The organism is Comamonas sp. A7-5 (genome assembly GCF_039581385.1).
Taxonomy (GTDB): Bacteria; Pseudomonadota; Gammaproteobacteria; order Burkholderiales; family Burkholderiaceae_C; genus Comamonas; species Comamonas thiooxydans.
Window position 1 is genome coordinate 396280 of record NZ_JBCPWO010000003.1, and the last position, 56244, is coordinate 452523.

50 protein-coding genes, 1 tRNA gene and 1 riboswitch (2 of these 52 cut by a window edge) are annotated in these 56244 nt (G+C 62.4%); of the genes, 24 read left to right on the forward strand and 27 right to left on the reverse strand.

Going from position 1 to position 56244, the window contains the following annotated elements:
• The 3 genes in view from AAIL67_RS07325 to AAIL67_RS07335 are tightly spaced (each overlapping or abutting the next) and all read right to left on the reverse strand, a layout consistent with a single transcriptional unit that may run on beyond the window.
• Positions 1-472, reverse strand: the start of a protein-coding gene (locus AAIL67_RS07325; protein ID WP_343483680.1) for a UDP-glucose/GDP-mannose dehydrogenase family protein. Its footprint begins 866 nt before the window's first position; only the first 472 of its 1338 coding nucleotides appear in the window; its start codon is at positions 470-472; the stop codon falls past the left edge of the window.
• Entirely contained in the window at positions 469-1479 is a 1011-nt protein-coding gene (locus tag AAIL67_RS07330; protein ID WP_343483681.1) for an NAD-dependent epimerase, read from the reverse strand. The genes AAIL67_RS07325 and AAIL67_RS07330 overlap by 4 nt, the downstream gene beginning before the upstream one ends.
• Positions 1476-2855 (reverse strand): glycosyltransferase family 39 protein, encoded by a 1380-nt coding sequence (locus AAIL67_RS07335; protein ID WP_343483682.1) that lies wholly within the window; start codon positions 2853-2855, stop codon positions 1476-1478. Before AAIL67_RS07335 ends, AAIL67_RS07330 begins: the two co-directional genes overlap by 4 nt.
• A 265-nt stretch (positions 2856-3120) precedes the next feature.
• Between AAIL67_RS07335 and AAIL67_RS07340 the strand changes: the two genes are divergently transcribed.
• Positions 3121-4137 (forward strand): glycosyltransferase family 2 protein, encoded by a 1017-nt coding sequence (locus AAIL67_RS07340; protein WP_034351303.1) that lies wholly within the window; start codon positions 3121-3123, stop codon positions 4135-4137.
• A gap of 32 nt (positions 4138-4169) precedes the next feature.
• On the forward strand, positions 4170-5069 hold the full coding sequence (locus AAIL67_RS07345) for a lysylphosphatidylglycerol synthase transmembrane domain-containing protein (RefSeq protein WP_187771842.1): 900 nt from the start codon (positions 4170-4172) through the stop codon (positions 5067-5069).
• On the opposite strand, the gene AAIL67_RS07350 is transcribed toward AAIL67_RS07345, so the two are convergent.
• Entirely contained in the window at positions 5060-6211 is a 1152-nt protein-coding gene (locus tag AAIL67_RS07350) for an O-antigen ligase (protein ID WP_343483683.1), read from the reverse strand. The genes AAIL67_RS07345 and AAIL67_RS07350 overlap by 10 nt on opposite strands.
• Positions 6212-6422: 211 nt before the next feature.
• Here AAIL67_RS07350 and AAIL67_RS07355 point away from each other — a divergent pair, with 211 nt between their 5' ends.
• The gene (locus AAIL67_RS07355) at positions 6423-7199 is read left to right on the forward strand and encodes a glycosyltransferase family 25 protein (RefSeq protein WP_343483743.1); all 777 of its coding nucleotides are present in this window, start codon (positions 6423-6425) and stop codon (positions 7197-7199) included.
• Here AAIL67_RS07355 and AAIL67_RS07360 read toward each other — a convergent pair.
• Positions 7189-8322, reverse strand: coding sequence for a glycosyltransferase (locus AAIL67_RS07360; RefSeq protein ID WP_045839280.1), 1134 nt, complete (start codon positions 8320-8322; stop codon positions 7189-7191). The genes AAIL67_RS07355 and AAIL67_RS07360 overlap by 11 nt on opposite strands.
• A gap of 62 nt (positions 8323-8384) precedes the next feature.
• Here AAIL67_RS07360 and AAIL67_RS07365 point away from each other — a divergent pair, with 62 nt between their 5' ends.
• Positions 8385-9350: a capsular polysaccharide synthesis protein gene (locus tag AAIL67_RS07365; protein ID WP_187771846.1), complete on the forward strand. Its 966-nt coding sequence runs from the start codon at positions 8385-8387 to the stop codon at positions 9348-9350.
• A 45-nt stretch (positions 9351-9395) separates the two neighbouring features.
• Here AAIL67_RS07365 and AAIL67_RS07370 read toward each other — a convergent pair whose 3' ends face one another.
• From AAIL67_RS07370 to radA, 4 genes are all read right to left on the reverse strand, one after another.
• Positions 9396-9605 (reverse strand): zinc-finger domain-containing protein, encoded by a 210-nt coding sequence (locus AAIL67_RS07370; RefSeq protein ID WP_343483684.1) that lies wholly within the window; start codon positions 9603-9605, stop codon positions 9396-9398.
• A 142-nt stretch (positions 9606-9747) separates the two neighbouring features.
• Positions 9748-10686, reverse strand: coding sequence for a branched-chain amino acid transaminase (locus tag AAIL67_RS07375; RefSeq protein WP_034382721.1), 939 nt, complete (start codon positions 10684-10686; stop codon positions 9748-9750).
• An 81-nt stretch (positions 10687-10767) separates the two neighbouring features.
• Positions 10768-11223, reverse strand: coding sequence for a glycerate kinase (locus tag AAIL67_RS07380; RefSeq protein WP_343483685.1), 456 nt, complete (start codon positions 11221-11223; stop codon positions 10768-10770).
• Positions 11224-11403: 180 nt separating this feature from the next.
• A complete protein-coding gene (radA, locus tag AAIL67_RS07385; protein ID WP_034389918.1) occupies positions 11404-12789 on the reverse strand; it encodes a DNA repair protein RadA in 1386 nt (461 codons plus the stop codon).
• Positions 12790-12970: 181 nt separating this feature from the next.
• Here radA and AAIL67_RS07390 point away from each other — a divergent pair.
• A tRNA-Met gene (locus AAIL67_RS07390) sits at positions 12971-13047 on the forward strand.
• A 164-nt stretch (positions 13048-13211) separates the two neighbouring features.
• Here the strand turns inward: AAIL67_RS07390 and AAIL67_RS07395 are convergent.
• Positions 13212-14519 carry a Glu/Leu/Phe/Val dehydrogenase gene (locus AAIL67_RS07395; protein ID WP_034351570.1) on the reverse strand — a complete coding sequence of 436 codons (1308 nt, stop codon included), beginning with the start codon at positions 14517-14519 and terminating at the stop codon, positions 13212-13214.
• 209 nt (positions 14520-14728) lie between these two features.
• On the opposite strand from AAIL67_RS07395, the gene AAIL67_RS07400 reads away from it, so the two are divergent.
• Positions 14729-15652, forward strand: a complete 924-nt coding sequence (locus tag AAIL67_RS07400) for a fumarylacetoacetate hydrolase family protein (RefSeq protein WP_343483686.1) — start codon at positions 14729-14731, stop codon at positions 15650-15652.
• A gap of 146 nt (positions 15653-15798) precedes the next feature.
• Here AAIL67_RS07400 and AAIL67_RS07405 read toward each other — a convergent pair whose 3' ends face one another.
• Both AAIL67_RS07405 and AAIL67_RS07410 read right to left on the reverse strand, forming a co-directional pair.
• Entirely contained in the window at positions 15799-16908 is a 1110-nt protein-coding gene (locus tag AAIL67_RS07405; protein ID WP_343483687.1) for a PPK2 family polyphosphate kinase, read from the reverse strand.
• Between the two features lie 125 nt (positions 16909-17033).
• Positions 17034-17945: a LysR family transcriptional regulator gene (locus AAIL67_RS07410; protein WP_034351314.1), complete on the reverse strand. Its 912-nt coding sequence runs from the start codon at positions 17943-17945 to the stop codon at positions 17034-17036.
• Positions 17946-18038: 93 nt separating this feature from the next.
• Here AAIL67_RS07410 and AAIL67_RS07415 point away from each other — a divergent pair, with 93 nt between their 5' ends.
• Entirely contained in the window at positions 18039-18542 is a 504-nt protein-coding gene (locus AAIL67_RS07415; protein ID WP_003069587.1) for a PACE efflux transporter, read from the forward strand.
• A gap of 109 nt (positions 18543-18651) precedes the next feature.
• Here the strand turns inward: AAIL67_RS07415 and gltS are convergent, their stop codons facing one another.
• The gene (gltS, locus tag AAIL67_RS07420; protein ID WP_343483688.1) at positions 18652-19890 is read right to left on the reverse strand and encodes a sodium/glutamate symporter; all 1239 of its coding nucleotides are present in this window, start codon (positions 19888-19890) and stop codon (positions 18652-18654) included.
• Between the two features lie 417 nt (positions 19891-20307).
• A riboswitch (S-adenosyl-L-homocysteine riboswitch) is annotated at positions 20308-20417 on the forward strand.
• A gap of 36 nt (positions 20418-20453) precedes the next feature.
• On the opposite strand from gltS, the gene metH reads away from it, so the two are divergent.
• A complete protein-coding gene (gene metH / locus AAIL67_RS07425) occupies positions 20454-23213 on the forward strand; it encodes a methionine synthase (protein ID WP_343483689.1) in 2760 nt (919 codons plus the stop codon).
• A 75-nt stretch (positions 23214-23288) separates the two neighbouring features.
• Here metH and AAIL67_RS07430 read toward each other — a convergent pair whose 3' ends face one another.
• The 3 genes from AAIL67_RS07430 to cls all read right to left on the reverse strand — a co-directional run bounded on the left by AAIL67_RS07430 (position 23289) and on the right by cls (position 27018).
• On the reverse strand, positions 23289-23981 hold the full coding sequence (locus tag AAIL67_RS07430) for a GntR family transcriptional regulator (RefSeq protein WP_034351319.1): 693 nt from the start codon (positions 23979-23981) through the stop codon (positions 23289-23291).
• An 8-nt stretch (positions 23982-23989) separates the two neighbouring features.
• Complete coding sequence (locus AAIL67_RS07435; RefSeq protein ID WP_063662623.1) at positions 23990-25330, reverse strand: C4-dicarboxylate transporter DctA; 1341 nt, start codon at positions 25328-25330, stop codon at positions 23990-23992.
• 245 nt (positions 25331-25575) lie between these two features.
• A complete protein-coding gene (cls, locus tag AAIL67_RS07440; protein ID WP_063662624.1) occupies positions 25576-27018 on the reverse strand; it encodes a cardiolipin synthase in 1443 nt (480 codons plus the stop codon).
• A gap of 209 nt (positions 27019-27227) precedes the next feature.
• On the opposite strand from cls, the gene AAIL67_RS07445 reads away from it, so the two are divergent.
• On the forward strand, positions 27228-28460 hold the full coding sequence (locus tag AAIL67_RS07445; RefSeq protein WP_039049363.1) for an ammonium transporter: 1233 nt from the start codon (positions 27228-27230) through the stop codon (positions 28458-28460).
• Positions 28461-28486: 26 nt separating this feature from the next.
• Complete coding sequence (locus tag AAIL67_RS07450) at positions 28487-28807, forward strand: hypothetical protein (protein WP_063662626.1); 321 nt, start codon at positions 28487-28489, stop codon at positions 28805-28807.
• A gap of 66 nt (positions 28808-28873) precedes the next feature.
• Here AAIL67_RS07450 and AAIL67_RS07455 read toward each other — a convergent pair whose 3' ends face one another.
• Both AAIL67_RS07455 and trpB read right to left on the reverse strand, forming a co-directional pair.
• Positions 28874-30250, reverse strand: a complete 1377-nt coding sequence (locus tag AAIL67_RS07455; RefSeq protein WP_197483930.1) for a glycerophosphodiester phosphodiesterase family protein — start codon at positions 30248-30250, stop codon at positions 28874-28876.
• A gap of 120 nt (positions 30251-30370) precedes the next feature.
• Positions 30371-31573: a tryptophan synthase subunit beta gene (trpB, locus tag AAIL67_RS07460; protein ID WP_063662628.1), complete on the reverse strand. Its 1203-nt coding sequence runs from the start codon at positions 31571-31573 to the stop codon at positions 30371-30373.
• A gap of 187 nt (positions 31574-31760) precedes the next feature.
• Between trpB and AAIL67_RS07465 the strand changes: the two genes are divergently transcribed.
• Both AAIL67_RS07465 and AAIL67_RS07470 read left to right on the forward strand, forming a co-directional pair.
• Positions 31761-33209 (forward strand): DUF2868 domain-containing protein, encoded by a 1449-nt coding sequence (locus AAIL67_RS07465; protein ID WP_343483690.1) that lies wholly within the window; start codon positions 31761-31763, stop codon positions 33207-33209.
• 2 nt (positions 33210-33211) lie between these two features.
• Complete coding sequence (locus tag AAIL67_RS07470) at positions 33212-34768, forward strand: DUF3482 domain-containing protein (RefSeq protein ID WP_343483691.1); 1557 nt, start codon at positions 33212-33214, stop codon at positions 34766-34768.
• Here AAIL67_RS07470 and AAIL67_RS07475 read toward each other — a convergent pair.
• Both AAIL67_RS07475 and AAIL67_RS07480 read right to left on the reverse strand, forming a co-directional pair.
• The gene (locus tag AAIL67_RS07475) at positions 34743-35915 is read right to left on the reverse strand and encodes an ATP-binding protein (RefSeq protein WP_063662634.1); all 1173 of its coding nucleotides are present in this window, start codon (positions 35913-35915) and stop codon (positions 34743-34745) included. The genes AAIL67_RS07470 and AAIL67_RS07475 overlap by 26 nt on opposite strands.
• Positions 35900-36622, reverse strand: a complete 723-nt coding sequence (locus AAIL67_RS07480; RefSeq protein WP_034351578.1) for a response regulator — start codon at positions 36620-36622, stop codon at positions 35900-35902. Before AAIL67_RS07480 ends, AAIL67_RS07475 begins: the two co-directional genes overlap by 16 nt.
• Before the next feature lie 260 nt (positions 36623-36882).
• Here AAIL67_RS07480 and AAIL67_RS07485 point away from each other — a divergent pair, with 260 nt between their 5' ends.
• The 12 genes from AAIL67_RS07485 (at position 36883) to AAIL67_RS07540 (ending at position 47817) form a co-directional block, all read left to right on the forward strand.
• Positions 36883-38271, forward strand: coding sequence for an efflux transporter outer membrane subunit (locus AAIL67_RS07485; protein WP_063662636.1), 1389 nt, complete (start codon positions 36883-36885; stop codon positions 38269-38271).
• Positions 38268-39416 (forward strand): ABC transporter permease, encoded by a 1149-nt coding sequence (locus AAIL67_RS07490; RefSeq protein ID WP_063662638.1) that lies wholly within the window; start codon positions 38268-38270, stop codon positions 39414-39416. The genes AAIL67_RS07485 and AAIL67_RS07490 overlap by 4 nt, the downstream gene beginning before the upstream one ends.
• A 10-nt stretch (positions 39417-39426) precedes the next feature.
• Positions 39427-40185, forward strand: a complete 759-nt coding sequence (locus AAIL67_RS07495) for an ABC transporter ATP-binding protein (RefSeq protein ID WP_063662641.1) — start codon at positions 39427-39429, stop codon at positions 40183-40185.
• Between the two features lie 2 nt (positions 40186-40187).
• On the forward strand, positions 40188-41123 hold the full coding sequence (locus AAIL67_RS07500; protein ID WP_063662643.1) for an HlyD family efflux transporter periplasmic adaptor subunit: 936 nt from the start codon (positions 40188-40190) through the stop codon (positions 41121-41123).
• A complete protein-coding gene (locus AAIL67_RS07505; protein WP_034351334.1) occupies positions 41116-41829 on the forward strand; it encodes an MtnX-like HAD-IB family phosphatase in 714 nt (237 codons plus the stop codon). Before AAIL67_RS07500 ends, AAIL67_RS07505 begins: the two co-directional genes overlap by 8 nt.
• Positions 41826-42734 (forward strand): alpha/beta fold hydrolase, encoded by a 909-nt coding sequence (locus tag AAIL67_RS07510; RefSeq protein ID WP_063662645.1) that lies wholly within the window; start codon positions 41826-41828, stop codon positions 42732-42734. Before AAIL67_RS07505 ends, AAIL67_RS07510 begins: the two co-directional genes overlap by 4 nt.
• Positions 42727-43095, forward strand: a complete 369-nt coding sequence (locus AAIL67_RS07515; protein WP_003069552.1) for an EamA family transporter — start codon at positions 42727-42729, stop codon at positions 43093-43095. Before AAIL67_RS07510 ends, AAIL67_RS07515 begins: the two co-directional genes overlap by 8 nt.
• Positions 43096-43107: 12 nt before the next feature.
• The gene (locus AAIL67_RS07520) at positions 43108-43494 is read left to right on the forward strand and encodes an EamA family transporter (RefSeq protein WP_003069549.1); all 387 of its coding nucleotides are present in this window, start codon (positions 43108-43110) and stop codon (positions 43492-43494) included.
• 1 nt (position 43495) lies between these two features.
• Complete coding sequence (locus AAIL67_RS07525; RefSeq protein ID WP_343483692.1) at positions 43496-44701, forward strand: DegT/DnrJ/EryC1/StrS family aminotransferase; 1206 nt, start codon at positions 43496-43498, stop codon at positions 44699-44701.
• Positions 44702-44840: 139 nt separating this feature from the next.
• Positions 44841-46472, forward strand: a complete 1632-nt coding sequence (locus AAIL67_RS07530) for an FAD-binding protein (RefSeq protein ID WP_343483693.1) — start codon at positions 44841-44843, stop codon at positions 46470-46472.
• Positions 46469-46798, forward strand: a complete 330-nt coding sequence (locus tag AAIL67_RS07535; protein ID WP_034382744.1) for a ferredoxin family protein — start codon at positions 46469-46471, stop codon at positions 46796-46798. The genes AAIL67_RS07530 and AAIL67_RS07535 overlap by 4 nt, the downstream gene beginning before the upstream one ends.
• A 14-nt stretch (positions 46799-46812) precedes the next feature.
• Entirely contained in the window at positions 46813-47817 is a 1005-nt protein-coding gene (locus AAIL67_RS07540; protein ID WP_034406791.1) for an ABC transporter substrate-binding protein, read from the forward strand.
• 27 nt (positions 47818-47844) lie between these two features.
• On the opposite strand, the gene AAIL67_RS07545 is transcribed toward AAIL67_RS07540, so the two are convergent.
• The 7 genes from AAIL67_RS07545 to AAIL67_RS07575 all read right to left on the reverse strand — a co-directional run.
• A complete protein-coding gene (locus tag AAIL67_RS07545; protein ID WP_343483694.1) occupies positions 47845-49158 on the reverse strand; it encodes a cyclopropane-fatty-acyl-phospholipid synthase family protein in 1314 nt (437 codons plus the stop codon).
• A 47-nt stretch (positions 49159-49205) separates the two neighbouring features.
• On the reverse strand, positions 49206-50105 hold the full coding sequence (locus AAIL67_RS07550; RefSeq protein WP_343483695.1) for a hypothetical protein: 900 nt from the start codon (positions 50103-50105) through the stop codon (positions 49206-49208).
• Entirely contained in the window at positions 50102-51163 is a 1062-nt protein-coding gene (locus AAIL67_RS07555; protein WP_343483696.1) for a GNAT family N-acetyltransferase, read from the reverse strand. Before AAIL67_RS07555 ends, AAIL67_RS07550 begins: the two co-directional genes overlap by 4 nt.
• A 153-nt stretch (positions 51164-51316) precedes the next feature.
• On the reverse strand, positions 51317-52690 hold the full coding sequence (locus AAIL67_RS07560; protein WP_034351349.1) for an aminotransferase class III-fold pyridoxal phosphate-dependent enzyme: 1374 nt from the start codon (positions 52688-52690) through the stop codon (positions 51317-51319).
• A gap of 265 nt (positions 52691-52955) precedes the next feature.
• Entirely contained in the window at positions 52956-54866 is a 1911-nt protein-coding gene (gene recQ, locus AAIL67_RS07565; protein WP_063662658.1) for a DNA helicase RecQ, read from the reverse strand.
• 137 nt (positions 54867-55003) lie between these two features.
• Positions 55004-55738, reverse strand: a complete 735-nt coding sequence (hutC, locus tag AAIL67_RS07570; RefSeq protein ID WP_231905836.1) for a histidine utilization repressor — start codon at positions 55736-55738, stop codon at positions 55004-55006.
• A 45-nt stretch (positions 55739-55783) separates the two neighbouring features.
• Positions 55784-56244 carry the 3' end of an acyl-CoA dehydrogenase family protein gene (locus AAIL67_RS07575; protein WP_063662663.1) on the reverse strand. It continues 688 nt past the right edge of the window, so only the last 461 of its 1149 coding nucleotides appear in the window; its start codon lies beyond the right edge, outside the window; it ends in the stop codon at positions 55784-55786.

The following is a 56244-nucleotide window of genomic DNA, read 5'->3' on the forward strand; positions in this document are numbered from 1 at the left end:
CCTTGAGAAACTCGGGGTTCGACACCACATCGAAAGGGTGCTGCAGATTGCGCTGTGCAAGGCCTTCGGCAATCACGGTCGAGACCTTGTCCGCCGTGCCCACGGGCACGGTCGATTTGTTGATGACGATGCGCGGTCCGTCCATGTGCTGGGCGATGGTGCGGGCCACGGCCAGCACATATTGCAGGTCGGCGCTGCCGTCTTCGTCGGGCGGCGTGCCCACGGCCAGAAAGATCAGCTCGCTGTGCGCCACGCCTTCGGCGGCATTGGTGGTGAACCGCAAACGACCCAGTTGCTGGTTGTTGATGACGAGTGCATCGAGGCCTGGTTCATGGATGGGAATCTGGCCAGCCTTGAGTGCCGCGACTTTCTTCTCATCCACATCCACGCAAAGCACCTGGTGGCCGACATCGGCCAGCACGGCACCTTGCACAAGACCGACATAGCCGGTACCAAAGACAGTAACTTTCATACGCGATAAAAAGAGCGATACCAATCCACAAAATGCTGCACGCCCGTGGCCACGGGCATGGCTGGCGAGAAGCCGACCCAGGCTTGCAGGGCACGTGTGTCGGCCGAGGTGCTGTGCATGTCGCCGGGCTGTATGGGGAGCATTTGCTTGCGGGCGGTAATTTGCAGGGCGCCCTCCAGTGCTGCGATGTAGTCCATCAGCACGGTGGGCGAGTTGTTGCCGATATTGAAGATGCGATAGGGCGCGGTGCTGGTGCCGGGGTTGGGGTTCTGGCTGTCATAGCCGGCATCGGGCGTGGCGGGCTTGTCCAGCACGCGCATGATGCCTTCGACGATATCGTCGATATAGGTGAAGTCGCGCACCAGCTTGCCTTCGCCATAGACATCGATGCTCTCGCCCGCCAGCATGGCCTTGGTGAACTTGAACAAGGCCATGTCGGGGCGGCCCCAGGGGCCGTACACCGTGAAGAAGCGCAGGCCTGTGGTGGGAATGCCGTACAGGTGCGCATAGCTATGGGCCATCAGCTCATTGGCCTTCTTGGTGGCCGCGTAGTAGCTGATGGGGTGGTCTACCGCATCACTTTCGGCAAACGGCATCCTGGTGTTGCCGCCATAGACGCTGGAGCTGCTGGCATAGACCAGATGCTCGACCTGGTGCTTGCGGCAGCCTTGCAGGACATTGCCAAAGCCCAGCAGATTCGAGTCGGTGTAGTCGTCGGGCTGATCAATGGAGTAGCGTACACCGGCTTGTGCGGCCAGGTGCAGAACTTTGCTGGGGGCTACCTCGGCAAACAGGTCGGCCATGCCTTGCCGATCCGCCAGATCGAGTTCCACAAAGCGGAAGTGGGCGTGTGGGCGCAACTCGGTGAGGCGGGCATGCTTGAGCGCCACATCGTAGTAGTTGTTGAGGTTGTCGATGCCAACCACGGCCACACCTTGCTCAAGCAGTCGCTTGGCGCAATGCATGCCGATAAAGCCGGCACAGCCGGTGATCAGGACGGGATTCATGGGGCAATCCAGAGATATTGGTATTGCGCAGGTGTTGCGCTGGCAGGCATTTTCTCGAAAGGGATGCTCAGTGTTTGCAGCGCGGTTTTTGCCTGGGTGGTGAAGATGCCGTCCCACCAGCCCGCGACGGGCTTGTCGGCGCGTGTGATCAGCAGCAGGCCGCCTGTGGTATCGGCGCCGGCCTGAGACAGGCACTGCCTCAGCTGGGAGCCATCGGAGCAGCCCAGGGCGTAGGTTTGCGGGAACTGTGAATGCAGCATGGCCGCCAGCATATGGTCCGAGCCAACGATGACTCCCTTGCCGCTGTAGCCAGCCTGGCTCAGTTCCTGGGCCAGTGTCTTGACCGGATGGTTGAGTTCGTCGGGATCGTTCTTGCGACCGCCCTGCCAGGGGCGCAGCGTGGCCATGATCAGAAAGATCAGGGCAAAGACGATGACGAAGACGGTGAACAGGCGGCCCACGCCCTGCTCCAGCAGTGCCGGGCGCCAGACATACAGGGCCAAGGGTGCAATGGCCGTCAGAGGCAGCATCCAGCGCTGCTTGAAGTCCGTGACATCAGCTGCCAGCACCATGGCCAGCAGGCAGACGGCAATGATGAGCAGGTAGTTGCGCAGCAAAGGCCTGGCCCATTCCTGGCTGGGCAAAGACGCGTCGGTGCCGGGCTTCCAGAGTCTGGAGCGATAGCTGAGTACGGCGGCAATCAGCCACAGGCCCAGGGTGGAAAGCAGGGCCTTGAGCAGATTGCCCAGACCTTTCAGATGCGAGGCCTCGGTGGAGATGGACATCTTCTGTACGGTCTCGGTGGTTGCCATGCCCCAGTGCGAAGCCAGCCAGAAGGCATGGGGCGCAAACACCAGCAAGCCCACCAGCGGAGCCAGCCACCAGCCCCTGGCGAAGATGGCCGAGCGGACCTGTGCCACCGTCATGGAGGCCACGAACAAGGCGCCAATGAGCATGGCATAGCTGTATTTGGACAGCATGCCCAGACCGCAGAAGAGGCCGATCCAGACAAAATTGACGGCTTGCGGCTTTTGAACCTGGCGCAGTACCGCCCACCACAAGCCCATGGTCATGGCCGTCACCATCACCGTATGAGTCTGGTCGCGCAGCGAGTCCCAGCCGAAGGGCGGCATCAGCAGCAGACCTGCGGCAACCCACCAGGCACCTTTTTGATTGAGCAACTGCCGGCCAGCCAGCCATGCCAGGCAATAGGCCAGGGCAATCAGCAGATGTTTGAGCAATGCCAGAGCCAGCACCGAAGGGCCGAGAAGCTGACAGACCGCCCATTGCATCCAGGTATACAGAGGCGGCTGCGGGCCATAGCCTAGTTGCAATTGCTGGGCCCAGAGAATCTGTTCGGATTCATCCCATTTCATGCCTGCTGAAATGCTGATACGGGAAACGATATGGGCACAAACTAAAAGAGCCAGCCATATCCATGGCTTGGCATAAAGGGTCTGCTGCCAGTCTGGGCGAATAGAAGTCGAGGAGTTTGATGCCATAGGATTTGGCGGGTGCACATGTTTTGATAGTGCGCACTTACGATTGCGCTTGGCTTTGCAGGCCAAACAATGGGCCTGGCGCAAATGGCACCTAGGGTATTCAGTTAGTATAGGTGACTGTTATCCAAAATCATTGAGCATGACGTCCGTGCACGATTCCAATCCCGAAGTTTCCATCGTTGTTCCTGTTTATAACGAGTTCGATAATCTGCCCGATCTGGTGGCCCGCATTGATGAGGCCATGCGCACCCAGTCACTGAGCTACGAACTGATTGCGGTGGACGATGGGTCGACGGATGGCAGTGCCAGACGTCTGCGCGAGCTGGCCGAACAGCATCCCTGGGTGCGTGCCGTCTGTCTGGTGCGCAACTACGGTCAGTCCAGTGCCTTGCAGGCCGGTTTTGACCGGGTGCGCGGCCGGTATGTGGTCACGCTGGATGCCGACCTGCAAAACGAACCCGGCGATATTCCGCTGTTGCTGGAACGTCTGGAAAACGACCCCGATGTGGACATGATCTCGGGCTGGCGCAAGAACCGCCAGGACAAGGCCCTGTCGCGTCGCCTTCCCTCGGTGCTGGCCAACCGCCTGATTTCCAAATTCACCAATGTGCAGCTGCATGACTATGGCTGTGCATTGAAGGCCTATCGCCGCGAAATCATTGACCGCATTCGCCTCTATGGCGAGATGCACCGCTTCATTCCCTCACTGGCGCGTGATGCCGGTGCGCGTATCACGGAGATTCCGGTGCGTCACCATGCACGCACGCGCGGTGTTTCCAAATACGGCATAGATCGCACCTTCCGGGTGATTCTGGATCTGATCTTCATTGTCTTTTTCATGCGCTTTCGCCAGCGTCCGCTGCATGCCTTTGGCGGTATGGGACTGTGGATGGCAACGCCTGGCGTGCTGATCCTGCTGTGGCTGCTGGCACAGAAGATCATGGGCGAATCGATTGGCGGCCGACCCCTCTTGATGGCGGGAGTCATGCTGGTGCTGATGGGCATGCAGTTCATCGCAGCGGGCCTGATCGGCGAGCTGCTGACGCGTATCTATTACGAGTCGGGCAGTGGCCTTCAGTACCACGCCAAGGATTACAGCGCAGCCAGGCACAAGCCCGAAGAAAAAACAGCGAAAACCGAGACTACGGTCCTGTGAGCAAGGCGCGTAAGGCGGTTGTCCGAGCCCTGATGGGCATCGCTTTGCTGGCCGCCGTTGTCTATCTCGCCAACCCTGTGCAACTGTGGGGCCGGCTGCAGCAGGCCAGCCCCTGGTGGTTGCTGGGGGGCTTGGGGATTTCCATTGCCTCGAACGCGGTGTCGGCATGGCGCTGGCGTGCCATGGCGCGGTGGCTCGGGGCCGAGATGTCGCTGGCCTCTGGCATACGCTGGTACTTTCAGGCCATTGGCCTGAATGTGTTGCTGCCTGGCGCTGTTGTGGGCGGTGATGTCTATCGTGCGATTGCGCTGCAGAAGACCGGGCAGGCCAAGGCGGCAAGCAATCTTTCGGTGATTCTGGATCGCGTCAGCGGTCTGTGGATGTTGTGCGCGATCGGTGGCCTGGGGGCGGTGGCCTGTGCTTCCACACTGGCCCCCTGGATACACATGAACACCACGGTTTTCATCGCTCTGCTGCTTGTCGTCATCATGCTGTGGTTGCTGCTGCCTTGGGCTGCTCTGCAGGGCCTGCGCAGCAACTGGCTCAAGTTGCCTGGTGCATGGATGGAGCCTGTGCGCTTGGCGGCAAGCAGCCCGAACTTCCTGCTGCAACTGTGGGTGCAAGCAGCATCCTCGGCATTGGTGCAATTGCTGTCTGCTGGTGCGCTGGCCTGTGGGGCCATGGCTCTGGGCCTGCATTTGCCGCTGGCCGTTTGGGCCTTTGTCATCGCCCCCGTGTTTTTGATGGCTGCACTGCCTGTCAGTGTGGGCGGCTGGGGCACCCGTGAAGCTGCTGCTGTGGCAGCCCTGGCTCCCTTCGGAGTCCCTGCGGTACTAGCGGTTGGGGTTGGGCTCTTGTATGGTGTCTTTGCCCTGGGCCAGGGGGCTCTGGGAGCTCTGGCCCTGGGTCTGCCGGGCAGGTCTCAGGACTGAATTTTGGTGACTGCAGACTGGGTTTCCATTCTGCAAATACCGCCCCAGAGCACGGCGAGGCTGAAAATATAGAACATGTTTCCGCTGTTGTGCGCGAAGAACACCTGGGTCCAGCCAAAGCCGAAATAGGCCAGCGGCAGCAGCGTGGCGGCCGCGCGCAGAGCCAGCAGCTTGGAGCGCTGCGCCGCATCGGCATGCGCCAGACGGCGCTGCGTGGGCCAGAAAATGGCTGCAGGCACGGCATAGAACGCCAGCAGCAGGATCAGACCCGGCAGCCCGCGCTTGACCCACATATCCAGGATTTCATTGTGCGCATGCCCATATTCCATGACCGAAGGGTGGGCCAGGCCTTGATCGACCATTTGCTGCTTGGCTGCAGAATAGCCGGCCAGTCCCCAGCCGCTGAAGGGGCGCTGTTCGATCAGATGTATGGCAAGCCGCCATTGCTCCAGACGCTGGCCGACAGAGGTCACTGCATATTTCTGCGGGTCTTGCAGATACTGTGAGACTTCCCGAGCAGCTTCGCTGCTTCGTTGTTCCAGCTTCTGGTAGGCCGGCACTGCCACGACCAGCCCGAGCAGCAGCATGGCTGCCGCCGTCATGCTGGCCAGACGCTTGTAGCCATTGAGCCATGCCATCAGCCAGATGGCCGCGATCAGCAGCGGTATCACGACCCAGGAGCCGCGGGAGTCGGAAAGAAAGGACGCATAAATACCGCATGCAGCCATTAGCCCCAGAGCTGCTGTTTGAGACTTGCTCCAGCGGCCCAGCAAAGCCAGGGACAAGGTGGCAAAACCCATATACATGGCGATGCCACCATACTGGATGGCATTGGTAAAGCCGGAGACACGTAGCATCTTGAGCACGCCGGCCTGATACGCAGCAATCGCCAGGGCACCCATACTCCCCAGAGCCAGGCCCCAGACAATGGCAGTGAGCCGGATACCTGTTTTGCTCAGATACCAGAGGCAGAGAGCGGCCAGCGCGTATTTCGCGCCATAACCCCAGCCCGCCGCCGAGAACCAGTGGTCGAAGGACAGGCTCCAGAGCAGGCCCAGCACCAGCAGAAGCCCCGCCAGCACGAAAGTCTCGCGCCTGGCAAGGCCTTGGGGGCGGGCCGCGATACAACCGGCGAGAGTCAAAAGAGCCAGGGCCGTGGATCCGTAAGAGTAGCCAGAGGGGACGCAAAGACTCAACGCAAAGAATGCAAAGCAGGCGGCATCCAGGGCATGCGCAAGAGCAGTCGCCCGCTTGCCGGTTCGAGGTGTGACTTGTGTAGGCACATTCATAGTTGTCAATCAGGTTCTCCTGCGAGGCAGTTGGCTTCAACCTACACTGCAGGTCTTGTATTCGGTGCAGAAGTGTATGTCGTCATTACCCATTGTCTTTATCAATCTGTCCAAGGATGCAAAGCGCCGCGAGCGGATGACAGCCCAGTTCTCGCAAATGGGGTTGACAGCGTCGCGCTTGCCTGCAGTGTGGTGGGCGGATCTGTCCGAGGCCGAGCAAAAACGTTACTTCTGTGCGCCGCAAAGCCATGGCCGCTACTTCAAACCCCTGAGCAACGGAGAGAAGGGCTGTTACGCCAGCCATCTGAGGTCATGGCAGCAACTCATGGATAGCGACGCTCCTGCCATGGTTGTCTTCGAGGATGATGTGCGGCTTCTGCCGGATTTGCCCCAGGCGCTGGCCGCGATTGAAGCACTGCCCACCGATGGCAGCTGGGACATGATCAAGCTCTACGGGCGCGAGCCGGAAAAGATCGCGGATCAAGGTCCGTTGGTTCAGGGATCTTTGCAACTGATCTCCTATCAGCGGGTGCCCAGCTTTGCTGCCGGCTATGTCATCAGTCGATCCGGTGCCCGCAAGATGCTGGAGGCACGTGTTCCCTTCGATAGACCAGTCGATGTGGATATTCGCTTCTGGTTTGAGAACGACCTGCGTGTGTACGGGGTCTACCCCTCGGTCATTTCTCTGGATGACACCAGCGAGATCAGCAGCATCTGGGCCCAAAAAGAAGCACCGGCGAATCGTTTGCAAAAAATGCGCAAATTCAAGATGAAGCTGGCTTTGAGCTGGGGGAACTTTCGGGCTTCAAAGCCTCTTGTAACGGCAGTTCTCAAGCGCTGACCGGCAGCAGTCTTTGATAGTGGGACCACATCTGTTCTCGTCCGTAGTGGCTTAGTGCGTGGACGCGCGCCGCTGCGCCCAGGCTCTGGGCCAGCGCTGGATTCTGGAGCAGTCTTTGCAAAGCGTCTGCCATGGAGTCGGGGTCTGACTCCCGCACCCGCAGGCCGTTCACCTCGGGGGTGACGACTTCCCGGGCTCCGATGACATCGGACACCACACAGGCACAGCCTGCGGCCATGCCTTCCACCAGCGCCAGAGGCATGCCTTCCCAGTGCGTAGCCAGAACAAAGATCTGAGTTCTGGACAGTCGCTGGGGCAGGTCCGAGACATTGCCCAGGAAGCGAACCTGCTGCTCAAGTCCCAGCTCAGCCACCAGCCGCTCGGCTCTGGCCCTGAGCGAACTCTTGCCTGCGCCGGCCAGATAGAGTGTGGGCGTCAGGCCGCGTTGCCTGAGCGCGGCCAGAGCCCTGATCAGCGTGTCGTGATCTTTCTGGCGCGCAAAGCGCGACGCCATGTAAATGGCCGGCTCGCGTTCCTGCCAGCGCTGGGGCATGGCGTCTTGAGCAAAGCGTGTCAGGTCGATGCCGTTGCAGATGGCAATGCATTTTTCGGCCGGGAAACCTCGTTCGACCAGACTGGTTCTGACGCCTTCAGAGACGCCGATATGGGCCTGGGTGAACGGCTCCAGCGCCAGGGCCTGGCGCAGACGACGCGGCGTGTAGCGCTCACGCGAGTTGTGCTCCACATGAAAGATATGCGCCACACCCTCGGCTGCAGCAGCGCGCCTGCCCCAGATATGGTCGCTGAAACCATGGGCGAACATCGCATCGGGCTTGAAGTCTCGAATGACTTTGCGCAACTCCCAGACGGTGAGTGCATGCAGCCAGTTGGACACCACCTTGACCTGCAGGCCTTGCTGGCGCAGGGCATCGATCTTGCGCTCATCCGTGCTGGGCTTGCGGCGCAGCACCAGCAGAACTTCATAGCCTGGCGTGTGTAGTGCGGCCAGACTCAGGTCTACCGCGACCTGGGTGGCGCCGGAAAACCCTCCGGTCACGAAGTGCAGGATTCGGATCGGCGTTGTAGCGTCAGTTTTTGGCTCAGGGAAAGAGTGTGAGTTCATTGTTCTGATGGACAATCTGCACAGATCATTTGCGTCTATTGTTTCTTTTTGTTCTCCGCACCATGACCCGGATTCCTGCCCAATTATTCAAAAGCGCATTGAAGCTGGTTCAGCCCCGGACGCTGAAATCCTCAGCAAGCTATTGCGACGCAATACCGGTCATTGTCGAAGGCAAGGTAGCTGCTCCCGCACCGCAATTAGCGGCGTCGCCGGGCGCTGCGATTCCCAGGAAATTGTGGACCTACTGGAACCATGCTCAGCCCGACTCGTTTGTGCGCGAATGCATCCAGAGCTGGCGTTTGCAGTGTCCGGATTATGAAGTATGCCTTGTGCATCCTGGCAACCTGGCCCAGTACGTGGCACAAGAAGCTTTGCCTGCCCGGTTCCATGAGCTGCATCCCACCAAACAATCTGACTGGCTGCGCCTGTACCTCGTGGCCCTGCATGGAGGCTTCTGGCTGGATGCCAGCACCCTGCTGACGCGCTCGTTGGGCTGGATGCAGGCAGCCGTCGACTCCAGGACTGAGTTTGTGGGTTTCTATCTTGAGAAATTCACCACCCAGGTGCAGAGGCCTGTGATCGAAAGCTGGGCATTTGGCGCTTTGGCGGGCTCCGATTTCATCGTCGCCTGGCAGCGGGAATTTCACCAAGCCTTGATTGTCGAGGGAACCGAGGCCTATCTGCAGCGGCTCCAGGCACAGCCCGATTGGGTCGATATCCGGCAGAACATTGGCGATCCTCATTACCTGCTGATCCATGTCACGGCACAGCAGGTGCTGCGCCAAAGACAGTATTCACGCATGGCATTGTTCAAGGCCGAGGACTCGGCTTATTACTATCACCATGCCTTGCGCTGGAAATGGTATTTGCTGTATCCCCAGTTGTGTCGGGTTCAGGGGCCGAAGATCAGTGCTCCCATCGTCAAGCTCAGAGGCGGAGAGAGGCGGCATTTCACGGAAATGTTCAAAGCCCATGGCGGGGCAGTGCCAGGCAGCACCTGGCATCGGGCTCTCAATCCCGAGGCATAAAAAAGAGGCTCCTATCGGGAGCCTCTTTCATGAACGGTGGTTGCTTCAATGCCCGCCAGCAAACACCTCACCGGCCTTGAGGCGGTAGGTCGTGCCGCAATAAGGGCATTTGGCGTCGCCGGTCTTGGCCACGTCCAGATAGACCTTGGGGTGGCTGTCCCACAGTTTCATGTCGGCCTTGGGGCTGGGGCAGAACACGCCACCTTGTGCGTTGAGGTCTTTGGCGGCCAGTTCGACGACGGCATTCGTGGTCATTTCTCGTGTCTTTCGTGTTTTCAATAATGAAGCATGGCCGGAAATACTGGCGCAATTGAGGTCAGAAGCACCAAGCAAGGGCCGTCCCGCAGCGACGGTGCTGTCCCCCGGGGGGAAGCGGCAAAGCCGCCCAGGGGGTGATTTATACCAAGGTCAGCCAGTGTGCGTACTTGGGATTGCGGCCGTTGACGATGTCAAAGTAGGCCGCCTGGATTTTCTCGGTGATCGGGCCGCGGCGGCCTTCGCCGATCTGCACGCGGTCCACTTCGCGGATGGGCGTGACTTCTGCGGCAGTGCCGGTGAAGAACAGCTCGTCCGAAATGTAAAGCTCATCGCGGGTGATGCGCTTTTGCACCACTTCCAGGCCCAGGTCCTTGCAGATGTGCAGCACGGTGTTGCGCGTGATGCCGTTGAGTGCGCCAGCGGACAGGTCGGGGGTGTAGATCACGCCATCCTTGATCACAAAGATGTTCTCGCCCGATCCTTCGGAGACAAAGCCCGATGCGTCCAGCAGGATGGCCTCGTCGTAGCCGTCGTCCAGAGCCTCGGTATTGGCCAGGATGGAGTTGGTGTAGTTGCTCACCGCCTTCGCCTGGCTCATGGTGATGTTCACATGGTGGCGGGTGAAGCTGGAAATCTTGGTGCGGATGCCGCGCTGCATGCCTTCCTCGCCCAGATAGGCGCCCCAGGCCCAGGCCGCCACCATCAGGTGGATGGTGTTGCCCTTGGGCGAGACACCCAGCTTGCGGTCGCCGATCCAGGTCAGCGGGCGCAGATAGCAGGATTTGAGGCCGTTGGCCTTGACCACCTCGACCTGAGCCTGGTTGACCTGCTCCTGGCTGAATGGGATCTGCATGCGCAGGATCTTGGCGCTGTTGAACAGGCGCTTGGTGTGCTCTTCGAGGCGGAAGATGGCCGTGCCCTGTGCGGTTTCATAGGCGCGTACGCCTTCAAAGGCGCCGCAGCCATAGTGCAGCGTATGGGTCAGCACGTGGATCTTGGCATCGCGCCACTCCACCAGCTGACCATCCATCCAGATCTTGCCGTCGCGGTCGGACATCGAGGGAACAACAGGGCTCATAAAACCATCCTCTATGGGTTGTGTGTTCGGCGGGCGCTGCTGCCGGGTCGGCGGCAGCGCTTGTCTCCTGAAGCTGCCATTTTAGGGGGAGGTCGGGGCAGATGTCCGGTCTGTTGCTTGCGCATCAGCCGCCGCAGAGTCTTCCTTTTGCTCGGGACGCTGCAGCTCCCACTTCATGAGACGGCCAGCGACAAATTCGCAGGTCACATGGGACTGTGTACCGTCAGTCCAGCGGTAGATTTCCGGGCTCTGGCCCTCTTCGGACAGACGCTGACCCAGGGAGCGGGTCATGGCCACCACATGGACCAGCGGGACCTTGGGCTTGAGCTTGGCATTGAGCATCACGGCGCTGCCCACATAGCCGATAGGCCGGTCCGACGCCTTCTTCATGATGGACATCAGGCGCGTGAAGTGCAGCAGCACCCACATGATGATGCCGCCTGCAACGGCCGCCACGCCGGGCCAGCCCGCAGAGTTGTAGGCCGCGATCACCAGCACGATCAAGCCCAGGGGAACCAAAATATTGCGCAAATTCATGGGCTTATTGTCATACGAGGGTATGGGTTTGAGTGTGCGGACAGTGCGTATGCCCGTACAGGCTGCTGTGATCAAGGGGTTTTCAAAAACAGTAGCTGTATGCGTATTTAGAGAAACGATTTCAGATCACTTATTGCCTGATACCGATGATTCAAAAGCACAAGCAGCTATCAAAATACATCAGCCAATGCCGCGCACGATGTTAATGGCTTCATCAACGCGCTCCACGGCATGGATGGTCAGGCCGCTGATGGGTTTCTTTGGGGCATTGGCCTTGGGAACCACGGCGATAGTGAATCCCAACTTTGCTGCTTCCTTGAGACGCTCCTGACCCCGAGGGGCGGGGCGCACCTCGCCGGCCAGACCGACCTCGCCAAACGCGATAAAGCCCTTGGGCAGTGACTTGCCACGCAGGCTGGAAGTGATTGCTAACATCACAGCCAGGTCTGCTGCAGGCTCATTGATGCGCACGCCGCCCACTGCATTGACGAAGACATCCTGGTCGGCGCAGGCCACGCCCGCATGGCGGTTGAGCACGGCCAGCAGCATGGCCAGCCGGTCGCGGTCCAGGCCGACGGAGAGGCGGCGCGCGGCCGGGCCGCCCTGGTCCACCAGGGCCTGGATTTCCACCAGCATGGGGCGCGTGCCCTCCAGTGTCACCAGCACGCAGCTGCCGGGCACGGGCTCGCTGTGCTGGCTCAGGAAGATGGCGCTGGGGTTGGTCACGCCCTTGAGGCCTTTTTCTGTCATCGCGAAGACGCCGATCTCGTTGACGGCGCCAAAGCGGTTCTTGATGGCGCGCACCAGGCGGAAGTTGCTGTGCGTGTCGCCTTCGAAATAGAGCACCGTGTCCACCATGTGCTCGAGCACGCGCGGGCCGGCCAGCGCGCCGTCCTTGGTCACATGGCCCACCAAAATGATGGTGATGCCCGTGGTCTTGGCCGCGCGCGTCAGATGGGCCGCGCACTCGCGCACCTGGGCCACGGAGCCCGGTGCCGAGGAAAGCTGGTCCGAATACACGGTCTGAATCGAGTCGATGACCACCACGGCGGGCTGGGTGGCCTCCACGGTGGCCAGGATTTTCTCGAGCTGGATCTCGGCCAGCACATTGACCTGGCTGTTGTCCAGCCCCAGCCGGCGCGAGCGCAGCGCCACCTGGGCGCCGCTTTCCTCGCCCGTCACATAGAGCGTGGGCAGACCGATACGATGCAATGCATCCATGGCCTGCAAAAGAAGTGTGGACTTACCTATTCCAGGATCTCCGCCAATCAGCACCACGCCGCCTTCGACCACGCCGCCGCCCAGCACGCGGTCCAGCTCCTCGATACCGCTGGGCGTGCGCGCCACATCCTGGGCCTCGATGGCCGACAGCGGGGTGACGGGTTGGGCATTGGCCAGACCTGCATAGCCCTGGGGCTGGCTCAGGCGGTTCTTGCCGCCCGAGGCGGAGTCGGCCACGGTCTCGACCAGGGTGTTCCAGGCGCCGCAGCCAGGGCATTTGCCCAGCCAGCGCGGGCTGGTGCCGCCACAGGCGTTGCAGGTGAAAGTGGTTTTCTCTTTGGCCATGGGCGGCAACTATACCGACTGGCATGGGCGGCAATTGCTGCTGCCCATGGGGAGCTGGCGACAAATCTCAGAGCCAGTAACCATAAAAAGCGCGTGTTTATATAACTGCTCCGCATGACAGGCCGATTTAGGCTACAATTGCGCCTATCGACACAGCGACTGCTGTTGAGAAACAAATTACCGCGCGATGGAGCAGTCTGGTAGCTCGTTGGGCTCATAACCCAAAGGTCGGAGGTTCAAATCCTTCTCGCGCAACCAAACAAAAAGCCTTCTGGAAACAGAAGGCTTTTTTCGTTTGGGCCTCAAAGCCGCTTGCCCTCTCCAAGAGACGGCAAGCTAGGGCCGGACCGATGGCGAAGCCGGTATCCCCCTTCCGGTTGATACCGGAGAGGGGGAAGCGGCAAAGCCGCTTCAGAGGCAGATCATGGATACAGGCCGCGCGCCTCGCGGGCATGGAGAATGCGCTTGCAGGCTACGATGAAGGTGGCGGTGCGCAGTGTCACCTTGTGCTCCTGGGCCACGGCCCAGACGCCGGCAAAGGCTTCCTGCATGATGCGCACCAGACGGGCGTTGATTTCGTCTTCGGTCCAGAAGAAGCTGGAGAAGTCCTGCACCCACTCGAAGTAGCTCACGGTCACGCCGCCGGCATTCGCAATCACGTCGGGCAGAACCAGCACGCCTTTTTCGCTGAGGATGTCGTCGGCCTCAGGAGTGGTGGGGCCGTTGGCACCTTCGATCACGAGCTTGGCCTTGATCTGGCCGGCGTTTTCCTCGGTGATCTGGCCTTCCAGTGCCGCCGGGATCAGGATGTCGCAATCCACGCCCCAGAAGGCGGCTGCATCCATGGCCTCGCCACCGGCAAAGCCACCCACGCCGCCGGTATTGCCCACATGCTCCAGCAATGCCGTCACATCCAGACCATTGGCGTTCTGAATGGTGCCTGTATGGTCTTGCACGGCCACGACCTTGGCACCGGCATCGGCAAACAGCTTGCCCGCAGTGCCGCCCACATTGCCGAAGCCCTGCACGGCCACGCGTGCGCCCTGCACATTCAGGCCGGTGAGCTTGGCTGCTTCCACGCCCACGGTGAACACGCCGCGGCCCGTGGCCTCGACGCGACCCAGCGAACCGCCCAGATCCACGGGCTTGCCCGTGACCACGCCGGTGGCCGTGGCGCCCGTGTTCATGGAGTAGGTGTCCATCATCCAGGCCATGACCTGGCCGTTGGTGTTCACGTCAGGTGCCGGAATGTCCTTGGTGGGGCCGATCAGCAGACCGATTTCGCTGGTATAGCGGCGTGTCAGGCGCTCCAGCTCGGCCTTGGACAGCTTTCGCGGGTCGACACGGATGCCGCCCTTGGCGCCACCGTAGGGCACGTTCACGGCGGCATTCTTGATGCTCATCCAGGCCGACAGTGCCATCACTTCAGACAGCGTCACATCCTGGTGGAAGCGCACACCGCCCTTGCCGGGACCGCGGCTCAGGTTGTGCTGCACGCGGTAGCCCTCGAAGTGGGCGATACGGCCGTCGTCCATCTCGATGGGGACATCGACGATCAGGATGCGCTTGGGGCGCTTGAGCGTTTCCACCCAGCGGGCCAGCGAGCCCAGGTAGGGGGTGACACGGTCGACCTGTTGCAGATAAATGCCCCAGGGACCGAGATGATCGGAGTTGAGGTAGGAGGGCAGAGCATGCGCTGTGGACAGCGCTGAAGAGTCTTTGGCTTGCATGATGTAGGCCTGGTTGACTGAGTGGAGCAAGGTCGTTGTAAGCCCTTGCTGTCCGGGATTCACAGTGTGCGCGCGCCGAATTTTCCTGTCCAAGGCTTCTTGTTTGAGATGCTATGCATTTTGTGCATAACCATTCGAAAGCCGCTCTGGATGTGGGCCAAGCACTGAATTGCTGACATGGAGACTGGAAATTTGCCATCATTGCCGTCATGTCTGAAAACAATGATTGCAAAAGCGGCTGGTGCGGCCCGGCACCGTTTGCCAATACCCCGCCCATAGGTCTGGCTCCCGAGTTGCAGACGCAGGACGAGGTGCTGCCCGACTGGAAGACGCTGTGGCCCGATTTGCCCGAGGACAGCTATGCCACGGCCGATGCGCTGTGGTGGTCGCGCAAATTGGGCACGGCTCAGGCCCAGGGCGCCGACGTGGCAGCGCTGATGCGCGATGCCGCCGATGCCCGTGCCGTGCAAAGCGCGCTGGCGCGCAGCTGGAACTGGTGGCCTGCCGATCGCGCGCCGCGCTACTGGAAGTCCGGCGGCCCCGGCCGCGATGCCGCGCTGCTGCATGTGCCGCTGCCCGAGGACGGCATTCGCCAGGGATTGAACCCGGTGCCCGCGCCCGCCACCGTCTTCAATCTGCGCTGTGCCGAGGCCGAGATCGCCCTGCGCATAGGCCAGGATGTGAGCGCCGAGCAGGCCGCAGCCCTCGATTACGACAGCGCGCTGGCGCTGGTGGATGCCGTCTGCGTGGCCGTGGAATGGGTGGATGTGCGCTGGCGCGACGGCCTCAAGGCCCCGGCCCTGGCCTTGCTGGCCGACGGCCAATGCCATGGCGGACTGGCGCTGGGCGAGTGGCAGAGCGCTTCCGTCATTGCCGGCCGCGACTGGGCCCGGCAGCTGTGCACGGTGACCGTGAATGGCGATCAGCCGCAGCGCTTTACCGGAACGCACAGCCTGGGCGACCCGGCCTGGCTGCTCGTGGACTGGCTGCAGCATGTGGCGCGCGAATACGGCAGCGTGCCTGCCGGTACCGTGGTGACGACCGGGACCTGGTGCGGCTGCATGCCGCTGCAGGCTGGCGATCGCTTCGAGATGGAGTTCGAAGGTCTGGGCGGACTGGGCTGGCAGTTCTGATCCGTCTTGGGAGTCTTCAAAAACAAGAGCTTCTAGCGCTTTTTGATGAATGATTTCAGATATCTTTCAATCTGAAAATCATTAAACATAAATGCTAAAAAGCTCTTTTTATGAGAGCAACGCGCGGACACAGGTGGCTGTCCGCGTCACCGGACCTTGATGTGATCCAGCGCCGGTGCCCCGGGCGGATACTTGAGCTCCAGATTGCCCAGCACCTCGCGCAACACCGTGGCTACCATCAGATTGCGGTGGGTCTTGGAGTCGGCGGGCACGATGGTCCAGGGTGCCCAGGGTGTGTGCGTGGCGCCCAGCAGCTGGCCGTAGGCCTGCTGATAGTCGTCCCACTGGGCGCGTACCTTGAGGTCGTTCTCGTCGAACTTCCAGTGCTTGCAGGGGTCGTCCAGCCGCTGCTGCAGCCGCTCGCGCTGTTCGTCCTTGCTGATGTGCAGCATGAACTTGACGATCACCGTGCCGGTCTCGCTGAGCATGCGCTCGAAGTCGTTGATCTGCGCATAGCGCTGGGTCTGCTGCTCGGACGTGAGCCAGCCGTTGACCACAGGCACCAGCACATCCTCATACTGGCTGCGGTTGAAGAGCACGATCTCGCCCGCACCTGGCAACTGCTGGTGAATGCGCCACAGATAGTCATGCGCCTTCTCGGTTTCGGTGGGCGCCTTCCAGCCCACGGTGCGCACGCCCAGCGGCGACATGCGACCGAAGACCGCGCGCAGCGTGCCGTCCTTGCCTGCGGCATCCATGCCCTGCAGGATGACCAGCAGCTTGAAACGCCGGTCGGCATAGAAAATATTCTGCAGCCCGTCCAGAGCCTCGGCCAGCTGGTTCACGCTGTCCTTGTCATATTGCTTGCCCTTGTCGGAGGAGAAGGGCTTGGCGGACGGGTCGAACTTCTGCAACTCCACTGCGGGCCGAGGGTGTCCGGTGGTCGAACGACTGTCCCGTGGCTGGCCCGGTTGCCAGGGCTGCCATAGCTTGCGCAGCGCCTTGTCCTTGGTCTCGAAAGGATAGACCTGGGCCGCGGCGGGCGCTTTTGCCGTGGGCGCAGCGGTCCGGCTCACGGTTTTGGCGGCAGGCTTTTTGCGCGGCACAGGCCGGGAGGGCGATGGCCTGGCTGCCTTGGAGGCCTGTACCGATTCACTGGTCGGAAACGGCAGGCGCTTGCGTGCCGGCTGGCGCTCTGGTTCGGCGGTCGCAGCAGGCGATGTGGCGGGGGCGGCTTTGGCGGGCTGACGGGGCATGTATTGAAACTCCTGTGCAGTGCAAATTGATTCGCTATGGAATGACTAGCGGCTGGCGCTTTTACATTCTGCTCCTTACGCATTTTTGTCTTCAAGACCAGATGTTGAAGGCCAGTCCATGGAGCTCAGCGCTCGCGCAGCAGTTGCACAAAGCGCCTGGCCGCCAGACCCTGGGCCCGCTCCTTGGACCAGACCCAGTCCACGAACAAGGTCGTGCCGTTGCTGATGTTGAGCACGGGAATTTCCATCAGCGCACCGCTGCCGATATGCGACTCCACCAGGCCCTTGGGCAGCCAGCCCCAGGCCAGGCCTGCACTTATCAGCGAAAGCGCTGCCTGGTGGCTGTCCGTGCGCCAGAGCTGTCGCGCAAACACAAAGCGCGGATCTGTCTGCTGCGGGTCGCGGCTGGCCACCAGTACCTGACGCGTGGCAGCCAGTTGCTCCACCGTGAGCTGTGGCCGTGTGGTGCGGCCCTGCTCATGCTCGGCCAGCGCCTGCTGCCAGAGTTCGAACTGCGGCGACATCACGGCTACCAGCGTCTCGCGGCCCATTTCCTGGAAACCCTCGCGCCCGTCAATGGCGGGCCGCTCGAACACCAGGGCCAGATGGGCGCGGCCCGCATGCAAAAGCTCCAGCGCATCTGCCTGGGGAGCTGCCAGCACCTCAATGGGCAGCGCAGGAAACTCGCGCACCAGCCGGTTCAGCGGTTCGCTCCAGTGCGTGGCCAGCAGTTCGGGGGCGATGGCCAGCGTCAGCCTTTCCTCCAGCCCGGCATGCAGCGCCTGAGCCTGCCAGTTCAGCAACTGCAACTGCTCGGCCAGCAGGCGCGCCTGCGGCTCGAGCGCGCGGGCGGCGGCGCTGGGCACGGGCTCGCGTCCGCTGCGGTCAAACAGCTGCAGGTCCAGCTCTGCCTCCAGCTGGGCAATGGCCATGCTGACGGCCGAGGGCACACGCCCCAGCTTGCGTGCAGCCGCTGAGAAAGAGCCGGCATCGAGCACGGCAAGAAACAGCGGAACCTGGTCGGCGCTAAAGGGCATGGTGTCGATCTGTCAGAAAAATTGAAAGGAACTGACTTTTATCTTCAATTTATAGAACATACACTGCAGCCCATGTCTCAACAAGCCTCAGCGATGGCATCCGCTTCTTCCTCTGCCGTTTCTCTCAAAAATACCGCCGCTTTTGCCACCCCCGCCAAGGCCAAGGGCCTTCAAGGTCCCAAACGTCGCATCCTCTATGTGGGTCTGTACGAAATCATTGCCATCATCGTCTCCAGCCTGATCTTCATGGCCATCGGCCAGAAGGCCAGCGATTCCGGCGTCATGGCCGTGGCTGCCTCGGTGATCGCGATCTGCTGGAATCTGAGCTTCAACCACCTGTTCGAAAAATGGGAATCGCGCCAGAGCGTCAAGGGCCGCTCCCTGATGCGCCGCGTGGTGCACGCCATCGGTTTCGAAGGCGGTATCGCCGCCATGCTGATCCCGCTGATGGCCTGGTGGTTCGGCATCTCGCTGTGGGAAGCTGCAGTGATGGAAGCCGGCCTGCTGGTGTTCTTCATGGTCTACACCTTTGCCTTCAACTGGGCCTTTGACCGCATCTTCGGCTTGCCGGCTTCGGCCCAGGCCGTGGCTGCATGACCTGAGTCAGATATGTCTCTGGCGCTTTTCCATAAAGCGTGAATAGCTATGAAAAAAGGCGTGTTCCTGTTTGACAGGAACACGCCTTTTTTGTGGGCGCAAGCTGCGATCAGCGAACGATGCTGATCATGGCCTGCAGCACAAAGGCGTTGATGATGTCGATGAAGAAGGCTCCGACCAGAGGCACGATCAGAAAGGCCTTGTGCGACGGGCCGTACTGGTTGGTGATGGCCTGCATATTGGCAACGGCCGTGGGTGTGGCGCCCATGCCGAAACCGCAGTGGCCGGCAGCCAGCACGGCGGCGTCATAGTTCTTGCCCATGATGCGGAAGGTCACAAATGCCGCATACAGCGTCATGACGATGGCTTGTGCGGCCAAGATGACCATCAACGGGCCGGCCAGGTCGGTCAACTCCCACAGCTTGAGCGACAGCAGGGCAATAGCCAGATAGATGGATAGCGCGGCATTGCCGAAGACATCGATGGCGCGGTCAAACACCTTGAAGCCGAACATATAGTCCAGCACGTTGCGGATGACCACACCGCCCCCCAGCGCCCAGACAAAGGTAGGCAGCTGGATGGTCGTGCCCTTGGTCAGGCCGGTCATGAATTCGGCAAAGGCCAGGCAGCCAGCGAAGAGGGCCAGTGTTTCCACTGCAGCATCAGCCGTGATCAGGCGCGGGGCCTTGTTGGGTGACTCGAAGTTGGCGACCTCGCTGCCTTCGCTCACCGTGGGAGCATCGGCGCGCAGTTGCTCGGACTCGGTCAGCGGCTGGGCCAGCTGATGGCGCGTGATCAGCCGCTTGGCCAGCGGTCCACCCAGCAGGCCGCCGATGACCAAGCCGAAAGTGGCGCAGGCAATGCCCAGGGTGGTGGCTCCCGTGAGACCGTATTGGTTTTCCAGCACCGAGCCCCAGGCTCCGGCCGTTCCGTGGCCGCCTACCAGTGTGATGGAGCCTGCGACCAGGCCGATCAACGGGTCCAGTCCCAGCACGGTGGCCAGGCTTACGCCCACGATGTTCTGCATCATGATGAAGACGGCAATCACGCCCAGGAAGATGAACAGCGCAGAGCCGCCCTCACGCAGCTTGGCGAAGTTCGCACTCAGGCCGATGGACGAGAAGAACACCAGCATGAAAGCCGACTGCAGACTGCCCTCGAAGCTCAGCGCCAGTCCCGTGGTCTGATGCAGCATGAAGATGATGGCCGCCACGACCAGGCCGCCGGAGACAGGCTCGGGAATATTGAAGTCGCGCAGAAAGCGGATATGTCTTGTCATGAGCTTGCCAAGCATGAGCACAAGCACGGCCATGATGAGGGTGTAGTACGCGCCGAAGGTCACGTTCATAGGATCTCCTGGGTGTTCCATGCGAGGGCTGAATGGCCTGCCTGGTCATGGCTGGCAATCGGCTGTGCACGGCTGAGCACATGGACCAGACATTTGCTGTCGATGGTGCCAAAGACTCAAAGATAGGGGCTGTAGGTGCTTGTCCACTCATGGCAGGCGGCCCCGTCGGTGCCGGGCTGCCTGAGAGCAGGAAAGCGATGTGCGCCATTCCTTGCGGATGCGCACCATGCCGGGAATATGCTTGAAATGAGATGGTTGCATTCGTGTTTTGCGAAATTACCTTTTGCCCTGCTCCTGTTTTTGGGGTGTGGAAAGTCGAATCTGCTATAGCCGTTCGCAAAGAGCTATCCTGCACAGCCGCGGGGCAAAGCGCCTTGAAGCCCCGATTGCCCGCCCTCGCCGTAGAATGACGGGCTTCACCCCGAGGAGCGCTGCAGCCGGTCATCCCAGAGATGTTTGACCCGTCAGGCTCGGGGTCGCAGATCCGGTCGACGATCTGCTGGCACTCACAACGGCGCTCACCTGTTTTCGATTCTGTTTCTGGTTTTCACACAGGTGAGCTGATGTCCGCTGCTACCCCTTCCACTGCCATTCCTCCCATGCGCCTGTCGGGCCTGGAGCCCGTCTTCATCGGCGATGAGACGCTGTTCGTCAACGTGGGCGAGCGCACCAACGTCACCGGCTCCAAGGCCTTTGCGCGCCTGATCCTCAACGAGCAGTACGAAGAGGCTCTGGCCGTGGCGCGCCAGCAGGTGGAAAACGGCGCCCAGGTGATCGATGTGAACATGGACGAGGCCATGCTGGACAGCAAGGCCGCCATGGTGCGCTTTCTGAACCTGATTGCCTCCGAGCCCGATATCGCCAAGGTGCCGGTGATGGTGGACAGCTCCAAGTGGGACGTGATCGAGGCCGGTCTGCGCTGCCTGCAGGGCAAGGGCATCGTCAACTCGATCTCCATGAAGGAGGGCGTCGAGGAGTTCAAGAAGCACGCCAAGCTGGTCAAGCGCTATGGCGCTGCCGCCGTGGTGATGGCGTTTGACGAAAAAGGCCAGGCCGACACCTTTGCGCGCAAGATCGAGATCTGCGAACGAGCCTACCGCATTCTGGTTGACGAAGTGGGCTTCCCGCCCGAGGACATCATCTTCGACCCCAACATCTTTGCCGTGGCCACCGGCATCGAAGAGCACAACAACTACGGCGTCGATTTCATCGAGGCCGTACGCTGGATCAAGCAGAACCTGCCCGGTGCCAAGGTCTCGGGCGGCGTCTCCAATGTCTCGTTCTCGTTCCGTGGCAACGACCCCGTGCGCGAAGCCATCCACACGGTGTTCCTCTATCACGCGATCGGGGCAGGCATGGACATGGGCATCGTCAATGCCGGCATGGTCGGTGTGTATGACGACCTGGAACCCCAGCTGCGCGAACGCGTGGAGGATGTGGTGCTCAACCGCCGCCCCGATGCGGCCGAGCGCCTGCTGGAGATCGCCGACAGCGCCAAGGGCGCGGCCAAGGACGACAGCAAGAAGCTCGAGTGGCGCGGCACGCCCGAGGCACCGAAGACCGTGGGCGAGCGTCTGTCGCACGCCTTGGTGCACGGCATCACCGACTTCATCACTGAAGACACCGAAGAGGCCTACCAGCAGATCGTGGTGCAGGGCGGCGGTCGCCCGCTGCACGTGATCGAGGGCCCGCTGATGGATGGCATGAATATCGTCGGCGACCTGTTCGGCGCCGGCAAGATGTTCCTGCCCCAGGTGGTCAAGTCCGCGCGCGTGATGAAGCAGGCCGTGGCCCACCTGGTGCCCTATATCGAGGAAGAGAAGCGCCAGCAGGAAGCGGCGGGCCTGGACGTGACCAGCAAGGGCAAGATCGTCATCGCCACCGTCAAGGGCGATGTGCACGACATCGGCAAGAACATCGTCACCGTGGTCCTGCAGTGCAACAACTTCGAAGTCATCAACATGGGCGTGATGGTGCCCTGCCACGAGATCCTGGCGCGTGCCAAGGCCGAGGGCGCGGACATCATCGGTCTGTCGGGACTGATCACTCCCAGCCTCGAAGAGATGCAGTATGTGGCCGGCGAGATGGACAAGGACGACTACTTCCGCATCAAGAAGATTCCGCTGCTGATCGGCGGCGCGACCTGCTCGCGCGTGCATACGGCCGTGAAGATTGCCCCCAAGTACGACGGCCCTGTGGTCTATGTGCCCGATGCCTCGCGCTCGGTCAGCGTGGCGCAGAGCCTGCTGGGCGACGGCAAGCAGGCCTATCTGGACGAGCTGAGCGCCGACTACGACAAGGTACGCACCCAGCATGCCAACAAGAAGAAGACGCCGCTGTGGACGCTGGAGCAGGCCAGAGCCAATGCCGCCGTGGTGGGCCATGCGCCTGTGGTGCCGCGCACCCTGGGCCGCCGCGTGTTCAAGAACTTCGACCTGGCTGAAATTGCCCAGTACATCGACTGGGGCCCGTTCTTCCAGACCTGGGATCTGGCGGGTCCCTACCCGGCCATCCTCGACGATGAGGTCGTGGGCGTGGAGGCGCGCAAGGTGTTGGCCGATGCCAAGCTCATGCTGCAGAAGATCATTGACGGCCGCTGGCTGCAGGCCAATGGCGTGATGGGCCTGTTTCCCGCCAACCGCATGGGCGACGACATCGTGTTCTACACCGACGAGTCGCGCAGCCAGGTGCTGACCACCTGGTACGGCATGCGCCAGCAGACCGAAAAGCAGGCCGTGGACGGCCCGGATGGCCGGCCCGTGATGCGCCCCAGCCGCTGCCTGGCCGATTTTGTGGCCGCCAAGGAGTCGGGCATTGCCGACTATGCCGGCCTGTTTGCCGTGACCGCCGGCATCGGCGCCGAGAAGAAGGACAAGGAATTCGAAGCCGCGCTGGACGACTACAGCGGCATCATGTTCAAGGCCCTGGCCGACCGTCTGGCCGAAGCCTTTGCCGAGTGCCTGCACCAGCGCGTGCGCAAGGATCTGTGGGGCTATGCCGAAGACGAGAACCTGAGCAACGAGGAGCTCATCAAGGAAGCCTACAAGGGCATTCGCCCCGCGCCCGGCTACCCTGCCTGCCCCGATCACACGGCCAAGATCGACCTGTTCAAGGCGCTGCAGGCCGATGAGATCGGCATGACGCTGACCGAGAGCCTGGCCATGAACCCGGCATCCAGCGTGAGCGGCTTCTACATCGGCAACCCCGAGGCCAGCTACTTCAACGTGGGCCAGATCGGCGAAGACCAGCTCGCCGACATGGCCCAGCGACGTGGCATGGATGTCGAGGAACTGCGCCGCTATCTGGCGCCGAATCTGGGCTGAACCAGCTTCGAGATCGTACTTCGCAAATGAAAAAAGCCAGGGTCACCCCTGGCTTTTTGGTTTGGAGAGCGTTGCTCAGAGGCGTTGCTTGAGCACGGGGGCGAGCGTGGCACGCAATCGGCCGCCGGGCTCCTCGGTCTCGGTCGCACGGATTTCCAGCGAGCGTTCCACCATGCCTATATGTTCCAGCAGCAGCGCCTTGGCTCCCTCGGTGTCGCCGCGTTCCAGGGCGGCCACGATGCGTTCGTGCTCGGCGCAGGACTGGCTGGCGCTGTGCGTGGATTGGTAGAGCGTGGCAGCCAGGGTGGTGCGTGCCGTCAGATCGCGCAGCGTGTCGGCCAGCAGCCTGTGGCCCATCTGCTCGGCCAGGCAGACATGGAAATCCGCAAGCAGGAAGGCACGCGTGGCGCTGTCCGCTCCGGCGATGGCTTTCTGCTCCTGGGCGATATGGCGGCGCAGTCTGGTGATGACGCGCTGCAGCGGCTTGCCGGCTTCCTGCAATATGCCGGTCTCGATGATCCGACGTGCAGAGAATGCATCCATGGCCTCGGCAGCCGAGGGCTGGACCACGTACCAGCCCCTGCGGGCCTGGACCTGGACGAAGCCGCGAGCCTGCAGTTGCATCAGCGCTTCGCGCACCACGGTGCGGCTGACGTCGAAATTGTTGGCAAGCTCCTGCTCTCCCAGCCGCTCCCCGGGTGCCAGTTTCTGGGCCAGGATGGCTTCGACGACGCGTTCCGCGATGTGCTGTGGAGAGGCAGGAGTCATTGCTTGGTTCAGTGGCTGGAGTGAGGGATGGGGACTACGACAGGCGGCACGATAGCAGATGCATGGTCTTCTTCTTCGGTCAGTGGCTCGGCCTTGCCGTCAAGTACCGCATGGGCACGTTCGCGGTCGATGTCTCCCTCCCAGGCAGCAATCGCCACGGTGGCCACGCAGTTGCCGATCAGATTGCCCAGAGCGCGTGCAATGCCCATGAACCAGTCCACCGACAGCACCAGCACCAGGCCGATCGCAGGGATGGCGGGGATGGCATGCAGGGTGGCTGCCAGCACCACGATGGCCGAGCCCGGGACGCCGTGTGCGCCCTTGGAGGTCACCAGCGCGATGGCCAGAATGGTCAGCAGGTCGGACATGCTGATCGGGGTGTTGGTGGCCTGGGCGATGAAGACCGCAGCCAGTGTGATGTAGATGGAAAACGCGTCCAGGTTGAACGAGTAGCCGGTGGGAATCACCAGGCCCACGGTGGAGTCGCGCACACCCATATTGCGCAGCTTGGCCATGATCTGGGGCAGCACGCTGTCGGAGGAGGTGGTCGCGAAGACGATGGTCAGCTCCTCGCGCAGATAGCGCAGCAGCTTGATCAGGCTGAAGCCTGACAGGCGCATCACCAGACCCAGCACCACGAACACGAAGATCAGCACCGAGACGTAGAACAGCGCCACCAGCATGCCCAGCTGCTTGAGCGAGCCTATGCCGTACTGGCCCACGGTGAAGGCGATAGCGCCCAGCACGCCCAGAGGTGCCAGCTTGATGATGATGCCCATGACCTTGAACAGAGCCATGGACAAGGCGTCCACCAGCGCGGAGACGGGCTTGCCGCGCTCACCCAGCATGGTCAGCGCGCAGCCGAACAGCACGGCGAACAGCAGCACCTGCAGCACGTCGCCTTTGGCGAAGGCTTCCACCACGGTGCTGGGAATGAGCTTCATGAGAAAGTCCACCGTGCCGCCGCTGGTCAGCTTGTCGGCATTGCTGGCATAGGCCGCCATGGCCGAGGCGTCGAGCTTGCTGGTGTCCACGTTCATGCCCACGCCGGGCTCGAAGACAAAGGCAAGCACCAGGCCCATACCCAGGGCGATGGTGGTCAGAACCTCGAAATAGATCAGGGCCTTGACGCCCACGCGGCCTACGCGCTTGAGGTCGCCTGCACCGGCAATGCCGTGCACGACAACGCAGAACACCAGTATGGGGATGATCATCTTGATGAGCTTGATGAAGCCATCGCCCAGGGGTTTGAGTTTCACGGCCCATTCAGGGGCCAGTAGTCCGGCGAGCACACCCAGTATGAGTGCGATCACCACCTGTCCGAACAGTGATCTGACAAAGCGGCGCATAGTCGTCTTTCGCAAGTTGTGGAATCTTGTATGCAAGTTGTCTGCAACTTGCATACAAGAATGTAGGCAAGCGAAAGGCGTGCCAGCAGAGGGTATTCCTGCAGATTTGTGTAAATTAGGGGAGGATCAGCCCTGACTTTCACGTATGAAATAAAAGGGCGTTCCGCCTTGGTGCGAGAGGAGGCGCCAGTGTGCACGCGCGTGGTGCGCGGGCTTTGGACATGCCCAAAGCCAGGGCATGGCGCTTACAGCAGCGGGCTCAGGGCGCCCAGCAGGTTGTCCCAGATGCGCTTCCACCAGGGAGCCGAATGCACCTGTGCCAGCGTCACCACATCGGAATCGCGGAGATAGCTTTGCTGGCGCTGACGGATGGCCTCGGTAATGGCTTCGTCGTGCAGCAATACATTGTTTTCGAAGTTCAGGTCAAAGCTGCGCAGATCCAGATTTGTGGAGCCGATCAGGCTGACCGATCCGTCCAGGCACAGGGTCTTGGCATGCAGCAGGCCAGGGCGGAATTCGTGGATGTGGACGCCGGCGCTCAGCAGCCGCCAGTAATGGCTGCGGCTGACGGCACCGACTATCCATGAGTCATTGCGGGCGGGCAGGATCAGTGTGACCTGCACCTGGCGCAGCGCGGCGGCGCACAAGGCATCTAGCACCGTGCTGTCGGGCACGAAGTAGGGGGTGGAGATCACGACCTCGCGCTGCGCACAGGCCAGCAGGCTGGCAACCAGCTGGGGTGTAGAGCGTGCTCTTTCCGTCGGCCCTTCGGCAATCGCAACGGCATGGAAGCCGTCGTCAGCGGCAGCGCCGGCCTCGATTGTCGGTGGTGCAAGGCTCGCATCGGACTGCGCCCAGTCGCTGGCAAAAGCCTGCTGCATCTGCATGACCACCGGACCCTGCAGGCGCAGCATGATGTCCACCCAGGGGGCATAGCGAGCCTTGATGCGAAAGCCTTCGTCGGCGCAGTTCTGGCTGCCGCAATAGTTGATCCTGCCGTCTATGAGCGTGATCTTGCGGTGGTTGCGCAGGTCGATGCGGCTGGTCAGCATGACTTTGAGCAGATTGCTGATGGGAAGGGCAATCGCCAAATGCACGCCGGCCTGACGCATCTGCTGCCACAGTGGCGAGTGCGTCAGTGCGCGCGAGCCCAGCCCGTCGACCATGGCCCGGCAGGTCACGCCGCGTTGCGCGGCACGCATCAGGGCATGGGCCACATCGGTGCCGGTGCTGTCGTCCAGCCAGATGTAGTACAGCACATTGATCTCGTGGCGCGCGGCATCCATGTCGGCCAGCATCTGCGCACGGGCATGCGCGCCATCGCGCATGAGCTCGGCCCTGTGGCCGGGCAGCGGTACAAAGCCGTTGATGGACGAGGCATAGCGGAAGGCCGGCAGCCATTGATCGGGAATGGCGGGCCGTGCCTGCGGCATGGGGCCGGGAGCGGACGCAAGGGCGCTCTCCTGGGTCTGGCAGAACTCGCGCACATTGAGCCTTCTGCGGCCTGGTACACGGCCCAGGGCCACTTCCCCAAACAGGTAGTACAGCAGGCAGCTCACATAGGGCAGCAGCACGATGACCATGAGCCAGGCCAGCCGCACATCGGGCCGCATGTCTCTGCGCAGCAGAATGCGCAGGCCGAAGCCGGCAATCAGCAATACATGAAGAGTCAGCAGCAGCCAGGTCATGAATCAGTGCAGCAACGATGGACCTTGTCGAGCATAACGGGCTCAGGCCTGAGCACAAGCTGCCCGTCGTGGTTCTCATGAAACAGGCGCAAAGGCCTTGATGGGTCAACGCATGCTGCTATCCATCATGAAGCATCGACAGATCGACATGGCACTGGCATGGAACCTGCTTCCTTTTTTGTCAAAGCAAACAAGCAGGGGGGGAGTGCATGGAAATGGTGCCATTGACTGCCATCGACAAGGCAGATACCGGTTGGGTCATGGTCGCGTCGGCGCAGGTCTTGCTGATGACCTTGCCGGGCATTGCCCTGTTCTATGCGGGGCTGGTGCGGCGCAAGAATGTGGTCAACACCATGGTGGCCGTGTTTGCGGTGGCCTGCGTGGTGACCCTGACCTGGTTCGGCCTGGGCTACTCGCTCGCGTTCACCGCCGAGTCTGCCTGGCTTGGCAATCTGGGACGAGCCTGGTTTGCCTCGCTGCACTTCGATGGCCGGCGCAGCGTAATCTCGGTCAGCCATCTGGCACCGCATCTGCCCGAGGCGGCCTATGCCCTGTTCCAGGCCGCATTCGCCATCATCACCACCTCGCTGATCGTGGGGGCCGTGGTAGAGCGCATGCGCTTTGCGGCCCTGCTGGTGTTTGCCGCGCTGTGGAGCGTGGTGGTCTATGCGCCGGTGGCCCACTGGGTGTGGGAGAGCGGGGGCTGGCTGAACCAGCTCGGCGCACTGGACTTTGCCGGCGGTGCCGTGGTGCATGTGAATGCGGGCGTGGCGGCACTGGTCTGTGCCTTCATGATGGGGCGCAGGCGCGGCTACGGAACCGAGCCATTCGAGCCGCACAGCCTGGGCTGGACGGCCATGGGCACGGCGCTGCTGCTGTTCGGCTGGTTCGGCTTCAACGCGGGATCGGCCCTGTCTGCCGACGGGCGTGCAGCGCTGGCCTTTGTGGTCACTCTCGTGGCGGCTGCGGCCGCCGGGCTGGCATGGATGGTGGTGGAGTGGCTGGTTCGCGGTGCTCCGACCTTGCTGGGCCTGCTCTCAGGCATGGTGGGCGGACTGGTGGCCATCACACCGGCTGCGGGCTTTGTGCAGGTGGGCAGTGCGGTGTGGATAGGCCTGATTGCGGGCGCCGTCTGCTTCTGGGGCGCAACCTGGCTCAAGCGCCGTCTCGGGGCCGATGACTCGCTCGATGTCTTCGGCGTGCATGGCGTGGGCGGCATTGCGGGCTCCATCCTCACGGCGGTGTTTGCCGACCCCCTGATTGCGGGCACAGGCGCCACGGTGATGAACCAGTTGATTGCCGTGGCCGCGGTGGCTGCCTACAGCGGCGCAGCCACGGCCGGGGTGCTGGTGCTGATCCGTCTGCTGATGCCTTTGCGTGTGGATGCCGTGCAGGAAATGGAGGGCCTGGATATCAGTCTGCATCTGGAGCGTCAGCACTAGTGATCCATCAAAGACAGGAGCGGTGTATGGAGGACAGCGAGCGAGTGGCGGTGGCCGCACATCTGCATGTGGTGCTGCGGCGCAAGACGGGCCGGGTGACCGATACCGAATGGATGGCCTGTAACCAGGCCTATGCACAGGCCATGGTGGCTTTTGCGCTGGAGCATGCACGAGAGCAACAGGACGAGGAGCTGGCGCGCCTAGCCCGGCGTCTGCAGGACAGCTGGAGCGGCGACAAGCCCCGGCATGCAGCGCCTGCCGAGACTGCGCAGAGCGACAGCTCCGTCACCGCCAAGGCCGCCGAGATACTGCGCACCTCGGCACGCTATATCGGCGGGCTGCGCTGAGGCACAAGCAGGTCCTGAGGCTGGGACGGCCCCGGCGCTCAGGCCGATGCCGGCTACGAGCCTGGCCTATGGTTTTTTCAGCTCGGCGATATAGGCTTCGCGAGCCTTGACGCCAGCAGCAGTGAAATCGGTGAATACGCCATCAATGCCCAGGCGGTAGTAAGCGAGGTATTCCTGAGCAGGGTCACCCTTGAAGATGCCAGCCAGGCGGCTGGCCTCGCTGCGGAAGGTAAAGCTGTGCACCACCAGCCCTGCCTTGTGCGCGTTGGCGATCAGGCCGGTGTCCTTGAGCGTGTTGACGTCCTTGAGGCCTGCGCCGTCCTTGTAGGGAACGACGGAATGGGCCAGCACCTGGGGTTTCCAGGGGCCGATGCCGTCGGCATAGGTCTTGATCTCGGCCAGGCCTGCCGGCGTCTGCATGACCGCGAAGCTGCGCGCATCGCCGGCCAGAGTCCAGCTATAGGGGCGGCCGCTGATGAAGGTCCATTCGTCGGCGGTGATATAGCCTACGGAGCCGTCCCTGAAGTTGTAGTCGTTGCCATCGATCAGCTGCACCCCTTTGGCCCGCATGCCCGCCTTGCGCAGATACTTCAGGCTGTCAGGGTCGAAGCTCTGGATGTAGATGGGCGCATCCTTGGTGTTGAGCCGGTTTTTTTCCAGCAGCGCCATCACGGCATCTTCGAACGGATGCTCGCCCGTGCCGCAGCTGTTGGCGATGGCCTGCTGGTTGTTCCAGTAAGGGTTCTTGGTCTCGGCGTAGACGGCAATCGTGCGGCCTGCCGCCTTGCCCTTGGCCACGGCGATATCGATCACATCCTGTGCGCTGATCAGTGGCAGCTTGCCGTTCCATTCCGTGGGGCGATCGGCACGGTTGTCCAGTATGGTGCCGCCCAGCAGCGTGCGCAGCTCATGCAGGGTGAAGTCCGAGATGGACCAGTCGCCGGTGTGGTCCTCGCCATCGACGACCAGGGCCTGAAGCACGGATTTCTGGTTGTTGGGATCGATACGGTCGCTCAGATAGCGGGCCGGCCCGTTGTCGGGTGTCGCGGGGTATTTCACATCGACCCATACCCCAGGCGTGTTGCGCTTGCGGCCCGCCACATAGGCATTGATCTTGGCGACCTCGGCGATATTGGTGCTGTCGCTCAGCCAGGCGTTGTGGCGTGCAACCAGCTGGCAGTCGCGGCTCAGGTGCATGTCCAGCTCGATCATGTCGGCGCCCGCATCAATGGCTTTTTCATAGGCCATCTGGGTCTGCTCGGGGTACAGACCCGAGTAGCCGCGGTGGGCGATGACCTGGGGCTGCTTGCCGTCCAGCGTCAGAAACTGCGGCGCAGGCGCTGGTGTCGGGCCATCTCCGCCGCCACAGGCGCTCAGGGCAAGGGCGGCAAGCAAGGTCAGAGCAAAGACGGGGTGGCGGATATGGGACATGGTTTCAGGCATGGATGGAGATCGCCTCATGCTTGCGGTTGTTGATGACGGTTGTGTGACCGTTCCCTCAGAGCATTTCACGCTCCGAAGCACAGGGCTGCCGGGGCGGCAGCCTTGTGCGGGGTGCGGCAGTTACAGTCCCAGCTTCCTGGCGACGTAATCGGCATCCTTGTCGCCGCGACCCGAGAGGTTGACCAGAATATGCTGGTCCTTGCCGAGCCCCGGCGCTTCGCGCATGGCCCAGGCCACGGCGTGCGCACTTTCCAGCGCCGGGATGATGCCCTCGACACGCGACAGCGTCATGAAGGCATTCAGGCATTCCTTGTCGTCCACGGACTGGTAGTCCACGCGGCCTATATCCTTGAGATAGCTGTGCTGCGGGCCCACGCCGGGGTAGTCCAGGCCCGACGCAATGCTGTGCACGGCGGCCGGCGTGCCGTCGGCGTTCTCCAGCACATAGCACTTCATGCCGTGAATCTCGCCGGGCTTGCCAACCGACAGCGTGGCGGCATGGCGACCGGGCTTGTCCACGCCCTCACCGGCAGGTTCCACGCCCACCAGATGCACGGATTCGTCACCCAGGAAGGCCGTGAAGATGCCCATGGCATTGCTGCCTCCGCCCACGCAGGCGGCGACATGGTCGGGCAGCTTGCCGTGCCGGGTCTGGAACTGTTCGCGTGCCTCACGACCGACGATGGACTGGAAGTCCCGCACCATCATGGGAAAGGGGTGGGGGCCGACCACCGAGCCGATGGCGTAAATGGTGTTGAGGGGGTCCTGCAGATAGACCTCGAAGGCGCTGTCCACGGCTTCCTTCAGCGTGGCCGCGCCACGCGTGACTGGCACCAGATTGCAGCCCAGGATGCGCATCTTTGTGACGTTGGGGTGCTCCTTCTCGATATCCACCTGGCCCATGTGAATCTCGCAGGGAATGCCCACCAGCGCGCAGGCCGTGGCCAGGGCCACGCCATGCTGGCCGGCACCGGTCTCGGCAATGACTTTTTTCTTGCCCATGAACTTGGCCAGCAGTGCCTCGCCCAGGCAGTGGTTGATCTTGTGAGCCCCCGTGTGATTCAGATCCTCACGCTTGAGATGGATCTGCGCGCCGCCCAACTGATCGGACAGGCGCCTGGCGTGAAAGATGGGGCTGGGCCGGCCCACATAGTCGGCAAACAGCGCGGCCAGCTCGTCCTGGAAGTCCTGGCGTTTGACGATCTCCTCGTAGGCCGCGGCAATCTCGTCCATGCATCGCTTGAGCTCTGGCGGCACGAGCTGGCCGCCGTAGGGGCCGAAGAAGCCTTGCGCATCGGGCATGGCCTGGGGGTTCTGGGTCATGGCTTGTCTCCTTGGTGTGTGGTGCAGCAAAGCTGCATTCATAGCACACGGCGGGCTCAAGTCGCTTGCAGGCAAGTCCGGATGGAATCAGTACAGAAATGAACGCAGCCCTCAAGATGAAAGCGCTGACAGCTATTGTTTTGATATTGGCAGGCAACCTGCCCCTGCTCTGAAACACAATAGCGACATGAAAGCCAGCTCAGCCCGCGATATTGTCTTTGCCCATGCCCTGGAAACCGCAGCTCCGCACGAGGCGCTGCCCACGACCGAGCGTTGCACGGCCATCACGCAGGAGTGCCTGCACGCCCAGGGCAAGGCCAAGGGCGGCGGCCGTGCAGCGTTCGAGAGTTTTCTGCAGGAGCGGGCACAACGCGTGATTGCTGCAGCGCAGCTGCCTGCCGACATACGCGCCGTGGCCCGGCAGCACGCCGGTATTTCACGCTGGTTGGTGCTGGCCGTGATGACAGCGGCATTTGCGCTGGGCTTTGCGGGTCATGCGATCACGGACCCGCATCGTGTGGATCTGCTCTCCGCCTCCCTGATCGGCATCGTGCTGTGGAACTTGCTGGTCTATGTGCTGTTGCTGCTGTCCTGGCTGCGCAGTCTTGTTCGGCGCAGGCAAACAGTGATTGCACCGCTGGAGCCTGAGCCAGGTCAGGGCGCTGCGGCACAGCGGCCCGTGGCTGCGCCCGGTGGCTGGCTGCAAAAGCTGCAGACGAAAAGGTGGAGTGTTTCGCGCGGCACGGGGCTGCGCAAGATGGCGCTGAACTTCGAGCGCAACTGGTGGCAGGTCAACCAGAGACCGCGCCGTGCGCAATGGCTTGTGTGTCTGCATCTGGGTGCGGCAATGCTGGCACTGGGTGCGCTGGCATCGCTATGGCTCACCGGCCTTACCAAGGCTTATCAAGTGGGGTGGGAGAGCACTTTCCTCTCGCCGTCTGCCGTGCAGACCTGTCTGAACATGCTGTTTGCGCCGGTGCAGCATCTGCTGGGCCAAGCACCGTGGAGTCTGGCGCAGATCCAGGCACTGCAGGGCTGGTCGGCCGGTGATGCCGCAGAGGCGGGGCCGCGCTGGGTGCAGCTCTACAGCTGGTTGCTGGGATTGATGGTGGTGGCACCGCGTCTGCTGCTGGCGCTGTGGCAAGGTGCCAGGGTCTGGTGGTTGAGCCAGCATCTGGCATTGCCGCTGCAGCAGCCCTATTTCCAGAAGCTGCAGCGTGACTGGGCGGGGCGTGCAACGGCGCTGCTGGTGCAGCCCTACAGCCTGGACATCACGCCCGAGCGCGAAGCCGCCCTGCGCAGCCATGTGGCGCAGAGCTACGGCGCTGGTGCGCAGCTTGCGTTGCTGCCCGTGCTGGCCTATGGCTCGCCCTTGCCGGACGTTTCGGCTGTTGACGCACAGCAGGTGCTGCTGCTCAATCTGGCCGCTACGCCCGAGGCGGAAATCCATGGCGTGCTGCTGGCGCAGGTATTGAACCGCTGGGGTGCGCATACCGATGTGTGGCTATGGGCGGCGGACTTTCGTGCGCGCAACAGCGGTGCCCCGGCGCGAGTGCAGGAGCGCGAGCAGCTGTGGCGGGAATTTGTGCGCGGCGCGGGTCTGAACGCGACCCTGGTGCCCGGCGCAGGAGTGTGATGATGAGTGAGAGCAACGAGCTGGTTCCGATTGACAGCAGCATTCAGTGGTGTCTTTTGTCGCACACCAATATCGGCAAGACCACGCTGACCCGTACGCTGATGGCCGACGATGTCGGCGAGATTGACGATGCCGCACATGTGACCACTCAGTCACAGCGCTATCTGCTTCAGAAAACGCAGCAGGGCGATGAGCTGTGGCTTTGGGATACGCCGGGCTTTGGCGACTCGGTGCGGCTGTATGAACGCCTGCGGCAGCAGGGCAATCCGCTGGGCTGGTTTCTCAGCAATGTCTGGGATCGCTGGCGCGACAGGCCTTTCTATCTGAGTCAGCGTGCCTTGCTCGCTGCGCGCGATCATGCGGATGTGGTGCTCTACCTCGTCAACGCGGCCGAAGACCCTGCCGATGCTGGCTACTGGAGCGCCGAGATGAACATTCTGGCCTGGATGAACAAGCCGGTCATCGTGCTTCTCAACCAGATTGGCAGCGACACCACGGCAGAGCAGACACAGGAAGATTTGCGGCGCTGGCAGCAGGCGACGCAGAGCTTTCAAAGCGTGGTGCGCGATGTGCTGGTGCTGGATGCCTTCACGCGCAGCTGGTGGCATGAGCGCAAGATGATGCAAAGCATTGCGCCTTTGTTGCCTCAGTCCAAACAGTCTGCCTATCAGCGCCTGCTGGAGCAGCGAGCTTTGCTGCAGCAGCAGCGCGAGCAGGCGAGCCTGGGAGTCATGGCGGATCAGCTGATAGCTGCGGCAGGTCTGCATGAAAAGCTTGATCCCGAGCAAGGCAAACTGCTGGCGCGAGCCTGGCAAAGCCTGAGCCAGCTCACCGCCAAATTGGGTAAATCGGCAGAGGGTGAAGAGCGGCTCGGAGCTCAGGCCAAGGCAGCTGTGCAGCGGCTGATGCAGGCTTTGCGTCAGGCCGATGTGCAGGCCACCCAGCGCTTGCTCGAGATTCATGGACTCGACGGTCAGGCGGCCAGTCAGATACAGGAGCAGTTGCGCAGCCAGCTTCAGATCACCACGCCGGTCGATGCGCAGGCAGCCAGCTTGTGGGGGGCGTTGACTGCCGGCGCAGCCACAGGACTGGGGGCCGATCTGATGGCAGGAGGTTTGACGCTGGGTGCCGGTGCCCTGGTGGGGGCGCTGCTGGGGGCCATCACTTTTGGGGGCGCGGCCTGGGGAGCGAACAAGGTGTTCGACCAGGAGCAGCAGAGCTTTCAACTCTCGACAGACTATCTGAACGCAGCAGCTGGTCAGGTATTGCTCAAGTACCTGCTGATCTCGCATTTCGGCCGTGGTCGCGGTCGCTACACCAGCCCTGCGGCGCCCAGTCAATGGAGTGAGCTGGCCCAAGGCACGGTGCAGACGCATGCCGCGCAATGGGCCACACTCTGGGCGCAGCTGCGCGAAGCAAATGCGGCAGGGGCGGCTACCGATGCGCAGAGAGTCGCCATGATGGAGCTGCTCTCGCAAAGCCTGCAGCAGATCATGGCCGATCTCTATCCGGGGCTGAATGCAGAGTGCGGTGTCAGAGACGGGGAAAGCGCACGGTAAAAAGCGCGCCGCCACGCTCGGATATGCCCGTGCTGACGGTGCCGCCCTGCGAGGTCACCAGAGCCTTGACGATGGACAGGCCCAGGCCAGAGCCTTCCCGACGGCGCTTTCCTGGGGCCTGGACAAAGCGCTGGAACGGATGGGCCTGAACTTCGTCAGCAAGGCCGGGCCCCGCATCGCCCACTTCCAGGATCACCCATGACTGGTTCTGGTGGTCGGAGCTCGCATGCACCCGGATGCTCAGCCAGTGGCCGCTGCTGGCATGGCGCAGCACGTTGTTGATGAGGTTGGTGGTGATCTGGCGCAAGCGATCGGTGTCGGCCTTGATGTCGGTGCTGCCATCGCCGTCCTGCATGGGCAGATCCAGTGACAGGGCCATGTCCAGCTTCTGCAGCTGCGGGTGCAAGTCCTCGACGACATCACCGACCAGTGCGGCGAGGTCTATGCGTTCCTTGCGCAGAGACAGCTGTCCGGCGTCGGCCATGGAAAGGGTGTGCAGATCGCCGACCAGCCGTCCCAGATGCTCGACCTGAGCCAGCAGCGTCTTCATCTCGGCTTGGCTGGAGTCGATGACGCCGTCGCAGATCGCATGCAGTCTTGCCTGCAGCACCGTCAATGGGGTGCGCAGCTCGTGGGAGATGGAGGCGGCCGTGGCCAGACGCTCTGCTTCCAGCGTCTCCAGCGAATCAACCATGCCGTTGAAGGCATCGATCATTTCTGCCATCTCGCCATGGGCATTGCCCTTGACGGCTCTGGAGGCCAGATCGCCACGCTCCACGCGCGCAGCCACTTCCACCATGGAGGCCAGCGGACTGGTGATGCGTCGCGAAATCCAGAAGCCCACGGCCATGCCGAAAGGCAGGCTGACAGCCAGGCCGATGACCAGCGACCATTTCTCGCCAAACAGGCGGTCGCCTTCCCAGTACTCGGAGTAGATCTGCAGGGCTCTGGGGCTGTCTTCCAGATCCTGGGACTTCAGCGCCTCCAGCTCGGTTTTCACGGGGCTTGGCAGGTGGCGGTAGAACTCGCGGTACTGCAGCTCGGAAAACGCCAGCACGCCAATGGCCAGAGAGGCAATGGCCAGCAGCACGGCGGCCGTGATCCACAGACCAAAGCGGACCCAGATGCGGTTCAGTCCCAGGGCCATAGACGATAGCCAATACCGCGCACGGTCTCGATCAGCCCGTCCTGGCCGGCCAGTTGCAGCTTGCGGCGCAGTTTGGATAGGTGGGAGTCGATCACCCGCTCCAGCGCATCGCTTTCCGGCAGGCAGTTCTCAATCAGGTAGGCACGTGAAAAGCAGCGGCGTGGCTGGGCCGCCAGGCAGGCCAGCAGACGGAACTCCGTGAGCGTCAGCGCCAGAGGCACGGCCTGGCCCGCATCGTCATAGACGGCTGCACTATGGGCTTCCACGTCGATCTCTATGGGGCCGACGCGAATGGGAGCGGCCACCGGCGCAGGCTTGGCCTGGGTACGGCGCAGCACGGCACGCACCCGGGCCACCACCTCGGGAGGGTTGAAAGGCTTGACCACATAGTCGTCCGCCCCCAGGCGCAGTGCCAGCAGCTTGTCCACATCGTCTGCCAGGGCCGTCACCATGATGACGGGGACATCGCTGTCATTGCGAATCATGCGCAGCACATCCACTCCATCGACCTTGGGCAGATGAATGTCTAGCAGCACCAGGTCCGGGCGCAACTGGCGAAAGCTCTGCAGGGCTTCCTCGCCGTCTTGCGCCATGCGAATGCGCAGGCCGTCGCGCTCCAGATAGGCGCTGAGAACGCCGGCAATTCCGGGTTCATCTTCGACTACAAGCACCATGGGCGTGGAAGCAGGTTGAGCAAAAGTAGTCATGGTTTTGTGTGCAGCAAAGTCATGCATCTGCTGGACTCCCTGAAACTTGTTATCTGCACATTATGTGCGTTGCCGCTGCAATAGCCGAATGGCTACGGCTCTCCATAATTCCTACATAAACCCTGCAATCTGGCGAAAGCTTGCTGCCGTTCAATGGCGAGGATGGAAAGCTGTTTCTGCTTTCTGCAGCTTCCCGGGTGACACCTATAGCTTGAGCCAACTGCGCTGTGATATTTCCTTCCCACGTCTCGCGTCTTCGCATGGGCAGTCTGTGTCTGTGTGCCTTGTCGTTGCTGGCAGGCTGTGCTGCGCCCGAGGCAGTCAAGCTGGACCGGACCACGCCACCTCAGTGGCAGCAGCAGGAGTCGGCTCAAAAGTCGGACCCTGCGGCATTGGCCCACTGGTGGCGCGCCTGGAATGACCCTGCTCTCAATGTGCTGGTGGACGAGGCGCTGGCCCAGAACCTTGATGTGGCTCAGGCCGTGCTGCGTCTGCGTCAGCAGCGCTTGCTGGCGGGTACGGCCGATGCGGCTTTCCGCCCCATAGTCAGCACCGGAGCGCGGACCCTGCAGGATATCGCGGCAGTTGACACCTACTTTCATGCCAGCATTGATGTGAGCTGGGATCTTGGCCTGTTTGGTGACTCCGAAGCGGCGCGCCGTGCAGGCACGGCCGGCGTGCTGGATGCGCAAGCCCAGCTGCATGCAGCACGGGTAGCGCTGGTGGCCGATGTAGTGCACCGTTATCTCGATATCCGGCTGGCCCAGGTGCAGCGCAGCCTGGTCGAGAGGCAATTGCAGCAGGCGCAGCGACAGCTGCAGCTCTTGCAGATTCGGCATGAGCAGAGACTGACAGATGCCCAGTCTCTGGAGCAGCAACAGCTGCAGCTGCGCACCGCAGAGTCTCAGCTGATCACCCTGAACGAAGCCCAGGCGCGTGCTGCCCATGCGCTGGCTGCCCTGTTGGGACGTGAGCGTGCCGAGCCGCAGTGGCTGCAGCCCAGGACGGATGCCGCGTTGCCCGCAATGCAGGCGCTTGCCGTATTGCCGGCAGACCTGCTGCGCAACCGCCCCGATATTCAAAGTGCCGAGGCTGCGGTGGAGCAGGCTGCGGCCGAGGTCGGCGTGTCGCGCGCGGCGCTCTATCCGCGGTTGACCCTGACAGGGTCCCTGCTGTATGCATACAACCTGACGCGCAATCACCGCACGACCTCGGACTCCATTCCCATGGTCGGTCCGCAGATCGACATTCCGCTCTTTGACTGGGGTCGCCGCCGTGCCGTGGCAGACGGCAAGGAGCTGGCGCTGCAGGCCAGCATCAAGGCATACCGCCAGGCCGTGCTCAATGGCATTGCCGAGTCCGAAACTGCCCTGGCAGCGGTTGCCGCCCAGCAGCAAAGACAGCAGCAGCTGCAGTTCCAGCAGCAGATTCATGCCGGGCGCGAGAAGGCTCAGGCAGTGCGCCAGCAACTGGGCCTGTCCAGCGAGCTTGCGGGCATCGATAGCGCCCGCGCCAGCCTGCAAAACCAGAGCGAGCTGGCAACCGCCAGGGCTGCCGAGGCGCTGGCCTATGTGGCTCTCTACAAGGCAGTGGGTGCTGCGCCTGTCGATGCCGCGCTTGTTACCCGGACCACAGAGGCTCAGCCATGATTGCCCTGGCACGCAAGACGCTGATCCATGAGTGGAGACGCTTTGTCCCTTCGGTGTTCGCCGTGGGCTTTTCGGGCGTTCTGCTGGCCATGCAGGCCGCCCTGGTGCTGGGCATCTTCGGCTCTGCCGCGATCTACGTGACGGCTTCTTCGGCCGATCTCTGGGTGGGCTATCCGGGCACGCAAAGCGTGAACTTCGGGCGCAATATCGGCAGCGATGTGGAGATGCGCCTGCGCATGGACCCCGATGTGGCGGCCGTGGAATCCTATGTCTGGGTCGATGGCGACTGGCGCGCGCGCGCCGGTGCCCAGGGCGCGACCGGAGGCGGAGTCTCGGTCTATCTCTCGGGCGTCAGCACTGCGGACAACTCCATGATGTTCACCAAGGTGCTCACATCCTGGCAGCGACAGCTGCTGCGCGAGCCCGGCGCCGTGATTGTTGACAGGGCGGACCTGGGGACTCTGGGCGCGCAGGAAGGCAGCACGGCCTGGATCAACAACCATGCGGTCAAGATCGTGGCTGCCGTCGACGGCTTGCGCGGCCTGGGTGGCGTCAACGTGATCTCCTCGCTCAGCTCGGCCCGCGAAATTGCAGAAACCAGTGCCGAGCATGGCAGCACCTATTTCGTGGCACGCCTGAAGCAAGCTGCCAAGGCAGGCGAGGCCCAGGCGAGATTGAGCCAGTCCAGCAGCAGCTTCGGCCCGTACGAGGTCTGGACGGCCGATGCCTTTGCGCGCCGCTCTCAGCGTTACTGGATGCTCGATACCGGCGCCGGTGCCGGCGTGCTCTTCATGGCCGTCATCGTCTGCCTGGTGGGCGCCATCGTGACCAGCCAGTCGCTCAAGGCGGTGGTGGCAGGGTCCGCCCGCGAGTATGCGGTGCTCAATGCTTTGGGCGTGAGCCGAGCGGCACTGGGCCGCGTGGTGGTCGAGCAGGCCTGCTGGATTGGTGGCCTGGGCTTTGTGCTGGCGGCACTGACCAGCGCGGTGCTGCTCAGCATTGCATCCAGCTACCGCGTCCCTGTTGCCCTCAACCTTTCAGCGGTACTCGCGTGCGGCTTTCTGGTGGCCGTGTTGTCGCTGCTGTCGGGTCTGGGCGCCATGCGCAGCCTGCTGCGTGCCGATCCGGCAACCCTGTTGCGTTAAGGCCTGAAACATGCAAGCCGAGACCATGATGGAACGCATCAAAACGCCTGCTGCAGCCAAGGATGCAGCGCCCAGCCTCGAGGCCGTGCGTCTCGACAAATCCTTTGTCTCGGGCATCGTCCAGGTGCATGTGCTGCAAGGGCTGTCCGTCAGCCTCTATGCGGGGGAGCTGAGCCTGATCTCCGGCCCTTCGGGCTGCGGCAAAAGCACGCTGCTGTCGCTGATGTCGGGACTGCAAAAGCCCGATGCCGGTCATGCGATCGCACTGGGCGAGGACCTGGCCAAGCTCGGCACGGCGGCGTTGGAGAAATTTCGTCTGCGCCATACGGGCTTCGTCTTCCAGGGCTTCAATCTGTTTCCGGCCTTGACGGCACTGGAGCAGGTGCAGTTGCCGCTTGGCTATATGGGGCTCAGAAACGCCGAGACATTGCGCCGTGCCAGGGAGGCACTCGACGAAGTGGGGCTCTCGCACCGCAGTCATATGCGCCCGGCCCAGCTGTCGGGCGGCGAGAAGCAGCGTGTGGCCATCGCACGTGCCATGGCCAAGCAGCCCCGCCTGCTTTTCGCCGACGAGCCCACCAGTGCGCTGGACGCCGAGAGTGGCCAGCGCGTCATTGACTTGCTGCACCGTGCGGCGCGCACGCACGGCACCACGGTGCTCTGCGTCAGCCATGACCCGCGTCTGGTGCGCCACGCCGATCGTGTGCTGGGCATGGAAGACGGCGCCATTCGCAGCGACTGGCGCCAGAACAGCCCCATCAAGGAATAAACATGAACCCAAGCCCATTTCGTCTCAGCATTGTGTCGGGCGCGCCGCTGCTGGCGGCGGCCGTGCTGATGCTGGGCGGGTGCTCTCCGTCTCAGGATGCTGCCTCCGTGATCACGCCGGCTGCAGCCCAGATCAAGCCTCAGAGCCAGGTAGCCGTTGCGCGGGGCAAGATCGACGTAGAAGGTGGTCTGCTCGACCTCTCCTCGGCCGCATCGGGGGTGGTGCAGCAATTGCTGGTCAAGGAAGGCCAGAGCGTACAGAAAGGCCAGCCAGTGCTGCGTCTCGCCGACGATGCCGCGCGCGCCGATCTGGCGGTGGCGGAGTCCGAGCTGCAGCTGGCACAGACCAAACTCAAGACGCGCCAGGATCGCCTGCCCGCGCTCAAGGCCACGCTGACGCGCTGGCAGGCTGCTGCCAAACAGGGAGCAGCGGATCTGCAGAGCGTGGACGAAGCCGTGCAGGCCCTGCGTGATGCACAGTCCGAAGTGGATATTGCGGCTGCAGAAGTCACGGTCGCCAAGCGCAAGGCCGAGCAGTTGAGGGCTCTGCTGCAGCGCCACGAGCTGCGTGCGCCCGAGGCCGCAGTCGTGGTGCGTCTGCAGGCACAGGGCGGCAGCATGCTGCAAAGCGGCAGTCCGGTGGCGGTGCTGCTGCCCAAGCGCCCCTTTATCGTGCGTGCCGAAGTCAATGAAAGCTTTGTGACGGCGATTCGCGAAGGCATGAAAGCCCAGGTGACGGTGGACGCAGACGGCAGCGCTGCCCGCCAGGAGTTTCCCGCTGCGACCGTGCTGCGAATCAGCCCCGTCTACGGCACGGCCAGGCTGCAGGACGACGCGCAGCGCGGCCCGGTAAGAGTTGTGGAATGCGTGCTGGCATTTGACCAGCCGCCCGCCAATGTCAAGGTCGGTCAGAACGTGAGGGTCAGTTTCCATGAATAAGCGCATTCAGATTTGCCCGTCGCCGGCAGGGACAGCGTCGGCCGGCTGGATGGTGCAAAGCGATTTCGACGGCACCATCAGCCTGCTGGACGTGACCGATACCCTGCTCAACCGCTTTGGCAAGCCGGGCTGGCAGGAGCTGGAGGACGCCTGGGAGCGTGGCGAGATCGGCTCGCGCGAATGCATGAAGGGGCAGGTGGCCCTGCTGGACATGAGCGAGGTCGAGCTGCAGAACCATCTGGACAGTATCGAGATCGACGAGCACTTTGCCGGCTTCGTGGCCGAGGCCGGGCTGCATGGCATCAAGGTGCAGGTCGTCAGCGACGGCATTGACTATGCGATTCGCCATGTGCTCGCACGCCATGGCCTCGGGGATCTGGAAGTCATCGCCAACCATCTGGTTCAGACGGGCGAGCGCAGCTGGCGACTGGATTCGCCCTGGGCCAGCAATCGCTGCACACGGGCCAGCGGCAACTGCAAGTGCGAACGTCTGGCCGAGCAGCAGGCCGTGCACGGGCGGGTGCTCTATATCGGCGACAGCACGTCGGACTTCTGCGTTTCCGGCAAGGCGGATTTCGTGCTGGCCAAGTACAAGCTCATCGACTATTGCGAGAGCCAGGGGATTGCCCATGCGCGCTTCGAGCATTTTGCGCAGGCCACCCAGTTGCTGGAGCAAGTCATCTTCGGCATGGAGCAGACTGCATGAATGTCTCCGATGGATTTGGGTTGCTGCAGCAGCCGGATTTGCAGCAGCTATGTGTGACGCCGCATGAATTCGTCATGCCCGGCGAAGGCAGCAATGCCCGCACGGGCGTGCTGCTGATCCATGGCCTGACCGGCACGCCGGCCGAGATGCGCCTGCTCGCAAAAGGTCTGAACAAGCAGGGTTTCACGGTCTACGGGGTGCAGTTGGCAGGACATTGCGGCAGCATGGAGGACTTGGTGGCTGCCCGCTGGACGGACTGGCTGGCAAGTGTGGAGTCGGGTCTGCAGCGCTTCTTGCAGCATGTGGACCATATGGTGGTTGGCGGTCTGTCCATGGGGGCGCTGCTGTCGCTGGCCGTGGCCGAGCGCCATCCCGACAAGGTGGCGGGCGTCTGCGCGCTGTCCACCACCTTCCGCTATGACGGCTGGAGCATTCCGGCCTATACCAAGCTGGCGTTCCTGCTGCCGCTTTTTCGCCTGCTGGGCATTGGCCGCAACAGCGTCTTCATGGAGGCCCCACCCTACGGCATCAAGGACGAGGCCTTGCGCGCGCGCGTGGTCGAGCAGATGAACAGCGGCGACAGCTCTGCCGCAGGCCTGCCTGGCAATCCCTGGTGGAGCGTCATCGAGCTGCGCGCCCTGTCCGCGAATGTGCAGGCCGGACTGGCGCAGCTGCGCTCGCCCTGTCTGGTCATTCATGCCCGGGAAGACGATATTTCCTCGGTCAGCAATGCCCACGATATCCAACGTGGAGCGGTCAACGCCCATGTCGACCTGGTGCTGCTGGACAATTGCTATCACATGATCACCATCGACCGCGAGCGCCGCACAGTGATTGCCAAGCTCAACGAGTTCATCGCGCGCATCGCCAGCTCGGCGGCGCCTGCCAGGGGTGCGAATGGGTAGTGATCTCTCGCCCCTGGTGGTGACGCTGTGGATACTCAATGTGCTGGTGGACAGCGGGGGGCAGCTGGCCTTCAAGGCCGCGGCCAGCGAGCCGGGGCATCGCAATGGCACGGAGCGCTGGCGCTTCATGCTGGCCAGGCCTTGGCTGTGGGTGGGCATTGCCTGCTATGTGGCGGAGTTTCTGGTTTGGCTGGCGTTTCTGTCGCTGGTGCCGCTGTCGGACGGGGTGCTGCTGGGCTCGATCAACATCGTCGCCATCATGATTCTGGGGCGGGTGCTGTTTCGCGAAAAGCTCGCGCCCATGCGCGTGGCCGGCATCGTGCTGGTGTCCGTAGGCGTGGCCATCGTTGGATTGCACTGAGGGTCATCGGTTATGAAGCGTTTTTACATTGTCGGCTTTCTGGTACTCATGGCCTTTGACACACTGGCGCAGCTCAGCTTCAAGCAGGCCGGTGATTCCGCGCTGCCGCTGGAGTTCTCCACCGGCTGGCTGCTGCGCGTGTTCAGCCAGCCCTGGATCTACGGTGCATTCGTTGGCTACATCGGTGCCTTTTTCACCTGGATGAGCCTGCTCAAGCACGCTCCCATCGGCCCGGCATTCGCGGCCTCGCATCTGGAGATCATCTCGGTGCTGGCGATCTCGTACTGGCTGTTCAACGAGCCCATTGGCTGGCCGCAGATCATTGGCTGTCTGTTCATCGTGGCCGGCATCATGTGCCTGGCGGTGAGCGAGAAGCCAGAGGCAGAGCAGGCCGCCTGAGATGCGCCAGCCCACAGTGCCGCCAACGGCAGGACTGCCACTGCAGCTCGGCGATCTCTGGCCCTCGGGTGCGGGCAGCCTGGCAGGACAGCTGGCCGCATGGCTGGGCGTGGAGGCGGTGCAGCTCGAATGCTCGGGAACCTCGGCCCTGATGGTGGCATTGCGAAGCCTCAAGACCCTCAGTCCGGGGCGCAGCGAGGTCATTGCACCGGCCTATACCTGTCCGCTGGTGGCGCTGGCGATTGCGCAGTGCGGGCTGCAGCTGCGTCTGTGCGATCTGCGCGCCGACGCGTTGGACATGGACCCGGTCTGCCTGCAGCGCCTGTGCAGCGACCGCACGCTGGCCGTGCTGCCCACGCATCTGTGCGGGCGTGTGGCCGATGTGGACGCCGCCCTGCAATGCGCGCGTGCCGTGGGCGCCTATGTGATCGAGGATGCCGCCCAGGCGCTGGGGGCGCGCAGCGACGCAGCTTCGGTGGGCCTCAAAGGCGATATCGGCTTTTTCAGCCTGGCCGTCGGCAAGGGGTTGAGCACCTTTGAAGGTGGCGTGCTGATGGCGCGCGAGCCTTCCATGCGTGCTGCGCTGAGCGCAGCCGGCGCCGCCACCCGGTTCAGCCTGTGGTGGGAGCTGCGCCGCAGCATCGAGCTGCTGGGCTACGCCATGCTCTACCGGCCATCGGGTCTGCGCATGGCCTATGGCAAGCCGCTGGAGAAATCATTGTCGCGTGGTGACTGGGTAGAGGCCGCAGGCGATGACTTCGACGATCTCATTCCACAGCACAGTCTGGGACGCTGGCGCCAGAGCGTGGGGGCAAGGGCATTGCGGCGGCTGGAGGCGTTTCAGCGGCAAGCATCCGGGCAGGCCGGCCTGCGCATCGCTCAGTTGCAGGCTTGCGGGCTGGAAGTGGTGCAGGATGCCGCCCCCCGGGCGCAGGGCGTGTGGCCGGTGATCCTGCTGCGCATGCCGAGCCAGCAGGCCAGGGATGCCGTGCTGCGCGCGCATTGGGGCGGTGGCTGTGGTCTGTCTCTGCCCTTTGTCCATGTGCTGCCCGACTATGGCCGCTACGACCATGTGCTGGGTGCTGCACGCGACGACGCGGTCAGCCAGGCGCGAGACTGGGCACAGCGCTTGCTCGCCATCAGCAATAGCCCATGGCTGGATGACGAGCGCTTTGCGGATTTGCTGGACACGCTGGCAGCACGCTGATACGCCTACGCCTGCAATCTGTCTGCAATAACGATATAGAAATCCATTCGTTCTGTTTTAGCCGGCTCGTTTCTACACTGAACTTGAACGGACTGCATGGCCTGTTGCCCCGCAGATCAAGGCACAAGGAGTGGTGAAAATGGGAGTAGGAAAACGCTCGAGGCAAGCGCTGTCAAGCGCGGCGGGGGCTTGCCAGCACGACGTGGATGTTCTGGTTATCGGCGCTGGACCAGCAGGGGCATGGGCTGCCATCAGCGCAGCCAGCCAGGGGGCAAACGTGCTGCTGGTCGACAAGGGATATTGCGGAACATCGGGCGCAACTGCACCTTCGGGCTGCGGCGTTTGGCATGTCGACAATACCGGGGATTTGCGTGAGAAAGCCAAAGCCAGCCGTTACACCATGGGAGGCATGCTGGCCGAGCAGGCATGGATGGATCGGGTGCTGGAGCAGACCTGGAACAACATCGAGCTGTTGACTGAATGGGGCTACCCGTTCCCTGTCGATGTGGAAGGCAAGCTGCGGCGCAACTCCCTGCAAGGCCCTGAATATATGCGTTTGATGCGCAAGCAGGTCAAGGCTGCCGGTGTACGTATTCTTGACCATAGCCCGGCGCTGGAATTGCTCGTGGATGACGCTGGCACGGTATGCGGCGCAACAGGTGTGCGCAGGCAAGCCGAAGATACCTGGGTTGTGCGTGCAAGTGCAACCATCATTGCCACCGGGGGCTGCGCTTTCCTTAGCCGCGCGCTGGGCTGCAATGTGCTGACCGGTGATGGATACCTGATGGCCGCCGAGGTGGGGGCACAGCTCTCGGGCATGGAATTCTCCAATGCCTATGGGCTGGGGCCGGCGTTCTCTTCGGTCACCAAGTCACTGTTCTACAACTGGGCCAGTTTTTACTATGCAGACGGCTCGCTGATCGAGGGTGCAGGGTCTTCGCGCGGGCGCAGCATCATTGCGCAGACGTTGCAGACACAGCCTGTTTTTGCGCGCTTGGATAAAGCCGATGCGAGTATTCAGGCATGGATGCGCACGGCACAGCCCAACTTCTTTGTCTCGTTTGACCGCAAAGGCATCAACCCTTTTCATGAAATGTTCCCGGTCAGCTTGCGGCTGGAAGGAACGGTGCGTGGCACTGGCGGTCTGAATGTGGTGGATGCCGACTGTGCAACCTCCGTGGCCGGGCTGTACGCTGCAGGCGATGCAGCAACGCGCGAGCTGATCTGCGGTGGCTTTACCGGAGGCGGCAGTCATAACGCAGCCTGGGCGCTCTCTTCGGGATTCTGGGCTGGTGCCGGCGCTGCGCGCTTTGCCTTGCATAACCCGATGAAATCACGGCAGCTTTACCGCGCTGGCAGTCCAGGTCTTGAGGAGCAGGGTCAAGCTCGGCTGGACAGCAGTCAGCTGATTCAAGCGGTACAGGCCGAAGTCTTCCCGTACGAGCGCAACTGGAATCGCCAATCCGATGAGTTGCAGCAGTCTCTGCAGAACCTTGATGCCTTGTGGCTGCGCCTGCGTACTGGTGTGCAGTTCCAGTCCATCGAAGAGCGCCTGCGCCTGAGGGAGGCAGCAGCCATGCTGGCTACCTCGCGATGGATGTACCGAAGTGCCTTGCAGCGTACCGAAACCCGGGGCATGCATCGCCGTCGCGATCATCAAGAATTGGACCCTGGCCAGAGACATCGATTGATTTCTGGCGGCCTTGATGAAGTCTGGGTGCGTCATCAGCGGGTCAAAGAAGTGCCGTCTTCCGAAGGAGTGCTCGCATGATCGAAATCATCAGTTCAGAGCGTTGCACCGGCTGCAATATCTGCGTCCATGCCTGTCCTACCAATGTGTTCGACATGGTCAAAGGGCAGGCTCCGCGCATTGCCCGGCAAAGCGATTGCCAGACTTGCTTTATGTGCGAGCTGTATTGCCCTGAGGACGCCTTGTATGTTGCCCCGGTGGCAGATGCTGCAGCCCATGTTGATGAGCTCGCGCCTGCCACGCAAGCTTTGCTGGGCAGCTATCGCGCCTCCGTTGGTTGGGGCAAAGGTCGCCAATCTACCGCGGCACTGGATGCCAGCTACGAGCTGCTGGCGCGTGCGCATTAGAAATTTTGTCATCCATGTCAGAACATGAAATCCGTTTGTCGGAAGCAGGCTCTTGTGCCGCTTTCAATCGTCGTCAATGGCTGCTTGGCGCTTTGGCGGCAAGCATTCCCATGCTGGGTGAAGCGCAGTCTCAAAGCGCGGTGCAGACCTTGCGTATCGGCTATATCGGTCCTGGAAAGAAGCCTGCTTATGCCACGGGCTGGGCGCTGCAGCAGGGCATCTTGCAGCGGGAGCTGAGCACGTTGGGCTTCTCGCAGGTCGTGACCCGTGTGTTTCCCAATGGACCGGACTTGAACGAAGCATTCATTGCCGACCATCTGGACATCGGCATCTATGGCGACACACCCGCAGTGGTCGCTCATGCGCAAGGCTTTCAAGGTAAGTTGCTGGGTTTTGATTGCGTGGGCATGAACACCTGGCTGCTGACCCCCAAGGCTGGCATCAAGACGGTGGAGGAGCTCAAGGGCAAAGTCGTTGGCGTGGCTCTGGGCTCATACATGCACCGCTTTGTGCTGGGTCTGCTCAGGCAGCATGGTTTGAGCGGCAGGGTCAAGGTGGTGCATATGCTGCCGCGCGACGGTGCACCGGCGCTGGAGCGTGGGGATGTAGCTGCGTTTGCCGCACCTATCAATATGGGGCCGTTGCTGGCGCAGCAAGGCTTTCCGGTTCTGGCAGAGGCTGCGCAATATCCGACGCTGCTGGGCACATCGGTCATTGTGATTTCTCCCAAACTGCTTGCGAGGTTGCCGCAATTTCCTGCTACCTGGGGCCGTGCACGCAGCATTGCCCTGGGGGAGATTCGTAGCGACAGCGCAGCGTATCTGGCGTTTCATGCCGAGGCCAGCGGTTTCCCGGTGCCTGCGGTCAAAGCCTCTGTGGCATTGAGCAATCTGCCCGCTCAGGCCTATCCGGAGCAAGGCTTGCATTTGATCTCCGAGGCCAAACGCTTCCTGCTCAATGAAAAGCTGGTGCGCAAGGATTTTTCCGTTGAGAGCTGGAAGATTCCCGGGTTTTCATGAGCTTTTCTTCTGACAAGATCATTGGAGTCAAGCGATATTTGCCCTTGCTTCAGTGGGATCTGTCATCGCGGAGACTCTGCATTTCTGTCCGGATTCCCTGGCTTTCAGTGCTGTCTCACGCTCGGTGATATAGCTGCGTGTGAGCGGTACGGCATCCTGCCTGCGCGCCAGCTGAACCTGGAAGATGGCGATGTCCTGATAGCGGAACGCGGTCTCCGACATGGACAGATAGAACTCCCACATGCGGCAGAAGCGCTCGTCATACAGGGCGGCGGCTTCGGCACGGCGTGCCATGAAACGCTCGCGCCACAGGCGCAGGGTCTGGGCATAGTGCAGACGCAGCACCTCGATATCGCAGATCACCAGCCCCGCGCGCTCTATGGCCGGCGTGAACTCCGACATCGACGGAATATGGCCTCCGGGAAAGATGTAGCGCTCAATCCAGGGATTGTTGAAGTCGGGCACATCGCTGTTGCCGATGAAGTGCAGCAGCATCACGCCGTCCTCGCTGAGCAGCTCATGGCATTTGCGGAAGAAGGCGTCATGGAATCTCGTGCCCACATGCTCGAACATGCCGACGGAGACGATGCGGTCGAACGGCCCATGTGTTTCGCGATTCATGTCGCGGTAGTCTTCCAGTCGGTACTCGAGCCGCTCGCCATGGATGGATTGCGAGGCCCTGGACTGCGCGCCGGCCAGTTGCTCCGTGGACAGCGTGATGCCTGTGACATGGCCGGCACCGCCCACCTCGGCCAGATAGCGCGAGAGACCGCCCCAGCCGCAGCCGATATCGAGCACGCGCTGGCCTGGCTCGATCAGCAGCTTGGCGGCGATATGGCGCTTCTTGGCCAGCTGTGCCGTTTCCAGGTCTTCGTTGCCCTGCTCGAAATAGGCGCAGGAGTACTGGCGCTCGCTGTCGAGAAACAGCTGATAGAGCCGGTCGTCCAGATCGTAGTGATGCGCCACGTTGGCACGCGATCTGCCGCGCAGATTGTTCTGCAGCAAGGGCCTCAGCTTCATGCGCCAGGCATCGAGCAGGCGTACCGTGGCGCTGACGGGCACCTGCCTGGCGCCGCGCAGCACCAGCTCCAGTACGTCATAGACCGTGCCTTGCTCGACCAGCAGGCGCTGTTGCATGAACAGTTCGCCAAAGTTGAGGTCGGGGTCGCGCAGCAGCGCAAGGACGGCGCGTCTGTCGGCAAAGCGCAGGCGCGCCTGGGGCTGGCCGCCGTCGCCGAAGATCAGCGCCTTTCCTGAGGGAGTGATGACTTCGAGCCGTCCCGTGGTGACCAGAGGTGCAAATACCTGTTGCAGCAATTTTTCGGTCAACCGATCCAGCATGTCAGCTCCTTGAAGCGAAGTGTTGAAAAGTGGCCGGTGAAATCGCTCTAACTCGTGCTGCTGAGCGCTATGCGCTGTATCAGCCGCTGGTTCAATGCATGCTGCCCGGCCTGCCAGCCGGCCAGCGTAGCAGCGTCAATCTGTGTGTCCTGGCCGTCGCCCGCGCTCATCAGTCGCTTCCACCAGGTGCCATAGTGCCATGACGACACGTCGCCCGTGATGTCACTGCCCGCGATCTGTCCGCGCAGCGCATCGATCAGCTGCGCGGCCTGCTCTTCCAGCATCCGGCCCTGGTCCCAGTTGGTGCGCACGACTTCGGCGGCGAACACATCCTTGTCTATGCTCAGATACGTGTCCTGCGGCCAGTCATGCAGATGGCCGGACAGCGCCTGTACCAGCTCCGAGATATCGGCAAAGCTGCGAAACGCCTTGCCCGCGCCCAGGCGCCTGGCCCAGCCGGTGTCCACGCCGCAGCTCCAGTAGGTGAGCTTGCCGGCGCGCAGCGGCCGCAGATAGTTTTCCCAGGCGTGGCCCGAGCCTATGTCCTGCGAGGTGATGCCTGCCACATGGACCTGGGACACGGCCGGGTGCATGGCCACGCGCCGCACCCAGGAGCCGCAGTGCACGCCCCAGGGAAAGCGCATATTGTCCGGGTGGTTGTCCAGCACCACCACGCGCAATGGATGCTTGGCGCTGAAGCCCTTCTGGGCGATGCAGCGCTCGATCAGCGGCCAGCTCAGATGGTGAAAGTCGCCACTGCCCATGAGCACGGTGCCGTGCTGCGCGGGCAACTGCTCCTGCATGGCCTGGGTGAAGCGCCTGAAGCTGCGCAGGCCGCAGCCAAAGCGCACCAGCTCCTGCCACTGGGCGAGCGCAAGCCGCTTCTCCTGGAGCAGCGGGCCTACCGATTCATCGACATCCAGCACCACAGGTGTTTGTTGCATCATGCCTTGTCACTCCACTGGCGATCGCTTTCAAACAGACCGGAGAAGCGCCGGCCCAAGGCGCGCAGCACGGGATTGCGGATGAAGACCAGATGCTGCGTCATGGTGAAGCTGGCGCCGAGCTGGGCCTTGACTTCCGGGTCGGTCCAGCCCGCTACATAGTGGGACAGGCCCCGCTCCAGTGCGTATTCAAGATTGACCATCCAGCTCACGAAATAGAGATTCGCTTCGCGCGCTGCGGGGTAGGACAGGCCTATGTATTTGTCGATCAACCTGCCGTCATGCTCGAAGCACAGATTCCAGCCCAGCAGCGCATCGCTTTGCGCGTCGCGATACTCGAACACCATGCCGCCATTGTCCGCATCGCGCAGCAAGTCGGCAAAGAAGCTGCGCGTGAGTTTGTCGAAGTGAATGTCGCTTTGCGCGTACACCGCATCAAACAGCGCATAGTAGGCATCCACCTGGGCATCAGCGGCAAAGGCTGCGCCGGTAGGGATACGCTGTACGGAGAGCTGTGCGCGGCTTTTGAGCTTGCGCCTGAGGCTGCTGCGGCGGTTTTTGGACAGGCCGGCCAGATACTCGTCCGCACTGGCAAAGCTGATGGGCACATAGGCCAGGGCCTGGCCTTCGAGGGCAATGAACCCTTGCTCCGAAAGCGCGTCAGACAACTCCTGCGCAAAGCAGTTGTCTTCCTCGCTTAGCAAGGGCGATGCCTGGGGCAAATCCTTGACGATGGTGAGCATGGTCCGGCCCGCCACGGCGCGCAGCTGCCGCGCCAGCGTGGCCGCATCCACGCCCTGGGGCAGGGGCGCATACTCGCTGACCGTGCTGCCGATGAAGTCCGTCTTCAGCCTGAGCCTGGAGCTCAGACAGCGCCCGCCCGGCAACGACAGAAGACGCGCCTTGAGCGCGTCATCTGCGGTGGTCAGCAAATCGAAGGGGGCGGTGAATGCTGGCGCCGGCCATTCCTTCAGCAAGGCAAAGCCTTCTGGAGGATGGTTGGTGAACTGCTGCAGCAAGCCACTGGGTTCGAGCTGGTTGCGGAAATTTTCCGTCGCCATTTCGCCTTTTTGTAGTCGGTTGTGATGGCGCCTGAGTGTGTCTGCAGCGCAGAAAACTGGCACAACCCAAGCAAGAGACAGCGAGGCTGTCGTCCCCCTCCCGAAGACAGAGGGGGAAGCGGCGGGGCCGCCTAGGCAAAGCCGCTCAGGGGGTTACGCCTTTTTAGCCTTGCTCAGCAACTGATCCAGCAGCACCATGGCTTCGTCGATCTCGCTGCGCGAAATCATCAGCGAAGGCGCGAAGGTGATCACGTTCTTGTAGTAGCCGCCCACGTCCAGCACCAGGCCACGCTTCTGGCCCTGGTATTCCAGGCCGCCTTCGAGGCCGATGTCCACCATCTTGTCCAGCAGCGCCTTGTTGGGCGTGAAGCCGTCCTCGGTGCAGATTTCGGCGCGCAGCGCCAGGCCCAGGCCGTCCACATCGCCGATTTCCTTGTGGCGCTTTTGCAGCTCCTTGAGGCCTTCGAGGAAGTAGGCACCCGATTCGCGCACCTGACGGCCGAAGTCCATCTCGTGGGTCATCTTCATGACTTCCAGGCCCAGGGCCGTACCCAGCGGGTTGGAGGCAAAGGTGGAATGGGTGGATCCGGGCGGGAACACCGTGGGGTTGATCAGCTCTTCGCGTGCCCACAGGCCGGACAGCGCATTCAGACCATTGGTCAGTGCCTTGGCAAACACCAGTACATCGGGCTTGATGCCGAAGTTTTCCACCGACCACAGCGTGCCGGTACGCCAGAAGCCCATCTGGATTTCGTCGACCACCATCAGCACGCCGTGATCGTCCAGCACCTTCTTCAGACCCTTGAAGAAGTTGGGAGGAGGCACCACGTAGCCGCCCGTGCCCTGAATGGGTTCCACGTAGAAGGCCGCGTATTCGCACTGGTTGGTCTTGGGGTCCCAGACCGCGTGGTATTCGTTCTCGAACTTGCGCGCGAATTCGCGCACGATCTGGTCCGCATACTCCTCGGACGTCATGCCCTTGGGACGGCGGAAGGGGTAGGGGAAGGGGATGAACTGCGCGCGGTCGCTGAAGTGGCCGAAACGGCGGCGGTAGCGGTAGCTGGAGGTGATCGAGGACGCGCCCAGCGTACGGCCGTGGTAGCCGCCTTCGAACGCGAACATCAGGCTCTTGCCGCCGCTGGCGTTGCGCACGACCTTCAGCGAGTCCTCGATGGCTTGCGCGCCGCCCACGTTGAAGTGCACGCGGCCGTCGTGGCCCCATTTCCGCTTGGCGTCTTCGGCAATGAACTTGGCCAGTTCGATCTTGGTGGGGTGCAGATACTGGCTGGCCACCTGGGGCAGCTCCTGCAGCTGCTCGATCATCTTGGCCTCAAGACGCTTGTTCTTGTAGCCGAAGTTGACGGCCGAATACCACATCTGCAGATCGAGGTAGGACGTGCCTGCATCGTCGTACATATAGCTGCCTTCGCAGCCCGTGAAAATCTTCGGAGGATTGACGTAGTGGACGGTGTCGCCAAACGAGCAGTATTTGGCTTCGTCAGCCAGCAATTGGGCAGTATTGATCACAGCAGAAAGCGCTCCGCAAAAATGGATTCAGTCAACGGTATGCGGCAGCAGTGTGCGTTTGCAATATTTCCGGGCTGTCGAGCATTTGTGTGGGAATTGTGGAGAGCTCTGCGTCGGCCGATTTTCAGCGCCGCAAATGGCGGCGACGGATGTCCGTGCGCGCGCAGCTGCCTGCAGCAGCTTGCCCGGCCCTGTTCAAAGTACGGGGCGCGGCTCGCTGCCGCTCGTCGAGGCGGCATCCAGACCGCTGCCGAATCCGGGCCGATCAGCCCAGGGCCACCACGCGCAGCACCTCGGCGCCATAGGCATCGAGCTTCTTGGTGCCCATGCCGCTGACTCCCTGCAGTTCCTGCAGGCTCTGGGGGTTGAGTTCGGCAATCGATGCCAGCGTGGCATCGTGGAAGATCACATAGGCCGGCAGATTGTGCGACTTGGCCACTTCGGCGCGCCAGGCCTTGAGATTGATGAAGCGAACCTGTGCGTCCGGACCCAGATTGACCGCCGCCGCATTGGCTGCGGACTTCTTGCTCTGCTTCTTGCTGCGTGAAGCGGCCACGGCCTCGCGCAGCTGCACCTGCACCTCGCCCTTGAGCACGGCTCGCGAGCCGGCGGCCAGACACAAGGTATCAAACACATGGCCGCTGTTCTCGCTTACCACCTTGTGCAGGCCCAGGGATCCCGTGGCCAGCAACTGGCGCATCACGGCGCGCAATTGCGGCTCCGAGTAGTCCTTGCCGATGCCGAAGGTGGACACCTTGTCATGGCCGTACTGCGTGACCTTGTCCGTCTCCTTGCCGCGCAGCACGTCCATGATGTGGCCCGCACCATAGGTCAGGCCGCTGGCTTCGTGCACGCGGAAGATGGTGGACAGCAGCTTGCGCGCCGCATCCGTGCCGTCCCATAGCGCCGGCGGCTCCAGGCAGTTGTCGCAGTTGCCGCAATGGGTGCGGGCAACGGCCTGCAGTGGCTTGCCATCCAGGCTCGGCTCCTGTCCATACTGCTCGCCAAAATAGGCCAGCAGGCGCACACGGCGGCAGTCCGTGGCCTCGGCCAGACCGAGCAGGGCATCGAGCTTGCCCCGCATCACCTGCTTGAACTGTTCCTCGGCCGGGCTTTCGTCGATCATGCGGCGCTGGTTGACCACGTCGCTGAGACCGTAGGCCATCCAGGCATCGGCGGGCAGACCGTCGCGGCCCGCACGGCCGGTTTCCTGGTAGTAGCCCTCGATGTTCTTGGGCATGTCCACATGGGCCACAAAGCGCACATCGGGCTTGTTGATGCCCATGCCGAAGGCAATCGTGGCGCACATCACCACGCCTTCTTCGCGCAGGAATCGGTCCTGGTGGCTCTGGCGCATGTCCTGGGGCAGGCCAGCGTGGTAGGGCAGGGCATTGATGCCGTTCTGCACCAGGGTCTGGGCCAGCTCCTCGACACGCTTGCGCGACTGGCAATAGACCACGCCGGCCTCGCCCTCATGTTCGCGCTCGATAAAGCGCAGCAGCTGGTTGGTGACGTCCTTCTTCTCGGCGATTTTGTAGCGGATGTTAGGGCGGTCAAAACTGCTGATGAAATGCTGGGCTGCTTCCAGCTGCAGGCGCTCGATGATGTCGGCGCGCGTCAGCGCATCGGCAGTGGCCGTCAGCGCAATGCGCGGAACCTCGGCATAGCGCTGATGCAGCACGCTCAGTGCGCGGTACTCGGGGCGGAAGTCGTGTCCCCACTGGCTCACGCAATGCGCTTCGTCGATGGCGAACAGCGACAGCTTGCCCTGGGCATGCAGGTCGTCGAGCAGACCCAGAAAACGTGGCGTGTTCAGGCGCTCGGGCGCGGCGTAGAGCAGGGTGATGTCGCCGCTTTGCAGGCGCAGCTCCACCTCCTGCGTCTCGTCGTAGCTCAGGGTGGAGTTCAGATAGGCGGCGCTGATGCCGGCCTCATGCAGCGCACCGACCTGGTCGTGCATGAGCGCGATCAGCGGCGAGACCACGATCGTCACGCCGTGGCCGAGCTGCTGGCGCGCAATGGCCGGAACCTGGTAGCACAGCGATTTGCCGCCGCCCGTGGGCATGAGCACCAGCGCATCGCCGCCGTTGATGACATGCGAGACGATGGCCTGCTGGGGGCCACGGAATTGCTCGTAGCCAAAAACGGCTTGCAGAATGGATTGCGCGGAAGACACCGGGTACTCTTGAATCGATAGCTGGTAGCGCTTGCTGTATATTGGTTTGAGGTGGATTTAACCTCAGATGCAAGCATCAGGACTGGCCCTATTGTGCGCCGCGACCCGACGCGCTGCCCGGGCCGGGTTATGCGCAATCAGCCAGCCTGCCCTATGGTGGAGGGCGAAAAATGCGCATCCAGCTCGTAGAGATCGGCGGGATAGGTCAGGCGTACAAAGGTGATGGGCAGCTGCCCGGTCCAGGTGCGCCGGTCGATCACAAGGCAGGGAAAGCCGGGCTTGATCTCCAGCAAGCCGGCGGTTTCCTCGCTGGCCGCTTCGGCACGAATGCGGTGTTCGGCCGAGCTCCAGGGCACGTGGTTGACCATCCAGGAGCTGGGACTGTGCTCGGTGAACGGCTCGTGCTCGGCGTCCGGCACGGATTCGAGATTGATCAGGCGGTCTTCGATGCAGAACGGCCGGGATCCCGCCATGTGCAGGCACAGCACATGGACAATGGAGGCCGGCCGGATCATGCGCATGGCCTCCATGTCCTCGCGCGTGCTGCGCCGCTGCGTGCGTCCGAGCAGCCTGCTCGAATACTCCTGCCCCATGCCCAGCACCACCTGACGCAGATCGGGGATCTCCAGCACGGCAGAGCTGGTTTGCGGGCGTGTCACAAAGCTTCCCGCCTTGCGCTTGCGCACCAGCAGACCGGCTTCTGCCAGCTTGTTGAGCACCTTGCTCACGGTCATGCGCGAGCATTGGTAATGGACGGTCAACTCCATCTCCGACGGGATGCGATAGCCGGGCGGCCAGCGGCCACTGAGAATGTTCTGTTCAATCTCGGTGAGAATTTTCCCGTGCAGCGACATCGAAGAGTGTTTGTCCATGAAGTGGATTACACCAGCAAATCCGTGCGGCTGCCGCTGCGATCCCTAGGTGTTCAGTACGGCACGCGCAATGATGGTGCGCTGAATCTCGGAAGATCCTTCGTAGATACGCAGGATGCGGGCGTCGCGCACATAGCGCTCCAGAGGCATTTCGCGGGTATAGCCATAGCCGCCATGGATCTGCAGCGCCTCGTCGGTCACGAAGCCCACCATCTCCGAGGCGAACAGCTTGGCCATGGCCGACTGCTGGGTGAACGGTTGCCCCTGCTGGCGCAGTGCCAGGGCCTGCATGGTCAGCGCCCAGGCGGCTTCCAGGCGCAGCTTCATGTCGGCGAGCTTGAATTGGATGCCCTGCTTGCTGGCGATCGGCTCGCCGCCCACCAGACGCTGGTTGGCCCAGTCGGCTGCCGCCTTGAGAGCGGCCTCGGCGATGCCCAGAGAGGTCGCCGCCACATCCAGGCGGCTGTTGTCCAGCACTTTCATGGCGGTCTTGAAGCCGGTGCCTT

Bases quoted from the DNA above. Each gene is read 5' to 3' on its own strand.
- AAIL67_RS07330 (WP_343483681.1), bottom strand. From the start codon at position 1,479: ATGAATCCCGTCCTGATCACCGGCTGTGCCGGCTTTATCGGCATGCAT.
- AAIL67_RS07335 (WP_343483682.1), bottom strand. From the start codon at position 2,855: ATGAAATGGGATGAATCCGAACAGATTCTCTGGGCCCAGCAATTGCAA.
- AAIL67_RS07340 (WP_034351303.1), top strand. From the start codon at position 3,121: ATGACGTCCGTGCACGATTCCAATCCCGAAGTTTCCATCGTTGTTCCT.
- AAIL67_RS07345 (WP_187771842.1), top strand. From the start codon at position 4,170: ATGGGCATCGCTTTGCTGGCCGCCGTTGTCTATCTCGCCAACCCTGTG.
- AAIL67_RS07360 (WP_045839280.1), bottom strand. From the start codon at position 8,322: ATGAACTCACACTCTTTCCCTGAGCCAAAAACTGACGCTACAACGCCG.
- AAIL67_RS07365 (WP_187771846.1), top strand. From the start codon at position 8,385: ATGACCCGGATTCCTGCCCAATTATTCAAAAGCGCATTGAAGCTGGTT.
- AAIL67_RS07370 (WP_343483684.1), bottom strand. From the start codon at position 9,605: ATGACCACGAATGCCGTCGTCGAACTGGCCGCCAAAGACCTCAACGCA.
- AAIL67_RS07375 (WP_034382721.1), bottom strand. From the start codon at position 10,686: ATGAGCCCTGTTGTTCCCTCGATGTCCGACCGCGACGGCAAGATCTGG.
- AAIL67_RS07380 (WP_343483685.1), bottom strand. From the start codon at position 11,223: ATGAATTTGCGCAATATTTTGGTTCCCCTGGGCTTGATCGTGCTGGTG.
- radA (WP_034389918.1), bottom strand. From the start codon at position 12,789: ATGGCCAAAGAGAAAACCACTTTCACCTGCAACGCCTGTGGCGGCACC.
- AAIL67_RS07395 (WP_034351570.1), bottom strand. From the start codon at position 14,519: ATGCAAGCCAAAGACTCTTCAGCGCTGTCCACAGCGCATGCTCTGCCC.
- AAIL67_RS07400 (WP_343483686.1), top strand. From the start codon at position 14,729: ATGTCTGAAAACAATGATTGCAAAAGCGGCTGGTGCGGCCCGGCACCG.
- AAIL67_RS07405 (WP_343483687.1), bottom strand. From the start codon at position 16,908: ATGCCCCGTCAGCCCGCCAAAGCCGCCCCCGCCACATCGCCTGCTGCG.
- AAIL67_RS07410 (WP_034351314.1), bottom strand. From the start codon at position 17,945: ATGCCCTTTAGCGCCGACCAGGTTCCGCTGTTTCTTGCCGTGCTCGAT.
- AAIL67_RS07415 (WP_003069587.1), top strand. From the start codon at position 18,039: ATGGCATCCGCTTCTTCCTCTGCCGTTTCTCTCAAAAATACCGCCGCT.
- gltS (WP_343483688.1), bottom strand. From the start codon at position 19,890: ATGAACGTGACCTTCGGCGCGTACTACACCCTCATCATGGCCGTGCTT.
- metH (WP_343483689.1), top strand. From the start codon at position 20,454: ATGTCCGCTGCTACCCCTTCCACTGCCATTCCTCCCATGCGCCTGTCG.
- AAIL67_RS07430 (WP_034351319.1), bottom strand. From the start codon at position 23,981: ATGACTCCTGCCTCTCCACAGCACATCGCGGAACGCGTCGTCGAAGCC.
- AAIL67_RS07435 (WP_063662623.1), bottom strand. From the start codon at position 25,330: ATGCGCCGCTTTGTCAGATCACTGTTCGGACAGGTGGTGATCGCACTC.
- cls (WP_063662624.1), bottom strand. From the start codon at position 27,018: ATGACCTGGCTGCTGCTGACTCTTCATGTATTGCTGATTGCCGGCTTC.
- AAIL67_RS07445 (WP_039049363.1), top strand. From the start codon at position 27,228: ATGGAAATGGTGCCATTGACTGCCATCGACAAGGCAGATACCGGTTGG.
- AAIL67_RS07450 (WP_063662626.1), top strand. From the start codon at position 28,487: ATGGAGGACAGCGAGCGAGTGGCGGTGGCCGCACATCTGCATGTGGTG.
- AAIL67_RS07455 (WP_197483930.1), bottom strand. From the start codon at position 30,250: ATGCCTGAAACCATGTCCCATATCCGCCACCCCGTCTTTGCTCTGACC.
- trpB (WP_063662628.1), bottom strand. From the start codon at position 31,573: ATGACCCAGAACCCCCAGGCCATGCCCGATGCGCAAGGCTTCTTCGGC.
- AAIL67_RS07465 (WP_343483690.1), top strand. From the start codon at position 31,761: ATGAAAGCCAGCTCAGCCCGCGATATTGTCTTTGCCCATGCCCTGGAA.
- AAIL67_RS07470 (WP_343483691.1), top strand. From the start codon at position 33,212: ATGAGTGAGAGCAACGAGCTGGTTCCGATTGACAGCAGCATTCAGTGG.
- AAIL67_RS07475 (WP_063662634.1), bottom strand. From the start codon at position 35,915: ATGGCCCTGGGACTGAACCGCATCTGGGTCCGCTTTGGTCTGTGGATC.
- AAIL67_RS07480 (WP_034351578.1), bottom strand. From the start codon at position 36,622: ATGACTACTTTTGCTCAACCTGCTTCCACGCCCATGGTGCTTGTAGTC.
- AAIL67_RS07485 (WP_063662636.1), top strand. From the start codon at position 36,883: ATGGGCAGTCTGTGTCTGTGTGCCTTGTCGTTGCTGGCAGGCTGTGCT.
- AAIL67_RS07490 (WP_063662638.1), top strand. From the start codon at position 38,268: ATGATTGCCCTGGCACGCAAGACGCTGATCCATGAGTGGAGACGCTTT.
- AAIL67_RS07495 (WP_063662641.1), top strand. From the start codon at position 39,427: ATGCAAGCCGAGACCATGATGGAACGCATCAAAACGCCTGCTGCAGCC.
- AAIL67_RS07500 (WP_063662643.1), top strand. From the start codon at position 40,188: ATGAACCCAAGCCCATTTCGTCTCAGCATTGTGTCGGGCGCGCCGCTG.
- AAIL67_RS07505 (WP_034351334.1), top strand. From the start codon at position 41,116: ATGAATAAGCGCATTCAGATTTGCCCGTCGCCGGCAGGGACAGCGTCG.
- AAIL67_RS07510 (WP_063662645.1), top strand. From the start codon at position 41,826: ATGAATGTCTCCGATGGATTTGGGTTGCTGCAGCAGCCGGATTTGCAG.
- AAIL67_RS07515 (WP_003069552.1), top strand. From the start codon at position 42,727: ATGGGTAGTGATCTCTCGCCCCTGGTGGTGACGCTGTGGATACTCAAT.
- AAIL67_RS07520 (WP_003069549.1), top strand. From the start codon at position 43,108: ATGAAGCGTTTTTACATTGTCGGCTTTCTGGTACTCATGGCCTTTGAC.
- AAIL67_RS07525 (WP_343483692.1), top strand. From the start codon at position 43,496: ATGCGCCAGCCCACAGTGCCGCCAACGGCAGGACTGCCACTGCAGCTC.
- AAIL67_RS07530 (WP_343483693.1), top strand. From the start codon at position 44,841: ATGGGAGTAGGAAAACGCTCGAGGCAAGCGCTGTCAAGCGCGGCGGGG.
- AAIL67_RS07535 (WP_034382744.1), top strand. From the start codon at position 46,469: ATGATCGAAATCATCAGTTCAGAGCGTTGCACCGGCTGCAATATCTGC.
- AAIL67_RS07540 (WP_034406791.1), top strand. From the start codon at position 46,813: ATGTCAGAACATGAAATCCGTTTGTCGGAAGCAGGCTCTTGTGCCGCT.
- AAIL67_RS07545 (WP_343483694.1), bottom strand. From the start codon at position 49,158: ATGCTGGATCGGTTGACCGAAAAATTGCTGCAACAGGTATTTGCACCT.
- AAIL67_RS07550 (WP_343483695.1), bottom strand. From the start codon at position 50,105: ATGATGCAACAAACACCTGTGGTGCTGGATGTCGATGAATCGGTAGGC.
- AAIL67_RS07555 (WP_343483696.1), bottom strand. From the start codon at position 51,163: ATGGCGACGGAAAATTTCCGCAACCAGCTCGAACCCAGTGGCTTGCTG.
- hutC (WP_231905836.1), bottom strand. From the start codon at position 55,738: ATGGACAAACACTCTTCGATGTCGCTGCACGGGAAAATTCTCACCGAG.